This is a genomic window from Corynebacterium sp. LK31 (assembly GCF_014335015.1).
GTDB lineage: Bacteria > Actinomycetota > Actinomycetes > Mycobacteriales > Mycobacteriaceae > Corynebacterium > Corynebacterium jeikeium_D.
On the sequence record NZ_PDGW01000004.1, the window covers coordinates 1 to 57,671 of the forward strand.

General features: G+C 59.0%; 51 protein-coding genes and 5 tRNA genes (1 of these 56 running past the window's edge). 26 read left to right on the forward strand and 30 right to left on the reverse strand.

Features of this window, described 5'->3' with window-relative positions:
- Positions 1-58: 58 nt before the first annotated feature.
- The 4 genes from CRD18_RS00070 to CRD18_RS00085 all read right to left on the reverse strand — a co-directional run bounded on the left by CRD18_RS00070 (position 59) and on the right by CRD18_RS00085 (position 872).
- Positions 59-131, reverse strand: a tRNA-Phe gene (locus tag CRD18_RS00070).
- Between the two features lie 19 nt (positions 132-150).
- A tRNA-Asp gene (locus tag CRD18_RS00075) sits at positions 151-227 on the reverse strand.
- Between the two features lie 481 nt (positions 228-708).
- A tRNA-Asp gene (locus CRD18_RS00080) sits at positions 709-782 on the reverse strand.
- A gap of 14 nt (positions 783-796) precedes the next feature.
- A tRNA-Glu gene (locus CRD18_RS00085) sits at positions 797-872 on the reverse strand.
- A 200-nt stretch (positions 873-1,072) separates the two neighbouring features.
- On the opposite strand from CRD18_RS00085, the gene CRD18_RS00090 reads away from it, so the two are divergent.
- Positions 1,073-1,603, forward strand: a complete 531-nt coding sequence (locus CRD18_RS00090; RefSeq protein WP_016421372.1) for an NUDIX domain-containing protein — start codon at positions 1,073-1,075, stop codon at positions 1,601-1,603.
- A 75-nt stretch (positions 1,604-1,678) separates the two neighbouring features.
- Here the strand turns inward: CRD18_RS00090 and CRD18_RS00095 are convergent.
- Positions 1,679-1,751 (reverse strand) — tRNA-Lys (locus CRD18_RS00095).
- A 217-nt stretch (positions 1,752-1,968) separates the two neighbouring features.
- On the opposite strand from CRD18_RS00095, the gene CRD18_RS00100 reads away from it, so the two are divergent.
- From CRD18_RS00100 to phoU, 6 genes are all read left to right on the forward strand, one after another.
- The gene (locus CRD18_RS00100; RefSeq protein WP_070643088.1) at positions 1,969-3,558 is read left to right on the forward strand and encodes a cytochrome ubiquinol oxidase subunit I; all 1,590 of its coding nucleotides are present in this window, start codon (positions 1,969-1,971) and stop codon (positions 3,556-3,558) included.
- A gap of 19 nt (positions 3,559-3,577) precedes the next feature.
- Complete coding sequence (cydB, locus tag CRD18_RS00105) at positions 3,578-4,594, forward strand: cytochrome d ubiquinol oxidase subunit II (protein WP_016421374.1); 1,017 nt, start codon at positions 3,578-3,580, stop codon at positions 4,592-4,594.
- A gap of 29 nt (positions 4,595-4,623) precedes the next feature.
- Positions 4,624-6,174 (forward strand): ABC transporter ATP-binding protein/permease, encoded by a 1,551-nt coding sequence (locus tag CRD18_RS00110; RefSeq protein WP_080969598.1) that lies wholly within the window; start codon positions 4,624-4,626, stop codon positions 6,172-6,174.
- Positions 6,171-7,910 carry a thiol reductant ABC exporter subunit CydC gene (gene cydC, locus CRD18_RS00115; RefSeq protein ID WP_049190242.1) on the forward strand — a complete coding sequence of 580 codons (1,740 nt, stop codon included), beginning with the start codon at positions 6,171-6,173 and terminating at the stop codon, positions 7,908-7,910. Before CRD18_RS00110 ends, cydC begins: the two co-directional genes overlap by 4 nt.
- A gap of 132 nt (positions 7,911-8,042) precedes the next feature.
- The gene (gene dusB / locus CRD18_RS00120) at positions 8,043-9,200 is read left to right on the forward strand and encodes a tRNA dihydrouridine synthase DusB (RefSeq protein ID WP_049173080.1); all 1,158 of its coding nucleotides are present in this window, start codon (positions 8,043-8,045) and stop codon (positions 9,198-9,200) included.
- A gap of 90 nt (positions 9,201-9,290) precedes the next feature.
- Complete coding sequence (gene phoU / locus CRD18_RS00125) at positions 9,291-10,028, forward strand: phosphate signaling complex protein PhoU (RefSeq protein ID WP_080969597.1); 738 nt, start codon at positions 9,291-9,293, stop codon at positions 10,026-10,028.
- 347 nt (positions 10,029-10,375) lie between these two features.
- On the opposite strand, the gene CRD18_RS00130 is transcribed toward phoU, so the two are convergent.
- The 6 genes from CRD18_RS00130 to mshD all read right to left on the reverse strand — a co-directional run bounded on the left by CRD18_RS00130 (position 10,376) and on the right by mshD (position 16,895).
- Complete coding sequence (locus CRD18_RS00130) at positions 10,376-11,206, reverse strand: hypothetical protein (RefSeq protein ID WP_083310842.1); 831 nt, start codon at positions 11,204-11,206, stop codon at positions 10,376-10,378.
- A 264-nt stretch (positions 11,207-11,470) separates the two neighbouring features.
- Positions 11,471-12,247 (reverse strand): phosphate ABC transporter ATP-binding protein PstB, encoded by a 777-nt coding sequence (gene pstB, locus CRD18_RS00135; protein WP_016421380.1) that lies wholly within the window; start codon positions 12,245-12,247, stop codon positions 11,471-11,473.
- A 48-nt stretch (positions 12,248-12,295) separates the two neighbouring features.
- Positions 12,296-13,189 carry a phosphate ABC transporter permease PstA gene (gene pstA / locus CRD18_RS00140; protein WP_049173081.1) on the reverse strand — a complete coding sequence of 298 codons (894 nt, stop codon included), beginning with the start codon at positions 13,187-13,189 and terminating at the stop codon, positions 12,296-12,298.
- 77 nt (positions 13,190-13,266) lie between these two features.
- A complete protein-coding gene (gene pstC, locus CRD18_RS00145) occupies positions 13,267-14,310 on the reverse strand; it encodes a phosphate ABC transporter permease subunit PstC (protein WP_016421382.1) in 1,044 nt (347 codons plus the stop codon).
- 236 nt (positions 14,311-14,546) lie between these two features.
- Complete coding sequence (pstS, locus tag CRD18_RS00150; protein ID WP_070827661.1) at positions 14,547-15,644, reverse strand: phosphate ABC transporter substrate-binding protein PstS; 1,098 nt, start codon at positions 15,642-15,644, stop codon at positions 14,547-14,549.
- A gap of 342 nt (positions 15,645-15,986) precedes the next feature.
- Positions 15,987-16,895 carry a mycothiol synthase gene (gene mshD / locus CRD18_RS00155; protein WP_069359332.1) on the reverse strand — a complete coding sequence of 303 codons (909 nt, stop codon included), beginning with the start codon at positions 16,893-16,895 and terminating at the stop codon, positions 15,987-15,989.
- Positions 16,896-16,976: 81 nt separating this feature from the next.
- Between mshD and CRD18_RS00160 the strand changes: the two genes are divergently transcribed.
- On the forward strand, positions 16,977-17,834 hold the full coding sequence (locus tag CRD18_RS00160) for a DUF2993 domain-containing protein (RefSeq protein WP_187406417.1): 858 nt from the start codon (positions 16,977-16,979) through the stop codon (positions 17,832-17,834).
- Between the two features lie 101 nt (positions 17,835-17,935).
- Positions 17,936-18,616 carry an FABP family protein gene (locus CRD18_RS00165; protein ID WP_016421386.1) on the forward strand — a complete coding sequence of 227 codons (681 nt, stop codon included), beginning with the start codon at positions 17,936-17,938 and terminating at the stop codon, positions 18,614-18,616.
- A gap of 77 nt (positions 18,617-18,693) precedes the next feature.
- On the opposite strand, the gene CRD18_RS00170 is transcribed toward CRD18_RS00165, so the two are convergent.
- Positions 18,694-19,581 (reverse strand): aminodeoxychorismate lyase, encoded by an 888-nt coding sequence (locus CRD18_RS00170; RefSeq protein ID WP_070862594.1) that lies wholly within the window; start codon positions 19,579-19,581, stop codon positions 18,694-18,696.
- Positions 19,582-19,661: 80 nt separating this feature from the next.
- Between CRD18_RS00170 and CRD18_RS00175 the strand changes: the two genes are divergently transcribed.
- Together CRD18_RS00175 and CRD18_RS00180 are read left to right on the forward strand one after the other, a co-directional pair.
- The gene (locus CRD18_RS00175; protein ID WP_016421388.1) at positions 19,662-20,816 is read left to right on the forward strand and encodes a folate-binding protein YgfZ; all 1,155 of its coding nucleotides are present in this window, start codon (positions 19,662-19,664) and stop codon (positions 20,814-20,816) included.
- A 260-nt stretch (positions 20,817-21,076) separates the two neighbouring features.
- Positions 21,077-21,259: a DUF3073 domain-containing protein gene (locus CRD18_RS00180; RefSeq protein ID WP_005511943.1), complete on the forward strand. Its 183-nt coding sequence runs from the start codon at positions 21,077-21,079 to the stop codon at positions 21,257-21,259.
- A 309-nt stretch (positions 21,260-21,568) separates the two neighbouring features.
- On the opposite strand, the gene purM is transcribed toward CRD18_RS00180, so the two are convergent.
- From purM to CRD18_RS00195, 3 genes are all read right to left on the reverse strand, one after another.
- Positions 21,569-22,633, reverse strand: a complete 1,065-nt coding sequence (purM, locus tag CRD18_RS00185) for a phosphoribosylformylglycinamidine cyclo-ligase (protein ID WP_016421389.1) — start codon at positions 22,631-22,633, stop codon at positions 21,569-21,571.
- Positions 22,634-22,791: 158 nt separating this feature from the next.
- Entirely contained in the window at positions 22,792-24,360 is a 1,569-nt protein-coding gene (gene purF / locus CRD18_RS00190) for an amidophosphoribosyltransferase (RefSeq protein ID WP_370550854.1), read from the reverse strand.
- A gap of 50 nt (positions 24,361-24,410) precedes the next feature.
- Complete coding sequence (locus CRD18_RS00195) at positions 24,411-24,851, reverse strand: sterol carrier family protein (RefSeq protein ID WP_016421391.1); 441 nt, start codon at positions 24,849-24,851, stop codon at positions 24,411-24,413.
- Positions 24,852-24,880: 29 nt separating this feature from the next.
- Between CRD18_RS00195 and CRD18_RS00200 the strand changes: the two genes are divergently transcribed.
- The gene (locus CRD18_RS00200) at positions 24,881-25,888 is read left to right on the forward strand and encodes an acyl-CoA thioesterase (protein ID WP_038626488.1); all 1,008 of its coding nucleotides are present in this window, start codon (positions 24,881-24,883) and stop codon (positions 25,886-25,888) included.
- Here CRD18_RS00200 and CRD18_RS00205 read toward each other — a convergent pair.
- On the reverse strand, positions 25,885-26,592 hold the full coding sequence (locus CRD18_RS00205; protein WP_070546860.1) for a hypothetical protein: 708 nt from the start codon (positions 26,590-26,592) through the stop codon (positions 25,885-25,887). The two genes, CRD18_RS00200 and CRD18_RS00205, sit on opposite strands and share 4 nt — an antisense overlap.
- 119 nt (positions 26,593-26,711) lie before the next feature.
- Between CRD18_RS00205 and CRD18_RS00210 the strand changes: the two genes are divergently transcribed.
- Positions 26,712-27,650 carry a hypothetical protein gene (locus CRD18_RS00210; protein ID WP_224433711.1) on the forward strand — a complete coding sequence of 313 codons (939 nt, stop codon included), beginning with the start codon at positions 26,712-26,714 and terminating at the stop codon, positions 27,648-27,650.
- A gap of 6 nt (positions 27,651-27,656) precedes the next feature.
- On the opposite strand, the gene CRD18_RS00215 is transcribed toward CRD18_RS00210, so the two are convergent.
- The 5 genes from CRD18_RS00215 to CRD18_RS00235 form a co-directional block, all read right to left on the reverse strand.
- A complete protein-coding gene (locus tag CRD18_RS00215) occupies positions 27,657-28,148 on the reverse strand; it encodes a glutathione peroxidase (RefSeq protein WP_187406418.1) in 492 nt (163 codons plus the stop codon).
- A 46-nt stretch (positions 28,149-28,194) separates the two neighbouring features.
- A complete protein-coding gene (locus CRD18_RS00220; RefSeq protein ID WP_222865215.1) occupies positions 28,195-29,004 on the reverse strand; it encodes a polysaccharide deacetylase family protein in 810 nt (269 codons plus the stop codon).
- 133 nt (positions 29,005-29,137) lie between these two features.
- Positions 29,138-29,809, reverse strand: coding sequence for a 5,6-dimethylbenzimidazole synthase (gene bluB, locus CRD18_RS00225; RefSeq protein WP_048732096.1), 672 nt, complete (start codon positions 29,807-29,809; stop codon positions 29,138-29,140).
- A gap of 4 nt (positions 29,810-29,813) precedes the next feature.
- A complete protein-coding gene (locus CRD18_RS00230) occupies positions 29,814-32,045 on the reverse strand; it encodes a S9 family peptidase (RefSeq protein WP_370550859.1) in 2,232 nt (743 codons plus the stop codon).
- A gap of 5 nt (positions 32,046-32,050) precedes the next feature.
- Positions 32,051-32,944, reverse strand: a complete 894-nt coding sequence (locus CRD18_RS00235) for a phosphoribosylaminoimidazolesuccinocarboxamide synthase (protein WP_049173073.1) — start codon at positions 32,942-32,944, stop codon at positions 32,051-32,053.
- 296 nt (positions 32,945-33,240) lie between these two features.
- On the opposite strand from CRD18_RS00235, the gene CRD18_RS00240 reads away from it, so the two are divergent.
- From CRD18_RS00240 to CRD18_RS00270, 7 genes are all read left to right on the forward strand, one after another.
- Complete coding sequence (locus CRD18_RS00240) at positions 33,241-34,563, forward strand: acetyl-CoA C-acetyltransferase (RefSeq protein ID WP_016421400.1); 1,323 nt, start codon at positions 33,241-33,243, stop codon at positions 34,561-34,563.
- A 47-nt stretch (positions 34,564-34,610) separates the two neighbouring features.
- On the forward strand, positions 34,611-35,969 hold the full coding sequence (locus tag CRD18_RS00245) for a 3-oxoacyl-ACP reductase (protein ID WP_049173074.1): 1,359 nt from the start codon (positions 34,611-34,613) through the stop codon (positions 35,967-35,969).
- Positions 35,970-36,022: 53 nt separating this feature from the next.
- The gene (locus CRD18_RS00250; RefSeq protein ID WP_048732091.1) at positions 36,023-36,985 is read left to right on the forward strand and encodes a MaoC/PaaZ C-terminal domain-containing protein; all 963 of its coding nucleotides are present in this window, start codon (positions 36,023-36,025) and stop codon (positions 36,983-36,985) included.
- A 380-nt stretch (positions 36,986-37,365) separates the two neighbouring features.
- Positions 37,366-37,830: a class Ib ribonucleoside-diphosphate reductase assembly flavoprotein NrdI gene (gene nrdI, locus CRD18_RS00255; RefSeq protein WP_016421403.1), complete on the forward strand. Its 465-nt coding sequence runs from the start codon at positions 37,366-37,368 to the stop codon at positions 37,828-37,830.
- The gene (gene nrdF / locus CRD18_RS00260) at positions 37,827-38,831 is read left to right on the forward strand and encodes a class 1b ribonucleoside-diphosphate reductase subunit beta (RefSeq protein WP_076773175.1); all 1,005 of its coding nucleotides are present in this window, start codon (positions 37,827-37,829) and stop codon (positions 38,829-38,831) included. The genes nrdI and nrdF overlap by 4 nt, the downstream gene beginning before the upstream one ends.
- A 42-nt stretch (positions 38,832-38,873) precedes the next feature.
- Entirely contained in the window at positions 38,874-39,449 is a 576-nt protein-coding gene (locus CRD18_RS00265; protein ID WP_016421405.1) for an NADPH-dependent FMN reductase, read from the forward strand.
- A 120-nt stretch (positions 39,450-39,569) separates the two neighbouring features.
- A complete protein-coding gene (locus CRD18_RS00270; protein ID WP_049173075.1) occupies positions 39,570-40,265 on the forward strand; it encodes a VOC family protein in 696 nt (231 codons plus the stop codon).
- Positions 40,266-40,267: 2 nt separating this feature from the next.
- Here CRD18_RS00270 and CRD18_RS00275 read toward each other — a convergent pair whose 3' ends face one another.
- The 4 genes from CRD18_RS00275 to CRD18_RS00290 form a co-directional block, all read right to left on the reverse strand.
- On the reverse strand, positions 40,268-42,244 hold the full coding sequence (locus CRD18_RS00275) for a VWA domain-containing protein (protein WP_070827664.1): 1,977 nt from the start codon (positions 42,242-42,244) through the stop codon (positions 40,268-40,270).
- 336 nt (positions 42,245-42,580) lie between these two features.
- Positions 42,581-43,510 carry an alpha/beta fold hydrolase gene (locus CRD18_RS00280; protein ID WP_070827666.1) on the reverse strand — a complete coding sequence of 310 codons (930 nt, stop codon included), beginning with the start codon at positions 43,508-43,510 and terminating at the stop codon, positions 42,581-42,583.
- A gap of 185 nt (positions 43,511-43,695) precedes the next feature.
- A complete protein-coding gene (gene purB, locus CRD18_RS00285; protein WP_070827668.1) occupies positions 43,696-45,126 on the reverse strand; it encodes an adenylosuccinate lyase in 1,431 nt (476 codons plus the stop codon).
- 34 nt (positions 45,127-45,160) lie between these two features.
- A complete protein-coding gene (locus tag CRD18_RS00290; RefSeq protein WP_070827681.1) occupies positions 45,161-45,610 on the reverse strand; it encodes a MarR family winged helix-turn-helix transcriptional regulator in 450 nt (149 codons plus the stop codon).
- Between the two features lie 259 nt (positions 45,611-45,869).
- Between CRD18_RS00290 and CRD18_RS00295 the strand changes: the two genes are divergently transcribed.
- The 5 genes from CRD18_RS00295 to CRD18_RS00315 all read left to right on the forward strand — a co-directional run bounded on the left by CRD18_RS00295 (position 45,870) and on the right by CRD18_RS00315 (position 50,591).
- Entirely contained in the window at positions 45,870-47,141 is a 1,272-nt protein-coding gene (locus tag CRD18_RS00295) for an MFS transporter (protein WP_187406419.1), read from the forward strand.
- Between the two features lie 120 nt (positions 47,142-47,261).
- Positions 47,262-47,990, forward strand: a complete 729-nt coding sequence (locus tag CRD18_RS00300) for an amino acid ABC transporter ATP-binding protein (protein WP_069359127.1) — start codon at positions 47,262-47,264, stop codon at positions 47,988-47,990.
- Positions 47,991-48,005: 15 nt separating this feature from the next.
- Positions 48,006-48,947 carry a glutamate ABC transporter substrate-binding protein gene (locus tag CRD18_RS00305; RefSeq protein ID WP_070827669.1) on the forward strand — a complete coding sequence of 314 codons (942 nt, stop codon included), beginning with the start codon at positions 48,006-48,008 and terminating at the stop codon, positions 48,945-48,947.
- Between the two features lie 19 nt (positions 48,948-48,966).
- On the forward strand, positions 48,967-49,653 hold the full coding sequence (locus tag CRD18_RS00310; protein WP_048733083.1) for an amino acid ABC transporter permease: 687 nt from the start codon (positions 48,967-48,969) through the stop codon (positions 49,651-49,653).
- Entirely contained in the window at positions 49,653-50,591 is a 939-nt protein-coding gene (locus tag CRD18_RS00315) for an amino acid ABC transporter permease (protein ID WP_187406420.1), read from the forward strand. The genes CRD18_RS00310 and CRD18_RS00315 overlap by 1 nt, the downstream gene beginning before the upstream one ends.
- 216 nt (positions 50,592-50,807) lie before the next feature.
- On the opposite strand, the gene CRD18_RS00320 is transcribed toward CRD18_RS00315, so the two are convergent.
- Entirely contained in the window at positions 50,808-52,619 is a 1,812-nt protein-coding gene (locus CRD18_RS00320) for a BCCT family transporter (protein ID WP_070827673.1), read from the reverse strand.
- A gap of 209 nt (positions 52,620-52,828) precedes the next feature.
- Here CRD18_RS00320 and CRD18_RS00325 point away from each other — a divergent pair, with 209 nt between their 5' ends.
- On the forward strand, positions 52,829-54,415 hold the full coding sequence (locus tag CRD18_RS00325; RefSeq protein WP_070827675.1) for an alkaline phosphatase: 1,587 nt from the start codon (positions 52,829-52,831) through the stop codon (positions 54,413-54,415).
- Positions 54,416-54,451: 36 nt separating this feature from the next.
- Here CRD18_RS00325 and CRD18_RS00330 read toward each other — a convergent pair whose 3' ends face one another.
- The 4 genes in view from CRD18_RS00330 to thiO are tightly spaced (at most 29 nt apart) and all read right to left on the reverse strand, a layout consistent with a single transcriptional unit that may run on beyond the window.
- Entirely contained in the window at positions 54,452-55,651 is a 1,200-nt protein-coding gene (locus tag CRD18_RS00330; protein WP_187406421.1) for a ThiF family adenylyltransferase, read from the reverse strand.
- Entirely contained in the window at positions 55,651-56,496 is an 846-nt protein-coding gene (locus CRD18_RS00335; protein ID WP_187406427.1) for a thiazole synthase, read from the reverse strand. Before CRD18_RS00335 ends, CRD18_RS00330 begins: the two co-directional genes overlap by 1 nt.
- 29 nt (positions 56,497-56,525) lie before the next feature.
- On the reverse strand, positions 56,526-56,759 hold the full coding sequence (locus CRD18_RS00340; RefSeq protein ID WP_070601122.1) for a MoaD/ThiS family protein: 234 nt from the start codon (positions 56,757-56,759) through the stop codon (positions 56,526-56,528).
- 13 nt (positions 56,760-56,772) lie between these two features.
- Positions 56,773-57,671, reverse strand: the 3' portion of a protein-coding gene (gene thiO, locus CRD18_RS00345) for a glycine oxidase ThiO (protein WP_242458647.1). 277 nt of this gene lie beyond the right edge of the window; the window shows 899 of its 1,176 coding nt (coding positions 278-1,176); its start codon lies off the right edge, out of view — the gene reads right to left on this strand; its stop codon occupies positions 56,773-56,775.

Sequence of the window (57,671 nt, forward strand, 5' to 3'; positions counted from 1 at the left end):
GACAAACATCTGGTAAAACAAAGAATCCCCAGCCCGTTTCCAGGCTGGGGATTAATTGTGGCCAGAAGCGGGATCGAACCGCTGACCTTCCACTTTTCAGGCGGACGCTCTACCGACTGAGCTATCTGGCCAGACTTGAAATTAATCAAGTGGCGACCCTGACGGGACTTGAACCCGCGACCTCCGCCGTGACAGGGCGGCGCGCTAACCAACTGCGCCACAGGGCCTTAAATGCTGTGCTCATCTTTCTGGATTACCAGCGCTGTGCACGAGTTGTTACTCTACAGAACAGCGTTGAACATAAGCAAATCGCCAGTTCATGGCGGATATTTTAAGTTGAAAACTGACATCCAGCCCCGGGTCTCGGGACAACCTAGACTGTGGCAAAAGCTCTCCCCACCAAACCCGGGTAAAGCCCCCCTCTCCCCCAGTGACACCGATGCGAGTTACTGACTACGTTTATGGCTGGCGGCGTTGGGGCGATGCAAGTTACTGACTACGTTTATGACAAAAATAGCCCGAAAAATGGCCTGAAAGTGTCATAAACTCATACAGTTTCACGTTTGCAGCCCGTAGTTTTTGGCTTCTCACCAGTCACCATCTTGAGAATCAGACACACTTTTTGTCCATTACCCACGCCGACGCCCAGCGCACCACTAACCAAAAGCAAAAAACGCCAGCTCCAACCGGAACTGGCGTTTAGAATTGCGACCCTGACGGGACTTGAACCCGCGACCTCCGCCGTGACAGGGCGGCGCGCTAACCAACTGCGCCACAGGGCCATCATGATTTTTAGTGGTACTCCCAACGGGATTCGAACCCGTGTTGCCGCCGTGAAAGGGCGGAGTCCTAGGCCTCTAGACGATGGGAGCCCGACTTAACGCTGCAAAGAGTTGGCCACTCAATGGCATATTCCGCGTACATCTGCAGTGTATGAACATTGCAATTGCGCGCGCTCTTAGCAACGTAAAGAACTATAGAGGATAAGTACCCTTTTCCCAAAATCTACGGTTGAACTGGAGTTTCTTACTATTTCCGCGGACGCTACTAGTACTCAGATAAACTCGCAACTATGGCAATTCCGGATTTCATTGTTCAGCTCCGCGAAAAAGTGGGCCACGCTCCGCTCTGGCTCCCCGGTGTCACGGCTATCGTCATTCGCGATGTTCCGCCGAATGCACCGATGTACGCCTTGCCCGAGGTCTTGCTGGTTCGTCGCTCCGATAATGGTGAATGGACCCCAGTCACCGGAATTATCGACCCGGACGAGCAGCCTCACGACGCCGCCGTGCGAGAGGTAAAGGAAGAAACGGGACTCGATGTCACAGTTGAGGCCCTGCTTGGCACTGGCGCCGTTGGCCCTATCGAACACCTCAACGGCGATGTTGCCTCATATCTGGATATCTCCATGCGCTGCAGTGTTGTTGGCGACGACGTCCCCTATGTCGCTGATGATGAATCCACTGATGTCGGATGGTTCCAGATCTCACAGATGCCACCGATGAAGCCACGCTTCCGCTTGATAGTCGCCGATGCAGTGGCGCAGCTCAAGCACCCGGCGGGCTTCAAGCCACGGATGGGCTACCACAAGCGGGAAAAATAGGTACCGCGGAGAGCAAATGCAGGCAAGATACGACAAAACCCCAGGCCGTTAATAACCTGGGGTTTTGCGTGCTTGTGGGCCCTGCGGGGCTCGAACCCGCGACCTGCGGATTAAAAGTCCGTAGCTCTACCAGCTGAGCTAAAGGCCCGCGCAACAAAATAGCCTAGCAATTACGCGCTTGTTTTTAATAATTGCCCTCCGCGAGTTTTGCCCTGCCCGCGTCGATAAGTTCACACCCCGGAACTTTTTACCCCTCCTGTCCGACTGAATTAATAAGCAGGAATACTGCGGGCACTTGATGCAGGCTTCGACAAATCCGACGAAGTACACGCATCGTTTATGTCTACTTTTTCAGTCGAGGAAACATGGATGTCGTCGATATATCTCGTTGGCAATTTGGCATAACCACCGTCTACCACTTCATTTTTGTCCCACTGACAATTGGTCTAGCTCCGCTCGTCGCGCTCATGCAGACACTGTGGGCCACGACGAAAAATGACCTTTGGTACCGAGCGACGCGGCTTTTCGGCACCATCTTCATTATTAACTTCGCCATGGGCGTAGCCACGGGTATCGTCCAGGAATTCCAGTTCGGTATGAACTGGTCGGAGTACTCCCGCATGATCGGTGATGTCTTCGGCGGCCCGCTGGCTCTTGAAGGCCTCATCGCATTCTTCCTGGAATCCACTTTCCTGGGACTGTGGATTTTCGGCTGGGGGCGTATTCCCACCTGGATGCACACGCTCTCGATTTGGATTGTCGCTATTGCGGTGAATATCTCGGCGTATTTCATCATCGTCGCCAATTCGTTCATGCAGCATCCTGTAGGCGCGGTCTACAACCCGGAAACCGGCCGCGCAGAGCTTACAGACTTTGGCGCACTGTTGACCAACTCCACTGCCTTGGCAGCTTTCCCGCATGCCGTGGCCAGCTCTTTCCTTACCGCCGGCACGCTCGTTGTCGGCGTCAGTGGCTGGTGGCTGGTTCAGAGCCGCCGCGGTGGCCAGAGCAATACTGTTCACGAACGGACGTTTCACAAGTCCATGAAGGTCGGGCTCTGGACAACTGTGCTCAGCTCGCTGGCGGTGTTTATCACCGGCGATATCCAGGCCAAGCTTATGTTCGAGCAGCAGCCGATGAAGATGGCATCGGCCGAGTCCCTGTGCCACACGCAGACAGATCCAATGTTCTCGATTCTGACCGTCGGTACGCACAACAATTGCGACTCGGTGCTGCATCTCATCGAGGTGCCATGGGTGCTGCCCTTCCTGGCCGAGGGCAAGTTCAGTGGCGTCACGCTCCAGGGCGTGCAGGACCTGCAAGAAAAAGCTGAGGCGGTCTTCGGCCCAGGCAATTACTCTCCGAATCTGTTCGTCACATACTGGTCTTTCCGCGCCATGATTGGGCTCATGGTCGGTTCTCTGGCTATCGCGTTTTTCGCTTGGCTATTTACTCGCAAGGGGCGCGTGCCGACGGGCAAGCGAGCCCGCATTTTCGCCGCTTGCAGTATCCTCGCGATTCCGTTCCCGTTCTTGGCCAGCAGCGCTGGCTGGATCTTTACGGAGATGGGCCGTCAGCCCTGGATTGTGCACCCGAACCCGGATCACGCGGGCGACCCGCGCACCGAGCTGATTCGCATGACCGTCGATATGGGTGTGTCCGACCACGCACCGGCCACGGTGATTATCACCCTGGTGGGCTTTACCCTGCTCTACCTGATTTTGGCAGTGGTGTGGTTCTGGTTGATTCGCCGCGCAGTTATTGCCGGACCTCCGACCGAATCCGCTGAGGCTATCAACGCCATCGGCAATGACCCCGAGCACGCTGGCCCGTCGTCACCAATCGCTACCAATCTGGGCGCGATCATCTCGTCTCCGGTTCGATTCAACAAGGTCCATGCCCAGTCCGCTGCCAGCCCCGACTCCGAAGTCTCCGCGACTGAGGACACAAAGTAGATAAGGATGTATCTCTGACATGTTCGGATTAGATCTTCCCGTTTTGTGGTTTGTCCTGATCGCGTTCCTGTTCGCCGGCTACTTCCTTCTCGAGGGCTTTGACTTCGGCGTCGGAATGCTGCTGCCGTTCGTTGGCCGCGATGAACCGCGTCGTAAAGCGATGCTCGGAACTATCGGGCCGGTATGGGACGGCAACGAAGTGTGGCTAATTACCGCTGGCGGCGCGCTCTTCGCGGCGTTTCCGGAATGGTATGCGTCTATGTTTTCCGGCTTCTACCTGCCGCTCTTCCTGATTCTGGTGGCGTTGATTGTCCGTATCGTCGGGCTGGAATGGCGCTTCAAAGTCAACGATGAGCACTGGCGCGCCTGGTGCGACCGCGCGATTATCTTCGGCTCCTGGCTGCCTCCAATTCTGTGGGGCGTAGCGGTCGCGAACCTGGTGCGCGGTGTCCCGCTGAATGCCGACAAGAACTTGGACTCCGGCTTTAGTACCCTGCTCGGGTTGCTGAACCCGTACGCTCTGGTCGGCGGGATTGCGTTTGCGGCTGTGTTCGCTCTTCACGCAGTTACGTTCCTGCGGCTGAAGACCGCCGGCAAGCTACGCGACGAGGTCGGCAACGCCGCTCGAATTCCAGCACTGTCGGCGCTGATTTTTGGCGGCGTGTTCCTCATCTGGACACAGTTGGGATACGGAAAGACCTGGCTGTGGGCTGTTGTCGTTATCGCCGTCGCGGGGCTGGTCATTGCCATCTCCGCAACCGTAGGCAACCGCGACGGCATCGCTTTTTCCGCAACCGCCGTCACCGTGACTGCCGTCACCACCGTTGTCTTCGGCGCCATGTACCCGTACCTGATGCCGACGACGCTTGCCGACGGCGTCTCCCTCGATATCTGGAATTCCGCCTCTAACCCTTACACGCTGAAAATCATGACCTGGACCGCGCTGGTGATTACCCCACTGGTGATTGCCTACCAGGCGTGGACATACTGGGTATTCCGCAAGCGGTTGATGGCTGAACGTAAGGTCTCGCAGTAGACCGTCCGTTGGAGGTTAGTTTCTAAAAAGTGGCACCTGTCGATCCGAAACTATTCAAGCTGTCGGCCCCAGCCTGGCGTTGGGTCATTTTCGCGGGCGCACTGACCGCCGCGAGCACAGGTGCCACAATCGCGTTGGGGCTGGCAATCGGCACTATTACGGCGCAGGTTCTGGGTGAGGCAACTCCTAATTGGACATTATTCGCGCTGATAGCCACGGCCGCTGTACTCGTTCGGGTGGCCTGCTCCTACGCGCTCGTGCGTTTCGGCCAATCTGCGGGTGCACGCGTGGCCACAGACCTGCGCAGCCGGGCACTGCGAGCCCTGGCTCTGCGCGATCCTCGCACTGTCGACACCGCGCACTGGCGCGCATTGCTTTCGGTCGGGCTCGATGGTGTGGCCGTCTACGTGGCGGAATTCCTCCCCGCACTGGTGGCCGCAGCGCTGGCTACCCCGATGGCACTGGTCGCAGTCGCATGGTTGGACCTCCCATCGGTTGCCATCGCGGTTGTCACGCTGCCACTCATTCCACTGTTCATGTGGCTGGTAGGTCGCCTCACTGAGGGCCGCACAGAACGCCGTCTGGCCGACATCGGCACGGTGCGTGGTCAGATTCTCGACCTGGTCATCGGCCTGCCAACGCTCAAAGCGCACAACATGGCCGACACCCCCAGCGAGGAAATCAAGCGCCTGTCGACCCGCCACCGGAAATCCACCATGGAGGTCCTGCGCATCGCTTTCCTATCCGCGTCGGTCCTGGAATTCCTCACCACCCTGTCAATCGCCCTCATCGCCGTCGGCATCGGTTTCCGACTTCTGGGAGGCCACATGACGCTGGCAACCGGCCTGGCAGTGCTCATCATCGCCCCAGAAATCTATGGCCCGGTGCGCCAGGTTGGCCAGAAATTCCACGCCGCCCAGGACGGTGTGGTCGCTGCCACCGAAGTCACGGAACTGTTAGACAAGGACGCTGGCCAGACTCCAAACTCCACAGACACCACCTCTGAAACTGTGGAAGAGGTGGCCGAAGGAACGTCGTCAAGCAGTGTCCACAGCGCCCCCACGGTCGTGTTCGAACGCCTTTCCGCGCCGGGGCGAGACGGCGTGCGGCCAAGTGAATTAAGCGCCATCGCGCAGCCAGGCACAGTGACGGTGCTGGCGGGGCCGAACGGCGTGGGCAAGACGACAGCGCTGCTTGCGGTCGCCGGCATCGTGCACGAGGGGTTGGAAGGCTCCGTAACTATTCGCGACGGCCAGCGCATTCTCCGTGACCAGGATCTGCTGCGGCGCATCGCGTGGCTGCCCCAGCGCCCAGTGTTGGACGCAGCGACGGTGGGAGACAATTCGCGGCGCTCGCTCGGGCAACGTCAGCGGGAGGCGCTTCGGCGCGAGCTTGCCGACGACACCCGCGACCTCGTCCTCCTCGATGAACCGACAGCTCACCTGGATACCGACAGTGCGCAGTCCGTGATTAGGCTCCTGCACGCACGTGCCCGGCGCGGAGCCACAGTGATTGCCACCAGCCATGATCCGCTGTTGATTGCGGCCGCCGACGGCGTGGTGGAGGTGCAGTCGCGATGACTACTCTGCAAGCGCTTCGTCGCCTGGTGAAACCCCGCGACCTGGTTTGGCCGGTGTTGGCGGGCACCATCACGCTGCTGTCCGCGCTGAGTCTGACCGTGGTGTCGGCGTGGCTGATTACGCGTTCTTGGCAGATGCCACCGCTGATGGACATCACCTTGGCGGTGACGTCTGTGCGCGCGCTGGGTATTTCGCGAGCTGCGTTTCGATACCTCGACCGGTTGGTCTCCCACGATGTGGCGTTGCGCACCGCCGAGCGCTCGCGCGTGAAGCTATGGGAGCATTTCGTGGCCGACCGTACGCTGGCGCTGCGTGAGCGTTCCGATATTGTCACAGCGCTTGGGGCGAATATTGACGCACTTGCCGATGCCGTCGTGCGATCAATAGTGCCCGCATTGGTGGCGCTGATGACCTCTCTCATCGCCGTCATTTTTGTGGCTCTACTCTCGCCTGCCGCTACGGTTCTCCTGGCGGTGGGACTGCTTCTGGCCGGCGGTGTTGCTCCTTACCTGACGTATCGCACCACTGCGCGCTCAAGTCAGCGTCGCGCGGCCGCGCTTCAGTCGCATGCCGCTGCCGTCGAAGCGCTGCTTTCCGACGCCGCCGGCCTGCGTATCCACGGCCAGTTGGATGAGGCAGTCTCTGCCGCGTCATCCTCCAGCAAAACGGTTGCGGCCATCGATGACGCCGCAGGTCGAGCAAATGCCCGCGCCTCCGCACTGAGCACCGCGGCTAGCGTGTTGACCGCTGTCCTGACCGTGGTCGTAGCGTCGTGGTTAGTGACGGATTCGGCCGGGGGCGCTGGAGGCGGTTTACTGCACTCCCCCGAGTGGCTGACAGTTCTGGTTCTGGTGCCGCTAGCTGCTTTTGAAGCGGTTGGTCCGCTGCCAGCTGCTGCGCAAACACTGGCGCAATCGAGGGAAGCCTTGCTGACGCTTGCGTCGAATGCGGGCGAATCAGAGGAAGCGGATGTCATGCGCTCGTCCCCAGCCCCCACAGCGCCAATTCACACGTCCACGCTCCCTCAGAACCACCTGGCAGTTCGGCCAACTCTGCAGGTTCAAGACTTGATCGTGGGCTACCCCGACGACAACAGCTCGAATACTGCGGAAGAGCCCGCTGCCCAGCCAGCTCAACTGCCGATGCAAAACTTCGAGGTCACCTTTGGCGACTACCGGGAAATCACGGCGCCGTCGGGAAGCGGAAAGACCACGCTGCTGAAAACAATCGCCGGACTAATCCCGCCGGTTGCGGGCACGGTGACCATCGCTGACGGAGACGGACGCGAGCTGTGGCGCAGTGCGGCAAGTGCCGGAGAACCCCACGAAAACACGGAGCAGTGCGACCTGGTGCGCTTCGTCGCCGAGGATGAGCACATCTTCGCCACGACGGTGCGGGACAACATCTCTATTGGTAACCCGCAGGTCAGCGACGATGACATTTACTCCGTGCTGGACGCCGTGGGCCTGCGCGATTGGGTCGATGCCGCACCCGACGGCCTGGACACGATTCTGGACAGCGGCGCGGACAGTCTCTCGGGTGGTCAGCGGCGCAGGCTCATTCTCACCCGTGCGCTTGTCAGCACAGCGCCAATCCTGCTTCTCGACGAACCCACCGAACACCTCGACGAAGAGTCGAACCACATCCTGGAAATTCTCCGCAATACCACCGACCTGCCCGGTGGGAGGGGTCGCCGAACGGTGATCGTCGTCAGGCATCCGCGGACGCAGCGCTAACCGGGGCGATCCGATCCGCCAGATAAAACAGATTCGAAAACGGCAGTTCAGCGTGACACAATACTGTACGTGTTAGATACCTCCTCGAGTCCGCTCAGCGCCGCCAAGCCCGCCGATGCCACGTCCGCGCACATGCACATCGGCCCCTTTGAGCTCGCTTCCCCCGTGGTACTCGCTCCGATGGCCGGTGTCACCAACGTGGCATTCCGCACGCTGTGCCGCGAGCAGGAGCTGCAGCGTACAGGCACGGTCTCGGGCCTCTATGTCTGCGAGATGGTCACCGCCCGCGCATTGGTCGAACGCAATGAAAAGACCATGCACATGACCACCTTCGCGCCCGACGAGAACCCCCGCAGCCTGCAGCTCTACACCACTGACCCGAAGTGGACCTACGAGGCCGCGAAGATGATCGTCGACGAAAACCTCGCCGACCACATCGACATGAACTTCGGTTGCCCGGTACCAAAGGTCACCCGCAAGGGCGGCGGCTCGGCGCTGCCATATAAGCGTCGCCTCTTCGGCAACATCGTCGCCGCAGCGGTCAAGGCCACGGAGGGCACGGACATCCCGGTGACCGTGAAGTTCCGCGTCGGCATCGATGACGAGCACCACACGCACCTCGACGCCGGCCGCATCGCCGCCGAGATGGGCGCCCAGGCTGTGGCTCTGCACGCCCGCACTGCAGCGCAGCGCTACTCCGGCCACGCTGACTGGTCACAGATCGCGCGGCTGAAGGAGCACATGGTCGACTCCGGCTTCAGCGATATCCCAGTGCTTGGCAACGGCGATATCTTCGCCTCCACCGATGCCCGCAAAATGCTCGACGAGACCGGCTGCGACGGTGTCGTCGTCGGTCGCGGCTGCCTTGGCCGCCCGTGGCTGTTCGCGCAGTTGTCCGCCGAGCTGCGTGGCGAAGAAGTGCCGCCGGCACCAACATTTGGTGAGGTCGCGGGGATTATCCGTCGTCACGCGGAACTGCTCGTGGAGCACGAGGGCGAGCGTAAGGGCTGCCGCGACCTGCGCAAGCACATTGCCTGGTACCTGCGGGGATACCCTGCCGGCAGTGAGGTGCGGAAGTCTCTTGCGCGCGTCGATTCGCTGGCAACGCTCGACGAGATTCTCGCACCGCTTTACGACGGCCCCAGCGCCCACGCCCGCCCGGAGGACGCCGACGGCGCCCGCGGCCGACAGGGGTCCCCTGCAAAGGTGGTCTTGCCGGAGGGCTGGCTGGACGACCCGGAGGACGACACCGTGCCCGAGGGCGCGGAGATTATGCACTCCGGTGGCTAAGCTTCGGTTCTGAGCGAGTGTTTACATAACTTTACGAGGGGTAATTGGGGGCTCCCCACTAACGCGCGACGTTGTTGAGGATTGCCTACTATGGAACGCATGCGCACTGTCTACCGAGAACAAATGGACAACTTGGCTCACAGCCTGATTGTGATGTGTGACCGAGTTGGCTCCATGCACAAGCTTGCGAACAAGGCCCTCTTCGAGGCTGATTTGGTCTCGGCTGAAACAGTTCTTTCCCAAATTGATTCTCTCGAGGACCTGCGCCAGGATGCGGAGCAGCGAGCCTTCGAGCTGTTGGCCCGCGAAGCTCCTGTGGCTGGTGATCTCCGACAGATTGTCAGTGGCCTCTACATTGTCGAGGACATCTCCCGCATGGGCGCGTTGAGTGTGCATATTGCCAACGTTGCCCGGCGTCGCCACCCGAACAAGGCACTGCCGGAGCCCGTGGAGGGGTTCTTCCGCGAGATGGCCTCTGTATCTGAGCAGATGACGCATGAAACCCGTCAGGTGCTCATCGACTACGACGTTGACCAGGCATTGGCCTTGGATAAGACCGATGACAGCATCGATGACATTCACCAGCACCTGTTTACGCTGACCAACGACGATAATTGGCCTCACTCCCCTGCGCAGACAGTGGATGTCACTCTGCTGAGCCGCTTCTACGAGCGTTACGCGGATCACGCTGTCGAGGTTGCCGCCCGGATTATTTACCTGGCCACCGGTTACAAGCGCGATGTCTACCTGGACAAGCTTGAGGACGAACGCGATCAGCGCAGCTTTAACCAACGCCTGCAGGCCTTGGAGCGTCACCTGCGGATGTAGGTCCGTGAAGCTGCAGGCTGTTGGGGGGCTGGGCGGGGCTGGGTGTTGGGCTGAGCTGTAGAGATGTTGGGGGCTGTTGAGCTGCGTCGATGGGCCAACTGGCACGGGGTTTTAAACCGAAGTGGAGCTGTTTTTAAGCCACACCAGGCTAAACACTGCCCCAGCCACAACACCGCCTCAAACCGAGAAACTGACTAGGTTTATGACACTTTACCGCCTGTAAACGCTATTCACCTGTCATAAACCTAGTCAGTAACTGTTTGTGCGATTACTTTTCGCGTTAGATGTCTGGAGAATGCCGATTCCTATATCGTGTCCATCCCCGCGGCCCAAGAGACAGCCGCTACTCAAGAGACAGCAACAAAAGACTTCTTTGACATTAAATCTGGGGTGACTGCCAGAACTCCCTGATCTGCCCCATCAATGGGCACAACGATTACCACGTTACCTGCGATTTCGCCGTTCTCATACACCGTCTCGAGGGTGTCAAACTCGTCAGGCACCACCGCCCAAAGCTCCGTTTCGTCCGTGGTTTGGCCACCTGCAGTTACATAATTAATACCAAGCCAGGAACTCTGCCCCTGAGGGTCATTCCCCTTGTACTTTGCAGTAACATGCACAAGTCCGTATACAAACCCCTCTGGAGCAGGGTCATTGAACTGATTTTCCGCCAGAACCTCATCGTTAGCGTTTAGATTTACGCTATCGATAGTAATGGCCCACTGCTCACTTTCGATGGTCGTTCCAATCGGCAACGGATTCTCCCGACTACTGCCCGCAGCACCAGAATCGGAAGAATCAGATTTGCTTCCATCCGGGCTAGAGGCAGTCGTATCCCGATTGAACGCATCATCCACGGCATTGCCTACCGAAGAAACAAATACAATTGGCGCAATGAGCAATCCCAACACAGAAAGAATCAGAGCGATAAGAGCTGGTTTTTTGGTAGTTGCGCGCTGAAACAGTCCGACGACCGATAAAATAAATGCAACCGGTAGCGCCACCCAACCAATAATCAAAGCCCCCGGGATACAACCGAGTAAACCAATAATCGCAACTACAAGTGCAATGTAACCGACAATTGGCTTCGGCGCTTTCTCTTCGGCGATTACTGGCCAAGATTGCTCACCCACAGGGGAAAACTGAGGATTGAACTGCGCGTTTTGCTGGTTATCCATAATTGAATAACTCCTATGTAAATATATTTACCCAGATCCCTCTACAGTTTTCCGGGGGACGCTCGATTGCGTCTTCGGAAGATTACCCCGCCCGATAACAAACAGACAATTCCGCCCCAAAACAAACATTATTTTCACCCCCGGCCCCACACCGAAACAAACAGCAATCTCATAAACTGCAACAACAATAAGAACCCCGTACCTCGCGTGAACACGCGTGAAGTACGGGGCTCTTATTGGCTTATTACGGCATACGCAAAGCGTTTAGCCGAAGCGACCGGAGATGTAGTCCTCGGTTTCCTTCTTGTCTGGATTCTCGAAGATCTTCTTGGTCGGGCCAACCTCAACCAGGCGACCCGGCTTACCGGTTGCCTCGAGGGAGAAGAATGCGGTCTGATCGGACACACGAGCTGCCTGCTGCATGTTGTGGGTCACGATGACGATGGTGAATTCTTCCTTCAGCTCATGAATCAGGTCCTCGATTGCCAGGGTGGAAATCGGGTCCAGTGCGGAACACGGCTCATCCATCAGCAGAACTTCCGGCTCAACTGCAATTGCACGTGCGATGCATAGACGCTGCTGCTGACCACCGGAGAGGCCGCCACCCGGCTTGTCCAGGCGGTCCTTGACCTCATCCCAGAGGTTGGCGCCGCGCAGGGACTTCTCGGCAACCTCCTGGAGATGAGCCTTGTTTTTAACACCGGCCAACTTCAGGCCAGCCACGACGTTGTCCTCGATGGACATGGTCGGGAACGGGTTCGGACGCTGGAACACCATACCGATGGTGTTACGAACGGAGACCGGATCGATCTTCGGGCCATAGATGTTTTCGCCGTCGAGAAGCACCTCGCCAGTGACGTAGGCACCCGGGATGACCTCGTGCATACGGTTCAGCGAACGGAGCACGGTGGACTTACCACAGCCGGACGGGCCAATGAATGCGGTAACGGAACGCGGCGGGACGTGCAGGTCGACGTTCTGCACAGCGTGGAAATCGCCGTAGTAGATGTTGACATCGTTAAGGTCTAGGCGCTTAGCCATGGTCTTTCAAAAACCTTCCTTGAAATAGCGGACGTTAGGCGCCCAGCATTAACTGCTCTTGACGGAGAACTTGGCGGATACGAAGCGCGCCAGGATATTGATGAGGGCAATGATGAGAACCAGCGTGAGCGCTGCGCCCCACATCTTGTCGAATGCCGCACCGGTATTACCGGCCTTGTACATGTCCAGCATGAACAGCGGCAGCGAGGACTGCGACTGGCCGAACGGGTTATAGGTGATGATTCGCGAGGTTGCAACCAGGATCAGCATCGGTGCGGACTCACCCATGACGCGGGCGACGGCCAGCATGACGCCGGTGACGATGCCCGACAGTGCGGTCGGGAGCACAATCTTCAAAATGGTCTTCCACTTCGGAACACCCAGAGCGTAAGAGGCTTCACGCAACTCGTGCGGAACGATGCGCAGCATTTCCTCGGTGTTGCGCACAACGATCGGCAGCATCAGCAGAACCAGCGCCAGCGAGACAGCGAAACCGGAACGGCTCATGCCGAACATGACCACCCACATCGAGTAGATGAACAGCGACGCGACGATCGACGGCACACCGGAGAGGATGTCGACCATGAAGGTGGTGACCTTGCCCAGACGGGAGTTACCTGCATACTCGACCAAGTAGATGGCGACGAAGATACCGAACGGCACGGTCATGAGAGTCGTGACCAGAGCCTGAACCAAGGTACCGACGATTGCGTGAGCAACACCACCGGCAGACGCACCAACAGTGACACCACGCTGGGAAGCAGTCCACCACTCACCACTCAGCAGTGACGGGGTGCCTCGGACGACAAGCTCGAAGAGAACCCACACCAGCGGGATCAGGGCAAGAGCCATGCAGCAGTAAATGAGGACCGTGGAGACGTTGTCTGCCACCTTGCGGGAACCCTTAATTTGGGTGAAAGCCGACTCCGTGGTGGGGACCATGTCTGCAGGGCCGTGAGGCGAAGAATCAGTAGTTGAACTAGCCATTGTTACTTCTCGTTTCTTTTCCTACGACCTTGCTACTTCTTCGCAATCATTCGGGCTGCGGAGTTGACCACGAAGGTCAGCAAGAACAGCACCAAACCTGCGGACATGTATGCGCCGGCCTTGAGGTTGTCATTGAACTCTGGTGCCGCATTAGCAATTGCGGTTGCGAAGGTGGTACCACCATCGAAAAGCGAGCCACGGAATGCCGAGGACGGGGAGATCACGAGGTAGAGAGCCATCGTCTCACCGAGAGCACGTCCCAGACCCAGCATCGAGCCGGAGATAAAGCCAGAACGACCGAATGGCAGAATAGCCAGCTTGACCATCTCCCAACGGGTCGCACCGAGAGCCAGCGATGCCTCAATGTGACCACGCGGGGTCTGAACAAAGACCTCACGGGTGGTAGCCGCGATAACCGGCAGAATCATAATTGCCAGCACAATGCCACCGGTGAAGAGGTTTCGACCGGTCTCGAATGCCGGCGAGTTTGGGTACAGGGCAAACATCGGGATAAAGCCCAGTGTCTTAGCCAACCACCCGTACAGACCAGCCAAGGCCGGACCGAGAGCCATAAAGCCCCACAGACCGTAAACAATCGACGGCACTGCGGCCAGCAAATCCACGAGGTAACCCAGCGGCTTGACCATCTTCTTTGGAGCATAGGCAGTCAGGAAGATAGCAATACCCAGCGCAACCGGCATAGCCAGAATCAGCGCCAGGATGGAAACCGCGACGGTCACCAGAAACATGTTCGGAATACCGAAGTACATGGCGGAGGTATCCGCCAGGTTCCATCGTTCGGTGTAGGTGAAGAAGTTCGCTTCGTTACGGGACATTGCCGGAACTGCGCGCAGGAGCAGGAACACTGCAATTGCGATGATGGCAGCAGTCACCAATGCGGAAGATCCTACCGCCAGAATCTTGAAGATTCGGTCACCAGGACGAACAACGCCGGACTGAATGGCTTGCTCTTCCGAGCTCTCGTCGCCGGAGGAATCCACCTGCGGTGCTGAGGACTGCAACAGACTGCTGTCTACAGCCTCCTGCTTCCCTTCAATGGGAGTCGAGGAACTCATGATCTCATTTCCTAAGTAGAAGTGATTTGTGCTTCAACGCACATGAAGACCGATTGGCCTCAGTACCCCTCTACGAGCGGTACCCAATCAACTGAGGTGTCGATATATAAAGCCAACCGGTCTACGTCAGGTTTTCGGCCTACAGCTCAGATCTGCGTGGCCGGCTGAAGTGATCCTCGCGCCAACCGGGTAACGACAGAGCCAACTCTGCTTTCACCCGCGTTGCGCGCAAAGAATTACTTGATAGCGTCAACCGCTGCGGACAGCTTGTCCTTGAACTCACCCTGAACCGGGATGTAACCCAGCTCTTCGAGCTCTGGGCCCTGGCCCTCTTCCAGAACAACCTTCAGGAAGTTCTTAACCAGGTCACGAGTCTGCTCGTCGTAACCAGCGGAGCAGACGATTTCGTAAGTGGTCAGAACCAGCGGGTAAGCGCCTTCCTCATCCATTGCGAACAGAGCGTCGGTGTCAACAACCATGTTGTGACCCTCAGTCTTGAACGTGACGGAATCCAGAGCCTTACCGACGGTGTCGTTGTTCAGCTCAACCGGGCCATGACCGAAGTCCATCTTGGCGATGCCCAGGTCCTTGTCCTCAGCGAAGCCAGCCTCGACGTAGGTGATAGCACCGTCGATGTTGGCGACCTCATTGACAACACCAGCCGAACCGTTAGCGCCCTGGCCAGTAGCAGTCGGGAAGGACTTGGAAGCCTCGTGCTTCCACTGCTCCGGAGCAGCTGCGCTCAGGAACTTCATGAAGTTATCAGTAGTACCGGACTCCTCAGAGCGGTAGACAACCTTGATGTCCTTCTCCGGAAGATCAACACCTTCGTTGACCTCAGCGATCTTCGGGTCGTTCCACTTGGTGATCTTGCCGTCGAAGATTTCAGCAACCAGAGCCGGGGTCAGAGCGACGTCAACACCCTCAAGGTTGTAGGCAACGGCAACCGGACCGATGACCATCGGCAGGTGCCATGCTTCGTTACCGTCGCAGCGCTTCTTAGCCTCTGCGACCTGGTCCTTGCCGTCCTTCTCCTTCAGCGGGGAGTCGGAGCCAGCGAAAGCAACGGTGCCGGCAATGAACTGAGTCTGACCGGAACCAGAGCCAGATGCGTTGTACGACAGGGTCGAGCCGGTCTCTTCAAACTTGGTGGCAAACAGATCCATGGCGCGCTGCTGCGAGGTAGCGCCCTCGCCCTGCAGCTCACCGGTGACGTCAGCCAGACCCTCAACGTTAGAAGCGCCTTCGCCGCCCTCTTCAGAGCAAGCAGCCAGGGTAAGGCTTGCAACAGCGGCCAGACCAATGACAGATGCCGCACGGTTCTTCTTCAGCACAGTAAATCCTCCGGGGTTTTACACAATGAGTGAAACAGTTCACGTGGAACCGCCACACTCCGGTCCACTGCGCTGAATCTATCTACCGATAGTAACCGGAACCTGTTCAGAACATTAACAATTGGTGAACGGCGCAAGTAATTCTTTATTTATCCTCATTTTCCCTGTAAGAGGCCCTAAAATGCGCCCCTGAAACACTGAGGATTGGGCAGCATCTACCCAAAATCACAAGGATAATTGCCCCTGCACCAGAGGAAAACCACCTAAAACTGAGATAAAGCTAAGCTCGCCCCCCCCCTAGCTCGCCTTCAATAACTCCCCCAATAAACCGAACCGTCGCATCTACGCGCCGTACATCACATCACGGCGGGCCACCTCAAAACCGACCGCACGGTACGTGCGCACTGCCGGCGCATTGTCGCCTTCGACATAGAGAATTACCTTTTCCGCTCCCCGGTTTCGGAGATAGGAAAGCCCAACGTTGGTCAGCCATCGTCCGAGACCACGTCCGCGTGCCTTCGAGCTCAGCCCAATCACATACACCTCACCAGTTGGCACAGACTCCTCAGCGTGCCACTTCGTCCAGTGGAAACCGCAGATCTCCTCCGCACTGTCGCGCGCCCCGGCCACATCCGCAGCAAAGAACACGCCCTCCGGGTCGAACCACTGCACGTTCCGAGCGCGATCGAGTTGTGGCTGCGACCAACCGCCCTGCTCCGGATGCCAGTCAAACGCCTCGTTATTCACAGCCAACCACGCCCGATCCACGGCCGCCTCACCCCACTTCGCGCGTGCCGCAGTCAGGGTTAGCGCTTCAACATCATCGCGCTTATCGACGGCCCCCGCAGCCTTCTCCAACGCTGAGCTCGAAATGGACATCTGCAACAGCTCGCGGATGACCTTGCGTCCCGTCAACTCTGCCAAACGACTGGCACCGGCGACATCACCGTGAGCCCAGACAGGCAGGCGCTCGCCGACCTCAGCATCGATGTGCGCAAGCAGCTTCGCCCCCACTCCTTGCTTACGAAACTCCGGGTCAACAACCATCTCCACAGCATCCGGCGCAACGGCGGCCAGGCCCAAGTAACGGTCGTTCTCAATAATCGCAAAGTGTCGATGCCCGAAAGATTCGTCGTCAAGCCCTCGGACGAAAGCCTCGCCGAACGCCTCCACGCCGTCGGCGGAGTGGGCGTGCTGCAGTAGCGTATCGGCGGCGGTGGTGTCTACGTCAAGCAGTTCGGTTACGTTCATACGCCCCACCCTATACACAGCAGCGAATTCAACACTTCCCCGATGTCGTCTGAGCCAAAAGCGATGGGGTACTAATAGAGTGTGTCCATTTCCCGACGACAGAAGAAGATCGGTGGCTCTATCCTCGCCGTTGCCGCGCTGGTGATTGCCACCGACATGGGCTTCGCCAGCCATGCGGAGTACAAGCTCTCCGAGCATATTCAGGAGACTGCTCAGCTGGAGATGACCCCATACGTCGCCATTGGTGGCAAGGCCTACTTGTCTTCCTTTGTTACGGGTAAGTGGAGCTCCGTAACCTCGCGTATCCGCGATGTCGAGGTGCCCGACTTCGGCTTGGTATCTCTGGAGTACGGAGCTTCCAACGTTAAGATCCCGGCATCGGCAGTGCTCAGCGGTAATTTCCCAGAATCGCCGACGAAGCAGTACTTCACTAAGCTCTCGCTCGACGGTGTCTCTCTGGGAAACAAGCTGGGACTGACCGATTTGAGCATCCAGAGCCTGAAGGACTCCTCCCCCACCGGCGGCTGGGAGACCGAGGCTATCTTCGAGGCCGCACCAGCCGGATGGCAGGGAAAAACTCAGGTCACGGCAAAGTTGCGCATTGTCAGCCGCGACGTGGTCATTACGCCGATGGAGATTATTTCTGCGCCCTCGTCCCCAACGGATTCTAAAAGCCACATCAAACCTGAGCTGTCTGAGGCTGATACGCAGCACATCATGGACACCTTCGCTCTGACGCTGCGGGATTCAGAGATACCGATGGGCATGCCGGCGACTCGCGTGTACGTGTCGGGCGGTTCTATCACCATCGAAGGCGAACAGATTCTGTGCACCGTGTCGCCAACAAACTTCATGCCGCCGACATCCCAGCAGGATGCCGAGGCGTCAGCTCAATCCACGGAGAAGCTGCCGGAGAAGAACTGTCGGGTGCGTCGCTAAGGCCGTCGTCAAGCATCGCCGTTAAGCGTCGGTGCAGCGTTAGCACCATGCGACAACAGCCCATACATGGCCACAAGAGCTTCAGCGGTAGAGTGTGAAGCATGACCGAGAAGAATGGCAGCAACCAGACAGACGCCGCTGCACAGGAGCCTGCAGCTGCGGAAGCCCCTCGCCTCGACGGCAACGAGGCCATCAACCGCGCGGCCGAACAGGCCAAGAGCACCGCTACGCGCAACATCACTGAGCTTGAGGGGCTCCCGATCCCCGACGAGACCGCTAACCTGCGCTTCGGCCCGAATATTCACGACGGCCTGCTGGCACTACTGCCGCTGGTCGGCGTGTGGCGCGGTGAGGGGCAGGCGAACACTGTCGTCGACGGCGAGTACAACTTCGGCCAGCAGCTCATCTTCAGCCACGATGGCGAGAACTACCTGAAGTATGAGTCGCGCATCTGGAAGCTGGACGAAGAAGGCAAGCCGACCGGCCCTGACCAGCGCGAAACAGGATTTTGGCGCATTAACAACGAGGACGAGATTGAGTTCATCTGCGTCCACTCCACCGGCGTCACTGAGATCTACTACGGCAAGCCGGTTTCCGAGCGTGCATGGGAACTGCAGGCAGCCTCCACAATGGTCACTGCTACCGGTCCTGCATCCCTTGGCCCGGGCAAGCGCCTCTACGGTCTGATGCCGAACAACGATCTCGGGTGGGTAGACGAGCGCCTGCGGGATGAGGAATTCGCTCCCCGCATGTCCGCGCAGCTCAAGCGCTACGCGGGCTAGGTTCTCCCCGCTTTACGACGGACGTTGTGTGGCCTTACTGCGGGGCTCTACTGCGTCAAGCCCCACCGTTTGGCGCCCTACTGCGTCGCCAGCGCCTCGTCACACAGGTCGCGGAATTCCTTTTCCGCGATTGCATCCGGCTGCCGGATGGGCTCACCATCGATGGACTTAACCACGACCGCGATACGCACCGAAGACACCAGCCATACCGCATCGGCGGTGAATAGGTCCCCGGGCACCAGGACCGTCGGGGTGACTTTCCAGCCGCAGTTGGCGGCTGTTTCAAACAGCGCTGCCTGAGTTGTGCCCGGCAGCACTCCTTCACCGGGGTTGGGAGTCAGCAGTTCATTGCCGCGCTGAACGATGATGGTCGATGTTGGGCCTTCCAAGAGCTTGCCCTCTGCGGACGTGAAGATGACATCGTCAAAACCCTTGGACTTGGCATAGCGCAAAGCGGCCACATTAGCTGCGTATGACAACGTTTTCGCGCCGATGAGCGCCCACGGTGCACGGGAGCCAAGGTCGAGCGAGAAACCGCGCTCTGCAAGCATGACCGATACCGGCTTCAGACGGTTTTCCGCCACCCTTTCCGCAGAGCTAGCCAAAACGTAGCCAGTCGGCTTTCCAGTGGACTCGCGACCACGCGAGTAAACCCACCGCAACGTCGCATCCCCCTCAATTGACCTATCGCGCAACTCCTGTAGTGCGACCTCGGTAGCCGCCCGCCACTGCTGCAGATCTGGGGCTGGCAAATCCAGCATTAGTGCTGACGATGCGAATCGCTTCTCATGCCGGTCGGTATTACAGGTATGACCACCCCTGACCAGGAGTGTTTCAAAAACTCCGTCGCCGCGAATAGCTCCGAGATCATCCGCGTAGAGGAATGGCTGTCCTGCCTCGACAGCAATCGGGCCGCCGTCTGCAAAGACGTCGATAAGCACTAGAGAAGAAAGCGAATCCGTCATACACACAAGCTTAATCCATGCTTAATTTGAGGATTTCTGGTTAACATGAGGGAGTGAGTGTTGAGTATGTAAGTCCTTTGATGTCTCACGTGGCTGGCGCCGCTGCCCTCGAACTGGGCGGACAGATGGAAGGTTTGGAGAAGGCCTCAGAGAACGCCCCAGACGGAAACTCAGCGAAAAACGTTGAGCAAACCGCAGGGCAAGCTAGCGTGGCATGGCACTACGGCCGTCCGCTGGTAGAGCAACGTCACCTGCAGGAGGACTGCGGAGTAGTAGATCGCTCGTACTACCGCGTTATTGAGGTCACTGGCGAGGATCGCCTGACTTACCTCAACACACTTTTTTCGCAGAAGGTCGACGAAGCCGCTCCTGGCACTGTCACTGAAGCACTGAACCTGGATGCAAACGGTCACGTTCTCCATCACATGACGTTGACTGTTTTGGACGATTCCGTGCTTATCGACGTGCCCCCTGCCGGCTTCGACTCCCTGTTGAAGTACCTGAACATGATGGTGTTCTGGTCCAAGGTGGAAATTGCTGAGGTAGAAAGGGCGATTATTTCCGTCATGGGGCCGAATGCCCCTGAGGTCCTGGTAGCCGCTGGTCTCGCATTCCCGCAGGTGGGTAAAGCTACGACTGTGGGACATTCCTACGTCCGGCACCTGCCGTGGCCACGCGGCGGGCGTGTGGATGTGCTCGTACGCCGACAGGATTTAGTCGGTGCTTGGGACGCGCTGGTGGCCGCTGGCGCCTCCCCAGTCGGCCTGATGGGCTGGGAGGCCGAACGCGTAGTCTCCTTGCGGCCAGAGCTGGGAATCGACGTAGACGAGAAGATGATTCCGCATGAGGCTCCGCGCTGGATCGCCTCTGAATTCGACACGGCTGCCGTGCACTTGGACAAGGGCTGCTATCGCGGCCAAGAGACGGTATCACGTGTCCACAATGTTGGTCGCTCCCCACGAGTTTTGGTGATGCTGCAGCTCGACGGCTCGGCCACCCTGCCGGAAACCGGCGATCCAGTGATGATGGGCAAGCGCGCCGTGGGCCGCGTGGGCACCGTCGTGCAACATGCCGATTACGGCCCGATTGCTTTGGCTCTGCTTAAACGCTCAGCTCAGGAGCGCGAGGGCCTTGTGGTGGGTGACTGCGCCGTGGCCGTCGACCCTTCCTCCATCGACCGCGTTGAGCAGCTGCCACCGGGTCGTGTGGCCATCAACCGCCTGCGTGGGAAATAAGTAACGGGAAATAGGTAAAGCCACCAGACAGAGTGGTGAAAAAATAACTTTTTCCATTCTTTTTCAGAAAGGTTATTCCCCCAGGTCACAGTACATATTGAGTTGCCTGAGCGCGAGGACACAACCCACTATGGGCCTCCCCGCGTAACCCCTTCGTCTAAAAATCGGCTATGGTGTCTTACAGGAATTAACGCAATAAGACATAAGTGGGTCGGCCGTATCCCCGTGCCGTCCCACGGATTACACAAGGGGGTCAGGCCATGGGTCGCGGCCGTGCGAAAGCAAAGCAGGCGAAGGTTGCCCGTCAGCTCAAGTACGATTCACCAGAAATGGACTTGGAGCGTCTGCAGCGGGAACTCGTCGGCAAGTCGAACGAGTCCGATCGAGACGACTATTACTCTGACTGGGAGGAATGGGCCTCAGGCGCTGGTCGCGACAGCTAGCGCAAGCTAACCGCTGTCGTATTTTCCGCAAAGCGTTTCTATTTCAATAAAACAAGCACCCGCCAACGATTCCGTTGGTGGGTGCTTGTTTTTGCTTAGTGACTGCGTTTATGTTCGGCCGATCATGCTCGGCCACGGCGGATCAATCCGAGTTACTGACTGCGTTTATGACAAAAACAGCCCGAAAAACGGCTCGGAAGTGTCATAAACTCATACAGTTTCACATTTGCAGCCCGTGGTTTTCTGGGATCTCCGTTGTGCAACCCGCATCCCGGCCGCCCGTCGCAGTAAACCGACGGCCGGCCGAACCTAGAAGCGCGGGTGGCTGCCGCGCAAAACAGCCCCGTCCTCGCCCGCCTCGCTCTTGCGGACAGTACCCAGCTCCCAAGCGTTGATGTGGCGGGCAGTCAACAGAGCCAGGGCACGATCGCGGTCCTCTGCGGAAACAATCGCAACCATGCCGACACCCATGTTGAAGGTCTTCTCCATCTCCTCGCGGGAGACGTTGCCGAGCTCAGCAATGGTCTTGAAAATCGGACCCGGGGTCCAAGTTGCGCGGCTCATGTCGGCGGTCAGGCCTTCCGGCATGATGCGAACCATGTTGCCAGCCAATCCACCACCGGTGACGTGGCAGAAAGTGCGGACCTCGGCCTCGTTCATGAGAGCCAGGCAGTCCTTCGCATAAATCTTGGTTGGCTCCAGCAGCTCCTCACCGAGGGTGCGCCCGAAGTCCTCGACATAACCGTCGAGCTCCAGACCGGCCTTCTCCAGGAGAACGTAGCGAGCCAGCGAGTAGCCATTGGAGTGAAGTCCAGAGGACTCCATGGCGATAATGACATCGCCCTCACGCACGCGGTCCGGGCCGAGAAGCTTGTCCTCTTCCACGACACCGACGCCGGTAGCTGAGACATCGTACTCACCCGGTTCCATCACACCCGGGTGCTCTGCAGTCTCGCCACCCAGGAGCGCGCAACCCGCCTGGACACAACCCTCGGCGATGCCGGAAACGATCTCGGCGACGTGCTCCGGCACGACCTTGCCAATTGCAATGTAGTCCTGCAGGAACAGCGGCTCGGCACCGCACACGACCAGATCATCGACGACCATGGCGACCAGGTCCAGGCCAATGGTGTCGTGCTTGCCGACGGCCTGCGCCACGGCCAACTTGGTCCCCACACCATCGGAGGATGCGGCCAGCAGCGGCTTTTCGTAGTTGCCCAGTGCAAACAGGCCGGCAAAACCACCGAGCCCGCCACGGACCTCTGGGCGAGTGGCCTTCTTGGCAATCGGGGCGAATAGTTCAACAGCGCGGTCGCCGGCTTCGATGTCGACACCGGCTGCAGCGTAGGAAGCACCAGAAACGTTCTCGGTCATTAGAGGCTCTCGCTTTAAACTTTCTCCCCCGGGCGGCGTTACTGCCGTATCCGGGAGTATTGGCGGACCAGGAACAAAGCAACGGCTGCACTCCACGGCACCGCTTGCGCTTCGTTCTCGGTTCAGTTCTCGTAGTTCATTCTAAGGAGGTTTCGAGGCTAATTGCTCGTTGCGGCTTTGGCAGCCTGGGCTGCCTGCATCCTCTCAACCGCTGCCGCATTCGGATTGCCCTCCGGCAGCCCCAGTGGGTATTTGCCATCGAAGCAGGCACAGCACACTTCGCTCTTTGCCTGTTCGGAAGCGGCGACCATGCCATCGATGGAGACAAATCCCAGGCTGTCGGCGCCAATCGCGGTTGCGATACCGGCGACGATGTCATTCTCATCTACGCCGTTGGCCAACAGCTCGCCCGGAGAGGCGAAGTCAATGCCGTAGAAGCACGGCCATTTCACCGGCGGCGCGGCGATGCGCACGTGCACTTCCTTTGCACCGGCCTCACGCAGCATGCGAATCAGGGCACGCTGAGTGTTGCCGCGGACGATGGAGTCATCGACCACGACCAAGCGCTTACCGGCGATAACTTCCTTCAGTGGGTTCAGCTTCAGTCGGATGCCCAGCTGACGAATCGTCTGCGAAGGCTGAATGAAGGTACGCCCCACGTAACCGTTTTTGGTCAGCCCCTGTCCAAACGGGATGCCCGATTCCTGGGCGTATCCAACAGCGGCCGGGGTACCGGATTCCGGCACCGACATCACCAGGTCACCGTCAGCCGGGAACTCACGTGCCAACTGGCGGCCCAGCTCAAGACGCACCGCGTTGACGGAGCGACCACGGATGTTGGAGTCCGGGCGCGCCAGGTAGACGTACTCAAAAATGCATCCAGCGTGGGTGGTCTCGGCAAAACGCTGCGAACGCACACCGGAAGCATCAATGGTCACCATCTCGCCTGGCTCGATCTCGCGGACGAACGATGCACCGACGATATCCAGCGCGCAAGTCTCGGATGCGACTACCCAACCACCGGACAGGCGCCCCAGGCACAGCGGGCGCACACCGTATGGGTCACGCGCGGCGTACAGCGTCTCGCCATCGGTGAAAGTAAGACAGAAAGCACCCTTCAAACGCGGCAGCAGTGCCATCGCGGCCGCTTCTACATTGGTGCTGCAGCCGTAATCTTCGGGGTGGTCAATCTTGCCGGTTTCGTCGGCAAGCAAAGTGGTCATGATTGCGGAGTCACTGGGCAGCTCGCCCTCTTCACGCAGCAGGCCCTTGTCGACCGCCTCATGGAACAGCGTGAGGTGGTTGGTCAGGTTGCCGTTGTGCCCCAGCGCGATGTCCGTGCCGTCGGAGGCCATCTGGAACATCGGCTGTGCATTCTCCCACGCAGGAGCACCAGCGGTGGTGTAGCGCGTGTGCCCCACCGCTACGTGCCCCTTCAGAGCGTCGAGCGTCTGCTCATCAAAAACCTGGGAAACAAGGCCCAGGTCCTTGAATACGAGAATTTGGTCGCCGTCGCCGACTGCGATACCGGCGGCTTCCTGGCCGCGATGCTGCAGGGCAAACAGGCCATAGTAGGTGAGTTTGGACACGTCTTCGCCAGGTGCCCAAACGCCAAAAACGCCACATTCTTCGCGCGGGGATGTCTCCCCCAAATCGTCGTATGGCGAAATTGGCAAAAGTTTGGTCTTTGGTGCACCTGAAATGTTGGTATCGGCCACGACATTCACACTAATAGCCCCACCCGCCTGGGCACCAATTCAGCATCCCCCCACGGGCTTTAAGAAATGCGCGCCACCGGCAGATGATTCCCAATTTCCGCCGCGCGCGTTCCCGACATATCGATGTGCGCCTGCACCTGCTCTAACGTGATCATTCCGCACGCGAGTCCCAGCCAAATCTCCGGCGACATCTCCACGACATTGGGCGGCGTACCGCGCGTGTGCCTGGGGCCCTCAATGCACTGGACCGCGACGAAGGGCGGCACGCGCACCTCGACGCTATGCCCCGGAGCCTCTTGGGCGAGCATCCGCACGGACAGACGTACCGCTTTGGCAAGGCTCGCACGGCTTAACGACGACCCCTGCGCCCCATCCGGCCCGATGAAGGAGGCAGCCTCTTGGTCAGATAGCAATTCGCGGCCGAGAAGCCGTTGCGCCGCCCAGGGTGCGGCGGTGGAAAGAGCGCTGCGAACGTCGAAAGGCGAGATTTTGGATACCATAACCTCATCCTAGAGTTATGCTTTCATATATGGATACGCAGTCAACTGAAAAAGCTGAACAGGTGCATGCTCCAGCGTCACCATCTCTTGTACTCCGTTTTATGGCATCGCCGACCGATGTCATTATGGCCGGAACCAATTCTGTCCACGGCGGCCGTGTGTTGCAGTGGATTGACAAGGCCGCTTACGCCTGCGCGACCGGCTGGTCGGGACGCTACTGCGTGACTGCGTACTTCGGTCACATTCACTTCACTCGCCCGATTCCCAGCGGCCACATTGTCGAGGTGCGCTCCAAGATTGCGCATACCGGTCGCAGTTCCATGCACATCGTCAACGAAGTGCTCTCAGCTGATCCGCGCGAGGGCAAGTTCACCCGCGCAGCTGACTGCCTGGTGATCTTCGTGGCCATGGATGAAAATGGTAAGTCGACACCGGTTCCGAAGTGGGTGCCGCAAACGGAGGAAGAAGAGCGTGTTGAAAAGGCCGCTCTTTCCCGTTTTGAGCTCCGCCGCGACATCGAGGCCAGCATGCGCGCGCAGACCTATTCCGCGGACTCTTCCGCACCCGAGCTGACCACACGTTTCCTGGCAAAGCCAACCGATGTTAACTGGGGCGGAAACGTCCACGGCGGTACCGCCATGGAGTGGATTGATGAGGCTGCGACGGCAGTTACCACCAACTGGGCAGGGCGCCAGACCATTTCTGTCTACGCAGGTGGTATTCGCTTCTACAACCCAATCCACATTGGCGACCTGGTTGAGGTGCGCGCACGCATCCTGCGCACCGGCACGACCTCGATGCACCTGTCGGTGCAGGTCTACTGCTGTGAGCCCCGCAAGGGTGTCGGTGGACTGCGCAAGGCACTGCACTCGACCATGACGTATGTCGCCATTGATGACGATTTCAACCCGCAGCCCGTACCGCACTTCCAGCCGACGACGGATGAGGACAAGCGCCTGCACGCTCACGATCTGTCACTGAAGGCGTTGCGTGACAAGTACAGCCCACTGCCGCTGATTGAGCGCGAACAGGACTAAGCCGCCTGGCTACCCGGCTTCCTGTTTTTCCACCAGATGGATAGGAACATCCAGCCAATCAGCGCGAAGGTGATGTAGGTGACGTACCGGTCAATCGTCTGCAGGGAGCCCTGGATGCTTGGGCCAAACTTCAGGCCCAAGTACAGGTAGAAGCACTTGAGCATCGCGGCACAGAGGAAGAGGTACACGCCTACTACCCAGCCGCGCACCTTCGCAATACCACCGATGGCCACGACAATCGTGGCCGGAATCGGCGAGAATGGCACAAACGATGCCAGCACACTCAGCCCGATGCGTTCATAGATGAAGTTCTCCATCTTCTTAAACCATCGCGGTGGGTGTCCGCCGAAACTCATCGTGATGAATTCCGTGCCCCACTTCTTGCCCATCCAGTAGAAGAACGGCATGAACTTGATTGTCGAAAGCGCCGCAATCACTACAACAGCGAAGAGGAGGAGCGGCCGGTCCTCGTTTTCCGACGCGAGAATCAGCACCGACAGATTCGATCCTGTCAGCCATGTGTGCAAGAACGTGTACTTGAGCAGCAAGACCGCACGGAACGGGATGATTGCAAAGCCGTACACGGCAACCAGCATCAGCGATGCATAGAGAAGCTTGTCTATTTTGTCCGGCTCACGCAGGAAGCTCGGCAGATCCTCACGAGGGTCGTGCTCGGCCTCGTTACGCATGTCGGGTGAAGTCATGAACCACAGTTTAACTGCACGCCCTCTTCCGCAGCAGGAGCCGCAGACTAGGCCATTACGTACGGCTCAGACGCACTCGCCAAGGACGACCGCAGCGCCGCCTACTATCCTGGGAAGATATGACCACCGATTCACCCGCGCCTGTACCCGCACAGCAGCCTCACGCAGCACGGTCTGAGTCTTCCTCACCATCGCTTGACGACGGCCAGGAGAACGCATCCTCACCGAGCATGCTGCAACGTGTTCGCGCCGCTATCCCGCCTGTGTCCATCCTGGTACTGACGGCGGTATTCCTCTTCGCCGGGTGGTTCACGCTCTTCGGTCCTATCAATGTTCTAGCGTGGCGTGGTGGCACGTTCCCCCGCACCGAGGCAGACCGCCCTTACTATCAGCAGGCTCTGAAGGATGTTGCGCGCTATCAGTACGAGGAGCAGCCCTCCCCTGAGGTTTACTTCGGCCTGGCGTGTGGCGCTACTGATGACGACATCCGCAGCGTTATCCCCAAGGTCGGCGAGCACCCGAATTCAGACGCAGACCCAACTGCTGATGCAGATGCCGTCGCCGCCGCTGCTGCCACCAGGCCGGGTTCTGCACCTGCGGCTGCGAACGAGACTTCGAAACTGAATCCAAACCTTGACGCATTCGGCAACACGGTCGACTGCTCCGGTTCCTGGACTGCGCCATTCTTGTCATTGCTGCTCGCGTCCGCGGGTGTTCCGGTCTTTGATACGCCCGAGGATTCGGCTGCCGCAACCGAGAACCCATGGCTGGTTACGGATGTCGAACAGCTCATGGATGCCTACAAGACACATGATGCTTTCGTCACCGACAAGGACTTCTCTCCTCAGGTGGGTGACATCATTTTCTACCGCTACCCCGCAGGCATTGGGGTGCACGCCAACATGGTTGTCGCGGTTCAGGGTGACTGGGTCACCATCGGTGGCGATGAGCTTGGCAAGGTCGGTCTAGCTAGCATGACCCTGCGCAACCGAGGTGGCATCGTGGGCTACGGTGCCACGGGCTACTTCGAGCGGGCACCGCTGGACGCCACCAAATAGCCAAGTTTAAATAGGCAAGTTTTCCTCGATGAGGTCGCGCAGAGCGTCGTCGTCAGGCGAGACCTTGGAGCGGAAACGGCCGATGACCTCACCCTCGGGCGAGACAACGAACTTTTCGAAGTTCCACTTCACATCCCCAGCCTCGCCGTCGGCGTCCGGGGTTTCCTTCAACAGCTTGTACAGTGGGTGCGCGCCATCGCCGTTGACCTTCGTCTTTTGGAAGAGCGGGAAGGTAACGCCGAATTCGCGCTGGCAGAACTGCTTGATTTCCTCGGCGTTGCCGGGCTCTTGCCCACCGAACTGATTGCAGGGGAAGCCGAGAACGAAGAAGCCACGGGGTGCGAATTCGTCGAAAAGTCCTTGCAGATCGTCGTACTGATCCGTGAAACCGCACTCCGAGGCGGTGTTGACGATAAGCAGAACGTGGCCTGCCCAGTCATTCATCGTTGCTTCGTTGCCGTCGATGGTGGTCACTGGGATGTCGAAGAGATTGCTCATAAACCCCACACTAGGGCAGTCCCCCGATAGCCGTCAGAGGTAGCGACTAGCCGACCTGCTCCATACCTTCAAAGAGCTCGCGGCCCAGCGGCACCGAAGAGTGGTTGACCGGCTGCGCACCCCCATCGACCGCCTGGTCAATGATGCCGACAACATCCTGGCGCAGCTTGTGCTCCCGCAGTTTCGAAGCGTTGACGGAGATGCGCACCGCGCGGCCCTTCTCCAGCGAGCGCTGCACCGAGGAGCGCACCGCACGGCGCCACCAACCGGCGCCGCCAAAGCCCTCGCCGATAGCCAGCACGCGAGTCGGATCAACAGCACCAGTGGTCAGGTCGCGGACACCATTTCGGTCCGCTGCCACACGGAAGCCCAGCTCCGGCAGCACGTTCATGGTCTCTGGCGACATGGTCCACTTCGGCGGTGCAAAGACGTCCGTCTCAAAACCCATCGCACGCATCTGGCGCGTTGCGGCAGTCAGGCGCAAACGCGCTTCATGTTCGCTTAACGACGCAAATTCCGCGCCCCGGCCTCGAACTGACTGATCGAACCCCGCGAGAATAATCTCGATGCCGTCATCACTACGACGGCGGAGCCAATCCAGCACCGCCGGAGCTTCCCGCAACGACCAGTTTTTACCCGCATGCGGCGCTACCAGCAGAGACGGTGTAATACCACGCTGTTCCATCGCTGCCACGAAACGAGCGACGTCGAGCAACGTGCCATCGCGCAAACCCGACACCGACACCAAAAGCGGCGAACCGAACTCACCACCGTCAACAGTTACGAGCTCTTTGCCCGCTGGACGAATGACCTGGTCGGTCGTCCGAATCTGTTCTTGCACCCCACTGCCTGCCATGGATTCAACAAAAACAGGCGTATGTAAATTTTTGGTAACGGAGAGGACAAGGCTTGGAGAATACTCAGAGGCCTTTCAAATAAGAGTTCAGATAAGCGCCATGCAGGGCATCAATGTGCGTCTGCAGCGCGGATTATCCCCAATGCACGACCTCATCGAGCGCCAGTCCCTTGCGCCAACCGAACTTCTCCAAGTCACGCTCCTCGGCCAGGTGCGTTACTGGACCAATGCACAGCCAGGCCACCGGGCGCACGGGTGCCTCGACACCGACAAAGTCAGCCAGGAAATCCTCATGGTAGAAACTGACCCAGCCGACGCCGAGCCCCTCTGCCGTAGCAGCCAGCCACAGATTCTGAATAGCCAGCGCGACTGACATGAGGCCGGTGTCATCGACGGTGTCGCGGCCGAGAATGTTCTTGCCGCCACGGGTCGGGTCATAGGTGACGACGATGCCCGTTCCCGAGTCCACAATTCCTTCAATCTGAATCGGATTGAAGGTCTCACGCCGCTCGCCTTCGAGCTTGGCCGCGAATTCAGCGCGGCGTCCGGCTACGTGGTCGGCAAACTGCCGCAGGCGGTCCGGGCTCTGAATGATATGAAAGTCCCATGGTTGGGACAGCCCCACCGATGGGGCGGCGTGGGCCGCTGCCAACACGCGCATCAATCGCTCCCTGTCCACCACTTCTCCGGCGAATTCGCGGCGCACATCCCGCCGCCGAAAAAGGGTGTGGTAGACGGCCAACTGATCGTCGGAAAGCGAATCGGTGTCAAAACCCTGCGCTGCCAGCAGCGTGCGCATATCCATGCCGTTACTCCACCGCACCAGCAGTGTGGACAATCCAGGCGTACTCGAAGGCAGTCTGACGCCAACGTTCGTAACGACCGGAAACACCACCATGACCAGCGGACATCTCGGTCTTGAGCAGGAACTGCCCCGGCTGACCTCCGACAACCTCGCGCAGCTTGGCAATCCACTTTGCCGGCTCCACATAGAGCACGCGAGTGTCGTTCAAACTAGTAATCGCGAGAATCTTCGGGTACTTCGCATCGGCCGAGATGTTCTCGTACGGCGCGTAGGAGGCCATGTAGTCGTAGACCTCCGGGTCGTGGTAGGGATCGCCCCACTCATCCCACTCCACCACGGTCAGCGGCAGCTCTGGCATCAGCATGGATGTCAGGCAGTCGACAAACGGGACCACGGCCTGAATGCCCGCGAACCTATCGCCAGCAATGTTCGCGACCACGCCCATCAGCATGCCGCCCGCCGAACCGCCGAGTGCTACCAGCTGCTCGCGTGTGGTCCACCCAGAATCCAGCAGGTAGTCAGCGACGGCGACGAAGTCAGTGAATGTGTTCTTCTTCGTGGTTGCGCGACCGTTCTCCCACCAGCCACGGCCCATCTCGCCACCACCGCGGACGTGTGCAATGACAAAGATCATCCCACGATCCAGCAGCGACAGTCGCGCGATGGAAAAGCCCGGATCCATCGAGGCTTCATAGGAACCGTAGCCGTAGAGCAGCGTCGGATTCGGCTTGCTCAGGTCCAGGTCCGCGCGGTGGATAATCGATACCGGAATCTGGGCGCCATCGCTTGCAGTCACCCATTCACGCTTGGCGACGTAATCACCGCGATTAAACTCCCCGCGAATCTTCTGCTCCTTGAGCAGCACCCGCTTGCCCGAGGCAATATCAATCTGCCAAAGCTGCGACGGCGTGGTGAAGGAGCCGTAAGCGTAGCGCAACACCGGGGTGTCCCATTCAGCATTGCCGGTAGTGCCTGCAGAGTAGAGCTCTTCGTCGAAGTCGAGCTCGACGAAGTTCACAGCGGACGCTGGCACTGGAGCAGCAGCATGGCTTGTATCAGAGGCATCACCAGCGGAGCCAGCACCATCCTCATCCTGACCCAATACCGCCAGCGCCACACGGCCAATACCGCCACGACGGTAACCAAACGCGATGTGCCCAGCGAAGCAGTCGACGCCCTCAACGCGGACGTCATCGCGGTGCGGAACCAGCTCAGTGAGATCCGAAATGCTGTCGAAAGACCCCGCCGGCACCATGGCCAGTGCGAAGTTCGAACCAGTCATATTGTGTGTAATCAGCCACATATCCCGGCCGCTAATGACGGCGTGATCGATGTCGTATTCAACACCGGCCTCACGCGGGCGCACGCAGGTGAACTCACCGGTCGGGTCACTGGCGTCCAGGTACCAAACCTCGGAAGTAATCTTCGAGGAGCTCTCAATAATCAGGTACTTTTCGCTGCGTACCGTGCCGACTCCAACCCAGTAGGCCTCATCGGGCTCATGGAAGACACAGACATCATCCTCGGTGGAGGTGCCCACGCGGTGACGCCACACGGAATCCGGCCGCCAGGCTTCGTCGACCTTCTGGTAGAAGATCCACTCGGAGCCGACCCAGGTAGCACCTGCGGCGATGCCCGCAATTTCGTCATCAAGCAGTTCACCCGTGCGCAGATCCTTTACGCGCAGCGTGTAGCGTTCGTCGCCTGTGACGTCGGTGGAATAGGCCAGCAGATTGCCGTCCGCGGAGACGCTCGCTGCGCCGAGGGCGAAGAAATCATGGCCTTCGGCCAGCTCGTTGGCATCCAGGATGACCTGTTCTCCTGGTGCTGGGGCATCGTCGGCGATGGTCGGCGGCGTCCACGCGGCAAGACCGTCACCGGCCTCCGCACGCACGCGACAGCTCATCCCGTAGGACTTGCCCTCCTGCGTGCGCGAGTAGTACCACCAGCCGTTAAGGCGAGTTGGGACCGACATGTCGGTCTCCTGCACGCGCGACTTGATCTCCTTAAAAATCGCGTCCGCGGTGCCGTCAAGATCGGAGGTAAAAGCCTCCGTATAGGCATTTTCAGCCTCTAGGTAGTCGATAACCTCGGAGTTTTCCTTATCGCGGAGCCACTCGAAGTTATCGGTGAAGTCCCTTCCGTGGAAGGACCGAGTCACCGGCTTCCGTTGTGCACGGGGTGCGGGCAAATCCTTTTTTGCAGGCTTGCCGACGGATGCCGAGTCCAAGGTCACTTCGCTCACGCAGGTTCTCCAATCCAGTCCGAGAAGCGGCGGCCCGACAGTCGTTCGTAGGCCTCGACGTACCGCTCGCGAGTTGCTTCCACAACACTACCCGGCAGCGCCGGCGGCGGAGTGCCCTCGTCCTTCTTCCAGCCGGACTTGGAGCAGGTCAGCCAGTTTCGGACGTACTGCTTGTCGAAGCTCGGGTTAACCGAACCCTCCTGGTAGGAGTCGGCTGGCCAGTAGCGGGAGGAGTCCGGGGTGAGAACCTCGTCGGCCAGCACCAGGTTGCCGTCGGAGTCGAGGCCGAACTCAAACTTGGTGTCGGCCAGGATGATGCCGCGCTTAGCAGCCAGTTCAGCAGCCTGGGAGTAGATGCGCAGGGTGGCATCGCGAAGCTCTTCGGCGCGCTTCTGCCCCAGGGACTCCACAACGGCGTCGAAGGAGACATTCTCGTCGTGCTCGCCCAGCTCAGCCTTGGTGGCCGGGGTAAAAATCGGTTCTGGCAACTTGGAGCCCTCGACGAGGCCCTCTGGCAGCTCAATGCCACAGACAGTGCCGTTTTCCTTGTACTCGACCAGGCCAGAGCCTGTCAGGTAGCCACGTGCGACGCACTCGAATGGCAGCATGTCCAGCTTCTTGCACACCAGCGCACGACCTAGGCACTCCTCCGGAATGCGCTCATCGTCAGCCGGGCCAGCCATGTGGTTCGGGAAGTCAATCTCATCGAAGAAGAACACGCTCATCGCGGTGAGCACTCGACCCTTGTCAGGAATCGGGGTCTCCAGAATGTGGTCGAAGGCAGAAATACGGTCACTGACCACAAGCAGCAGAGTCTCAGGGTCAATCTCGTAGATTTCCCGGACCTTGCCCGCGGAAAGATGGTTATACGAGGAAAGTTCAGGTCGCATGGCGATAAAGTCTAAACCCCTATACGCCTTTGCACTCTATTGATACCTCCGGCCGCCACCCCAACTAGTGGGGATTGACGCAATTACCGTCGTCAAGCGGGAAAACTTTTGAGATTCCGGAGTGCTGCCCATCGAATTTTTCACAGGTGGACGACGGTGTTTGCCCCTCACCTCCCCCGCTCGGTAGATGACTGGACAAAAATATTTCTAAAAACGTGACAGAAAACACCGATACCAGTATTGTCTAAATTTAGTAATTCACGTCACACTTCAAGGATTTTGAAGGGAACAATCACATGGCAGCTCAGGCCAACAATAACTCTCTGCGCCGCGCAGTCGTCGTCGGTGGTAACCGCATTCCGTTCGCTCGTTCTAACAAGGAATACGCTAACGAGTCGAACCAGGACATGCTGACCGCCGCAATCGACGGTCTCGTCGCTCGCTTCGGTATCGGCGGCGAGCGCCTCGGCGCAGTCTCCGCCGGCGCTGTACTGAAGCACTCCCGTGACTTTAACCTCACCCGTGAGTGTGTCCTCGGCTCCGCACTGGCGCCGGACACCCCGGCTTTCGACATTCAGATGGCATGTGCCACCGGCATGGAAGCCCTCAACTCTGTCTCCAACATGATCAAGCTGGGCCAGATTGACTCCGCCATCGCCGGCGGCGTGGACACCACCTCCGACGCTCCGATTGCTGTCAACGACCGTCTGCGCAAGATCCTGCTGGAGGCCAGCCGCCAGAAGTCCACTCTGGACATGGCAAAGGTCTTCCTGAAGGCTCGTCCGTCCGACCTGGCTCCAGACACTCCGTCGACCGGCGAGCCACGCACTGGCCTGTCCATGGGTGAGCACCAGGCAATCACCACCGCCAAGTGGGGCGTTACCCGCGCCGAGCAGGACGAGCTCGCCGCCGCTTCCCACCAGAACATGGCAAACGCTTACGACGAGGGCTTCTTCACTGACCTCGTCACCCCGTACAAGGGCGTTTCCCGCGACACCAACATGCGCCCGGACTCCACCCCGGAGAAGCTGGCCAAGCTCAAGCCAGTCTTCGGCCGCGGTCTGGAAGCAGAGCCGACCATGACCGCCGGTAACTCCACTCCGCTTACCGACGGCGCCTCCGCCGTCCTCGTCTCCACCCCGGAGTGGGCCGCTGAGCGCGGTCTGCCGGTGCTTGCCGACGTCGTCGATTCCGAGGCAGCCGCAGTCGACTTCGTCCACGGCGACGAGGGCCTGCTGATGGCTCCGGCTTACGCCACCCCGCGCCTGCTGGCCCGCAACGGCTGGACCTTCGACGACTTCGATTTCTTCGAGATCCACGAGGCCTTCGCCGGCACTGTCCTGTCCACCATGAAGGCATGGGAGGACGAGGAGTTCTGCCGCACCAAGCTTGGACTGGAAGGCCCGCTGGGCTCCATCCCGCGCGAGAAGCTCAACGTCAAGGGCTCTTCCCTGGCAGCCGGCCACCCATTCGCCGCTACCGGCGGCCGCATTGTGGCAGCCCTCGCCAAGATGCTGCGTCAGAAGGCAGACGAGACCGGCAAGACCACTCGCGGCCTGATCTCCGTTTGTGCTGCGGGCGGCCAGGGTGTTGTCGCAGTTCTCGAGGCTCGCGTCTAAAAGCGCACCACCGATAAAGACACTTTTACTTTCAAGGAGAATTTTCCATGACCGATAAGTACCAGGAACTCGTCAACGGTGGTCCGCTCACTGGACTGGCTAAGGCCGCTGGCCTGCCGCAGCCACCGTTCCTGCGCCGCCACAAGCCGGGCGGTCCGCTGCTGAACAACGACAAGGTGCTCGTCACCGGCGAGGGTGCAGATGCAGACGCAGTTGCAGCTCAGCTGGCTGAGTGGGGTCTGCAGGTCCGTCGTGGCAACGCCGCTGACGACAAGATTGGTGCCATTGTCCTCGTCGCCACTGAGGCCAAGCGTCCGGCAGAGCTGCAGGGCCCAGTGCTCGCTGCTGCAAAGCACATGCGCAAGCTGGACAAGGGTGGTCGCATCGTCACCGTCTCCCGCGCCAAGGATGCTCACCACAACGCAACCCCGGCCGAGATCGCTGAGAACGCTGTCGCCGGTGGTATCGAGGGCCTGATTCGCTCCCTCGGCCACGAGGTTCGTGGCGGCTCCACCGCCAACGGCATCCTCGTTGCTCCGGGGGTCTCGGTCACCGCGCCATCCGTGATTTCCTCCCTGCACTTCTTCCTCTCCGGCCGCTCGGCCTTCATCGACGGCCAGTTCCTCCGCGTCACCTCCGACGCGGGCGAGATCCCGTCCGACTGGGATAAGCCGCTGGCTGGCAAGGTTGCCGCTGTCACCGGTTCCGCCCGTGGTATCGGTGCCGCTATCGCTCGCCAGCTCAAGGCTGACGGCGCAGAGGTCATCGTCATCGACGTTCCACAGGCGGGCGAGGCTCTGTCCAAGGTTGCCAACGAGCTCGGTGGCCTGGCTCTGCAGCAGGACATCACTGCCGACGACGCCGGCAACGCCATTGCCGATGCCGCTGTGGCCCGCTACGGTCGCCTGGACATCGTCATCCACAACGCAGGCATCACCCGCGACAAGATGTTCGCCAACATGGACGACGCCAAGTGGGGCTCGGTCATCGCCGTCAACATCGAGTCTCAGCTGAAGATGAACGAGCAGCTGCTGAACCACAAGGCCTTCGAGAAGGCTCCGCGTATTGCCACCATGGCTTCCACCTCCGGTATCGCAGGTAACCGCGGCCAGACCAACTACGCCACCTCCAAGGCCGGCGTTATCGCAATGGTCGAGGCTTACGCTGAGGAGTTTGCTAAGCGCGGCGGCAACATCAACGCTGTTGCTCCGGGCTTCATCGAGACCGACATGACCGCTGCTATTCCGTTCGTCAACCGCCAGGTTGCTCGACGCGTGAACTCGCTGCAGCAGGGTGGCCAGCCGGGCGATGTCGCCCAGGCAATCGCCTTCCTGGTCTCCGACCGCGCTCTCGGCGTCAATGGTCACGTCCTGCGCGTCTGCGGTCAGAACATCGTCGGCGCCTAAGCGAAGTCGCGGCTTCCGCATAGGCTCCCGATAAGGAGGAAAGAGGAAAACTTATGGCTAAGACCCTGGATGCCATTCCCAATCTGGTTCCGCTCTACGCCAAGGCAGCTGCTGGTTCGGCGAAGAAACGCCCGAACTCCACCGAAATCAAGGTCGATGAACTAGTGGTCAAGGGCGTCACTGTCGATGCCGACCGTGACCAGGACTTCCGCGACGTCGTTGGCGCCCCGAAGTCTGAACAGGCTTTCTTCGGCCACATCCACGCCCTAATCATGCCCATCCAGATGGAGCTAATGGCTGCGGATGATTTCCCGCTGCCGATGATGGGCCTGGTCCACACCGAGAACACCTACCGCGAAATCTCGCCTGTCACACTCGGTGGCAAAGTTGATATCGCGGTGAAGGTTGCCGCATTCCGCGCTCACCGCTCGGGCACTGAGGTTGTTCTGGAGTCAACTGTTACATCGTCCACATCCGGCGCCACCTTGGTCGAGGAGCAGTCGGTGTATCTGGCCAAGGGCGTTCGCCTGAAGGATGCCGAGGGCTTCGAAGAGGTCCAGGCACAGCGTGAGGCCATCAAGTCCGGCGCCGAGACCATCAAACGCGAGCAGTTCAAGGTTCCCTTCCCCACCGCTCAGTGGAAGCTAGCTGGCAACACTGGCCGCCAGTGGGCCAAGGTTTCCGGTGACTGGAACCCGATTCACATCACCTCTGTCTCCGCCAAGGCCCTGGGTATGCCGGCAGCAATTGCACACGGCATGTACACCGCCTCCCGCGCGCTGGCTGAGGCGCAGGTTCTGCCGGGTCAGCCATACGAGTTCCAGATTTCCTTCGGGGCACCAGTCGTTCTGCCGACCACGATCAATGTCGCCCTCACCCACACCGGTGACGGCGCGGGTGCCGCACACGATCTGACTGATGGCAGCTCCAACATTGGCCGCGCAGTCAAAATCGTCGCATGGGACCGCAAGAAGAAGCGTCCGCACTTCACCGGAAGTGTTCGCCCACTGAAGTAGTGGATTTCGCTATGCATCTGTAGTTATTCCATAACGCATTGATGCTAAGCGCTGTAGAAAAGGCCGCACTTTGGAAACCCAGTCATCTCGTTGACTGGTTCATTCCAAAGCGCGGCCTTTTTGTTTGCCCTGTTTGGCTCCGCTGAGAGGCCTCTGGAATCTACCTCCCCTCGTTGGGGAGACACCCCCGCTGCCAGCCCCGCTATCTTTCTCGCCTTGAAAATCAACTGCTGGATTTTTCTGCCGTTAATACAGAGCCGCGGCTTTACTTCTCAATTGCATTACTAAGCACGTTCAGTCTTACGTAAGCAGCACCTTGTTGACACCACGTTCACTCCTGTACGTTATTGTTCAACCCATTGAACATAGGAGGTAATCGAGTGTCTTCATCATCGAAGACGCCGCTGACTTTCACGGAACTCCCACCGGAGGAGTCACCCCGAATCGTGTACTTCTCCAGTGCTTCTGAAAACACTCACCGGTTCGTCCAAAAGCTGGCTCAACCAGCAGCACGCATCCCGTTACATCCGCGAAAAGACGGAATGATTCGCGTTCGCAGCCCATTTGTCCTGATCACACCGACTTATGGCGGCGGATGTCGGCGCCGCGCGGTGCCTAAGCAGGTCATCGCTTTTCTCAACGACGAAACCAACAGGAGTTTCATCCGCGGTGTCATCACCTCGGGCAACACAAATTTCGGCACCGACTTTTGCATAGCCGGAGCCATCATTTCTGCAAAATGCCAGGTCCCGGAGCTATACCACTACGAGTTACTGGGGACAGACCACGATGTGGAAAACGTCAAAGAGGGCCTGGAAAAATTCTGGAGGAGCGCTACTTCTTGAACATCTACAGCTATTCAACTACGCCACCGTCTTTTCGCAAGGACCCAGCTGCCCGCCTTCGGCCAATCAACTGGAACCGAGTGCACGATGACAAAGATCTCGAAGTGTGGAATCGCCTAACAGCAAATTTTTGGCTGCCCGAAAAAGTCCCACTGTCCAATGACCTTGCAGACTGGCGACGCCTCACCGATCTAGAACGCGAGCTGACCATGAAGGTCTTCACCGGACTGACCATGCTCGACACAGTCCAGGCGTCTGTCGGAGAGATTTCCCAAATTCAAGATGCCCGCACAGAACATGAAGAGGCCGTCTACACGAATATCGCTTTCATGCAAGCAGTGCATGCAAAGTCCTATTCTTCAGTATTTTCCACGCTGTCCAATACCCCTGACATCGACGCTGCCTACCAATGGGCAGTCGCCAATGACATCCTGCAGGCTCGGTCAAAAGCTGTGCTCAAACACTATTATGGCGACGTTCCGCTCAAGCGAAAGGCGGCAGCAACGCTTCTTTCGTCCTTCTCGCTCTACGCCGGCTTCTACCTCCCGCTGCACTTCGCATCACGAGGCATCCTGACCAACACCGCCGACATGGTGCGCCTGATTCTGCGCGACAAAGCTGTTCACGGCTATTACTCCGGCTACAAGTTCCAGCGAGGCGTAGAAACCTACGACAGCGCCACGCAAGCGCAGATGAAGGCTTTCGTCTTCGAGCTTCTCGACGAGCTATACCAGCTCGAACTAAGGTACTCCGAAGCCCTATACCAACCACTCGGGCTTTACGACGACGTTGCCAACTTCATTCGATACAACGCCAACAAAGCGCTCATGAACTTGGGTTACCCGCAGCGGTTTAACCATGATGAGACCGCATTCAAGCCCGAGATTCTCGCCGCCCTCACCCCGGGGTCAGATGAAAACCACGACTTTTTCTCCGGTTCTGGCTCCGCATATGTCATCGGAAAAGCCGAAGACACCGCAGATGAAGACTGGGATTTCTAAATCCACGTCTTTCCCCATACATCCTAAGAAAGGAACATTCGCATGACTGCACAGATTTCTATCCTGGTAGGAAGCTTGCGTCGAGCCTCCTATGCACGAAAGATTGCACTCAAGGCAGCCACGTACTTCCCCGATGACTTCAAAGTCGACATCGTCGAGATTCGTGACCTCCCTCTCTACAACTTCGACTACGACGACCCCGCAGTGTCCGATATTGCGACTCCCGCGGAATACACCAGTTTCCGGGAAACCATTAAAGCCAGCGATGGCATCCTATTTGTCACCCCAGAAAACAACCGCACAATTCCTGCAGCTCTGAAGAATGCCGTTGACATCGGATCTAAGCCCAACGGTGATGTGGCATGGAAGAACCTGCCCGCGGGAATTATCAGCCACTCCGTCGGCCGTATGGGCGGTTATAGCTCTCAGAAGAACTTGCGACTCGCGCTGTCGTACTTCGACATGCCGATGCTCGGTCAGCCAGAGGTCTTCCTGGGACAATCGCCAACACTCATTGACGAACAAGGAGAATTCACGTCGTCAAGCACTGAGGACTTTGTTCGCGACTACATCAACAGATTTGCAGACCTAGTTCGCGAGCAGAGCCCACGCCACTAACTGAAATCCCCTAATCAGCGCAGCGTTACTGGGGATATCGCCGTATGAAGATTCTTCACTGACTAGGATCAAACGCTGCGTTCTCTGCGCGGTTAGGCGCTCGTCGTTAGGCTCATTTTCATGACTGTTTCTATCTCGGCCGTGATCGCGCTTAACGACGACCCCCGCGCCGCTGCGCGGTTTTACGCCGAAGGTTTTCACTCCAACATCAAGCCCAACTCCACCACGCTCACCATCGGCGGGATGGACTTTGAACTCATTGAGAACGGGAACCGCCGATTAACCCCCGCTGTGTCTTTTATGGTGCGATTTGCCCCTGGTCAGGAAAACCAGCTGCGCAGACTGTGGGAGCATCTGATGGCGGGTGATGAAACCATCAGCGGTGGTGCTACGCTCATGCCCCTGACCAGCTACGATTTCTCGCCGCTCTTTGGCTGGTTGGTCGACGGCAATGGGGTCAACTGGCAACTGATGATTGATTCCTTAACCAGCGGGGCTGCAAGCACGGACGCTGCCGCAAAGACAGCGAATCCCGCCGTTATTCCCTACTTCATGTGGACAGGCGACGAACCACAGGCTGCCGCCGCCACCGAGGTATACAACCGGCTTTTCGGGTCAGGGAATTTCATGACGCTCGACTCGCCGGGCATGCACAATTTCACCTTCGGCGACGGTGTGGCGATGCGCCTCTCCAGCGATTCGGCCGAAGAGGTCGAAAGCGCCTGCCAAGCGCTTGGCCTAACAGGCGCTGAGGTTGCCGAGGGCACGGAAGCCGTCGTCAAGCCTGACCGATTCGGCGTGTACTGGACGCTCTAGCGTTACTTACGGGTCAACGCGATTGCCGCGCCGACGACGGCTAACAGAACTGCACCAATAGAGAACCACATCATGTTGGAAGAGCCGTCATCCTCGTTTTCTTCGGTGCCCTTCGGATTCTGCTGGCTACTAGTCGGGGCCTCGCTACTTGGCGACTTGTGCGCGACCTGTTCAAAAGCTGGGCCCGGAATCTTCTCGCCGACCAACTCCGTGGTCAGCTGGTAAGTCACCGGGACGTTTTGAACACCCGCGACATCGTGGGATTGACCGGCACCCCAGCTGTTGTTGAAGAAGACAACGATGTACTGGTCGCCATCCAACCAGGCTCTTTCAGCCTCGTAATCGCCCGACTTTTCACTATCTTCGCCGATCCGATTGCGATAGTTAATCCGGGCCGAGTTACCAAATGTAGTCTCTTCACCGATCTGGTGTTCATTGGCCGGACGGTTTTCCTCGCTGCCGGCGAGCTGGCGTGCCGAGTTCAGCGTCTTGATATCCAGGCCGGAGATCTGTGCAAGCTTGTCCGCTTCTGGGGCGTCAATGAGTTTGACGGCGCCGCGGAGCTGCTGCCCATACTCGGACTTGATCTTGTACACGTGTGTCTCACCAGGAACGATGTCGGCCGTGACGCTGCTGATGCTGTCGGCAGTAAGTTCCGTGGCGTCATCGAACCACGAACCTGGGGTGACTTTCTTAGCCTGATCTACCTCTGGTGTCGCGGGTGGAGGGTTCAAGCTCTCCTTGTCGGACGGGAAGGCCTCCGGCACATCGGTCAGGTTTTCGTTGGCGAAGCGCTTGATAGTCACCTCTGCAGGAATGTCCTGGCCTTCAAACGGGCCGCCTTTCCGAGCCACGGAGAACACCATATTGCCCGGCTTACAGTCCCCCTCAGCGCCCCCGGACTGCTTGGTTGTTATCGATGCGAAAAAGGGGCCATTGGAGTCGATGATGCCATTGCCGAAATCATTGGCAAGGAAGCAACTGCTGTCATCCAAATGCATAGTGAGCGCGAAGTTGCGAACATCTAGGTCCATCAACGTCGCGCCTGACGACGCTCCCGGCACGGTAGCCGCACTAATTGCAAGCCGCTCTCCCTCAGCAACCGGGACGGAGAAGTACTCAGCACCGTCGCCTTCCTGATTACCGATGCTGCGCTCGGACTCAGGATTCTTTTCCCGCAGCTTGGTCGAGAACGTTTCCACGTCGGCAGGCACCTGGGTAGCGCTCGTAGGAGCGTCGCCACCCTGTATCTCTTGCGCGCTGGACTGCGCGGTGCGTGCGGTGCGGGTCGCCAGCGTCTTCATGGACTCAGCCAGCGAATCGGAGTCCTGGGCGTCCAGGTACTCACCGCCAGTGGCCTCAGCAATGCACTCCAGTTCAGCACGTGCACCTGCATCAACAAGGAAACCAACTGTGTTGATGACCAGGTCAATGCCCTGCTGCTTGAGTTCCTTGGCTACCTCGCACACCGGTGGCGGAGCACAGGTGTCCTCACCATCGGAGACCAACACAATCGAACGTTGCCCTTCTTTCGGCAACTCATCGGCAGCCTGACGCAGCGCAGGCCCCATCGGGGTGTGGCCGGAGGCTTGGACCTTTCCTACTTCAGCAGGAATCTTCGCCGAGTTACCCGCCTGCACGGGCAGCAGCGTGGTGATGTCCTGACAGCCAGCTTCCCGCTCCTCCGGCGAATTGCCAACTTCCGTGCCGTAGACCATGAACCCAATTTCGGAGTCCTCTGACACCGATCCCGCGAACTTACTCGTGGCAGTCTTCGCTGCCTCCATTCGGGTCTGGCCGCCCGCGTCGTCGGCAAGCATTGACCCTGAAGCATCCAGGATCACCATGGTTGGCGAGATAGTACTCGCGGCCTCTTGCGCCTGTGCACGCCCTGTTGTGATTCCCGCAAAAGAGCCTACGAGCACCAGCAACACGGAGATGGAGAGCACGACCGCCGAGAGTTGTCTTCTTCTGATCATGTGGCCGGTTCCTTTTCTTCAAGCGTAAATCTGAAAGCGTAAAAAGAACGTTACATGACAAAAGTATGTCTGATTCTCAAGATAATGACTGGGCAGACCCAAATATTACGGGTGCCAAATATGATTACGGGCTGCAAATGTGAAACTGTATGAGTTTATGACACTTTCAGGCGGTAGGTTCAGGCCATTTTTGCCATAAACGCAGTCAGTAACTTGCATTGGCCCGCCGCCGCTGACATAAACGCAGTCAGTAACTCGCATTGGGATAAGTAGCAAAAGATGCCCACCGGTCGACCCCACCGAACGGGCATACTTTTTGTCTATTAACCAGCTCCCCTAGCGGGACTCCAACCACGCCACAATGTCAGAGTAGACCTCTTCCTTATTCAACTCGTTGAGAATCTCATGGCGACCATCCGGATAGACCTTAAAGCGCACGTCCTTCTTGCCCGCGTTCAGGTATTTGCCCACGACCTCAGTCACACAGGCAGCGCCACCCGCCGGATCAACGGCACCGGAAACCACGAAAAGCGGCAGCTCATCAGGCGCTTTCTCATAGGCTTCAGGCGAGTTCGCGTAGTGCGTGCCGACGAGAAGGTCGCGGAAAAAGGCATTGGTGGGAACGAAACCACACTTGTCGTCCGCAATATAAGCATCGACAATCTTGTGGTCGCGGGTGAGCCAATCAAACTTAGTGCGGCGCTCAAAGTCCTTGTTGTAATCAGCAAAGGTGAGAGTGTTGAGCAGCTTGCCCGGCGCGGTAGGACGAATCTTAGCCAGCAGGTTTGCCACCTTCATTCCCGCGTCGCCCTTAGCCCCTGGCCACGACACAGTGCCCATGATAATGACACCGGTGAGCCCCTCGCCGTACTTGGCGATGTAGTTACGAGTCAGAAGCGACCCCATGGAGTGGCCGAGAATATAGTGCTTGCTACCTGGGAATTCTACATCAACGTACTGGCGCACCGCGTGGAGGTCTTCGAGAATCAAGTTCCAGCCACCGTAGTCAGCGAAGTAGCCCGGGATGCCAGCATCCGTCTTAGTCATACCGTGGCCGCGATGGTCGTGCGCGACGACGGCATAGCCCTGGGATACGAGGTACTCGGCGAACTTGGCGTAGCGGTTGGCGTACTCGACCATGCCGTGGACAATCTGCACCACTCCCTTAGGAGTAATGGGCGCGCCCTTGTCATTTTCTGGAACCCAGCGCAGCACATTCAATGTGGCACCTGGGCGAGAAAGCGAAGTCCTAACAGCCGATGTCACGTCGGGCACCTTTCGAGTAGAGGTTTCGATACTTATCGCTCATCGTACCGAGGAACTTGGCTGCTCACTGGTGCTTTCGCCAACAAACAAAGAAAAACTCTGCCACCAACGTGACAGAGTTTTTCAAGGGACCTTACGTCTTTACGTTTTTGCGTTTACGCGTTTCGCGCGTGACGCTCGCGAAGCTACAGAATCTCGCCCGGCTTGTAGGCCGCGGCCTCTGGGTACTTGTCCACGACAGCCTGCACACGTGCAACTACGCGGTCAACCTGGGATTCCGCGGCACCGATGAACGCATGGCGGTTCGCCAGAGCGTCGGCAAGCCCTGCGGCATCCAGCGGGAAACGCTCATCTGCAGCGAGACGTTCAGTGAGATTCTGCTCAGCACCCTTTTCGCGCATATCCAGTGCGGTGGCGACGGCGTGCTCCTTGATGATCTCGTGGGCTTCCTCGCGGCCCATACCAGCGCGAACGGCTGCCATGAGGATCTTGGTGGAAGCCAGGAACGGCAGGTAGCGCTCCAGCTCACGGTCGATCATGGCCGGGAATGCACCGAACTCGGACAGGACGGTGAGGAAGGTTTCGAACATGCCGTCCATGGCGAAGAAAGCATCCGGCAGTGCAACGCGGCGAACCACGGAGCAGGAAACGTCGCCTTCGTTCCACTGAGTACCGGCGTATTCGGAGAGCATGGTCATGTAGCCGCGCAGAATGACCTGGAAACCGTGGACGCGCTCACAGGAGCGGGCGTTCATCTTGTGCGGCATGGCGGATGAGCCGACCTGGCCTTCCTTGAAGCCCTCGGTGACGGTCTCATTACCGGCCATCAGGCGGATGGTGGTGGCCAGCGATGCCGGACCTGCACCGAGCTCGACCAGCGCGGACAGAGCGTCGAAGTCGAGGGTGCGCGGGTAAACCTGACCGACGGAGTCAAAGACGCGGTCGAAGCCGAGGCCTTCAGCGATTTCGTTTTCCAGGGAGGCCAGTGCGGACTCGTCACCGTCAAGCAGATCCAGCATGTCCTGGGCGGTGCCCATCGGGCCCTTGATGCCGCGCAGCGGGTAGCGGGAGATCAGGTCTTCTACGCGCTCGACCCCCAGCAGCATCTCGTCCGCAGCGGAGGCGAAGCGCTTGCCCAGAGTCGTTGCCTGCGCGGCGACGTTGTGGGAACGACCCGCCATGACCAGCGACTGGTACTCGGAGGCCTTCTCGGCGGTGCGAGCAGCAACAGCGACAGCCTTGTCACGCACAACCTTCAACGACTCCAGTACCTGCAGCTGCTCGACGTTTTCAGTCAGGTCTCGTGAGGTCATTCCCTTGTGAATGTGCTCGGTGCCAGCCAGTTCACAGAACTCTTCAATGCGGGCCTTCACATCGTGGCGAGTAATACGCTCACGGGCGGCAATGGAATCGAGGTCAACCTGGTCGATGACCTTCTCATACGCCTCGATAGTGCCCTCCGGAACCTCAATTCCGCGGGCGACCTGGGCCTTCAAAACTGCAATCCAGAGCTTGCGCTCGAGGATGATCTTGTACTCAGGGCTCCACAACTCCGCCAGAGTCGCAGAAGCGTATCGGTTAGCAAGGACGTTTGCAATCTTCTTTTTCTCAGCCACGCCCTCAAGTATTCCATGACCCCGGCATCCGCGGTTATCTAGGCCATGGATGACCACGCATTTCTTCCACGCCTTCGTTGAATTTGCGCATCAATCGCACGAACTCCGCGAGCTCCGAGTCCTCCCAGCCATGCGTAATGTCATCGACGGTTTTCTTACGCGCCTCGATTTCCCGGTGCAGCAGCTCTAGCCCCTTGTCGGTCGCGCTATGCACCTTCGCGCTTGACGACGGCGCGGGTCTCTTCGCGATATACCCCTGCCGCATGGCGGCGGCCAGCTGGCGGTGCACCGTAGAAATGTCCAGCCCCAGCGCATCGGAAAGCTCGGCGACTGTCATATCCGGCTGCGCTTCCAGTCGTGCCAGTAGTGCTGCGGCGGAGCGATCCAACAGGATGTCCTTGCGATGTGGTCGGTAGCCGCTGGAGCTCACCCGGGATAGCAGCATGTTCTCGTAAACGAGCGCGGCTAGGTCGTCGTTTCGCACGATGGCAGTCAATCCTCTTGTCGCCTATTTGTCGGCCCTTTAATGGGCCTGCGAGATGTATCTGTTTGTTGAACAGCTCCTATTCTAGCGTGCCGCGGATGGGGTTAAGACCAAAAAAGCGCGTTTGCATCATACAAACCGATTGTTATAATTCGAGCCCTAACTGCATTTTTGCACGATACAAATACCGGAAAACAGTTTTGCCAAAGCACTAATTCCACGATCGTTTTCAAACGAGAAAAGAGACCGTATCTTCAGCATGACAACGCATACGACCACACAGAACAGGCACAAACAGGACGAGCAGCACGGGCAGGACAAGCTCTTCTCCCCCGCGTTCATCATCAGCTGGCTGATTAACTTCAGCATGTACCTGGTGTTCTACCTTTCAATCACAGTCATGGCGCTCTACGCCGTCCAGCGCTTCTCCGCCTCCGATGCCGCCGGTGGCTTCGCCGCCAGTTCTTTCGTGGTCGGTGCCACCATCGCTCGCCTCTTTTCCGGCTACTTGGTGGACACCTTCGGTGGTCGCAGAATCATGCTTGGCTCGCTCGCTGTCATCGTGGCGGCCTGCGCCGCCTACATGTGGGCCGCATCCCTGCCGGTCTTGATTGCAATCCGCATCATCCACGGCCTGACCTACGCATTCGCCTCCACCGCCGTGATGGCCGCCGCCCAGACCGCTATTCCGGCTTCGCGCCGCGCAGAGGGTACTGGCTATATCTCGCTCGGCACCACCCTGGCCACAGCGATTGGCCCAGCTCTCGGCCTGGCCCTTATTGGCTCAGTCGGCTACAGCGTCCTCTTTGCCACAGCCCTCGACCTGTCCATTGTCGGACTGGTGCTGGCACTCTTTCTGCCACAACACAACGAGCCCACCACTGCGGCAACCAAAGACGAGGCCACCGAGGATTCGTCGGCAAGCGAGACGAAGCGCACGTTTTCCTTCGATGACATCATGACGCCGAGAGTGGTGCCAATCGGCCTGTTCATGCTGCTCATCGGCCTGGCGTATGCGGGCGTGATTACATTTCTGAACCGATACTCGCAGCTGAGCGGCCTGACTAGAGGCGCCAGCTTCTTCTTCATCGCCTATGCGGTGGCGATGATGGCGGCGCGTTTCTCACTGGGACGCCTACAAGATCGCCGCGGCGACAACCCCGTCATCGCCATCGGCCTGGTGTGCTTCACCATCTCACTGCTTGTTCTGGCTTTCGCTAGCGCTGACTGGCACGTTATCGCCGCCGGTGCGCTCTGCGGCCTGGGCTACGGCACGCTGATGCCGGCCTGCCAGACCATCTCTGTGCACCTGGCGCCGGCGCACAAGTTGGGCACGGGCATCTCGACGCTGCTCTTGCTTGTCGACGCGGGCATCGGCCTCGGCCCAATCGTGCTTGGTTCGGTAGCCGCCACTATGGGCTTCGACAAGATGTACGCAGGCCTGGCGGTTGTCGTGGTTCTCGCGGCCGTTTTCTACTGGTTCGTGCATGGCCGCAAGCCTGTTGCGAGGCGCCATCGCGTGGATCTTTAGAACTAATTGGTGTGCAGTCACTTTTCACAAGTGAATATCGCACAAGGAACACCGATAGCAGTGATGTGTCGTGAGTCACCTATACTTTTTCACATGACTGAATCATCCACACCACAGAGCATGATTTCGATTGCCGGGGTGAATAAGCACTACGGCGATTACCACGCTTTGCGCGACATCAATCTGGAAATCCCAGCTGGTCAGGTCGTAGTTGTCCTCGGCCCCTCCGGCTCTGGTAAGTCCACACTGTGCCGAACCATCAACCGCCTCGAGACCATCGACAGCGGCGAGATCCGCATCAACGGCAAACTTCTCCCAGAAGAGGGTAAGGAACTCACCCGTCTGCGTGCTGAGGTCGGCATGGTCTTCCAGCAGTTCAACCTCTTCAGCCACATGACCATTCGCGACAATGTCACGTTGGCCCCACTGAAGGTCCGCAAGATCTCAAAAGCCGAGGCCCGCGAGCGTGCGGACAAGCTGCTCGCCCGTGTCGGCATTGCGGAACAGGCTGACAAGTACCCGGCACAGCTCTCCGGCGGTCAGCAGCAGCGCGTCGCCATCGCACGCGCCCTGGCCATGGACCCGAAGGTCATGCTTTTCGACGAGCCCACCTCCGCGCTCGACCCGGAAATGATTAACGAGGTCCTCGATGTCATGACCGACCTGGCCAAGGGCGGCATGACCATGGTCTGTGTCACCCACGAGATGAGCTTCGCCCGCCGCGTGGCCGACCGCATCCTGTTCATGGCCGACGGTGCGATTGTCGAAGACACCGACCCGGAGACCTTCTTCACCAACCCGCAGAGCGATCGTGCCAAGGACTTCTTGGCCAAAATCGTCGGACACTAGGCGGGGCTGGTCACCATGAAGCTTTCACTATTACGAGGAGGCCATGGTCGCAGTCGCAACCAGGGCCGCCGAGGTGTCGTCGGCAAGCGAGTTGCGGCGGCTGTCGTAGCAGTTGCCACGACAATGAGCCTCGCGGCCTGCGGTAGCGGCGGACCCCGAAACCTGCTGGCCGATATCGAAGCCGGGCACGTGACGCTGGGTACGAAGTTTGACCAGCCGGGTCTCGGCGAGCGCACCCCGGACCGTGAGTTCGCGGGCGTCGACAACGATGTTTCCCGCTACGTCATTGAGTACATCGCCAACAAGAACGGTTGGGATGTGCCCGAGATGGAGTGGCGCGAGACCCCGTCCGCTCAGCGCGAGACGCTGATTAACAACGGCGAGGTCAACATGATCGCCGCCACCTACTCCATCAACGCTGGCCGCCTGGCTGCGGTCGACTTCGCCGGCCCGTACCTGGTCACGCACCAGGCACTGTTGGTGCGCGGTTCCGAGGGCATTCAGGGGCTTGACGACGTCGCCCCGGGCACTCGCCTGTGTTCTGTATCCGGCTCCACCCCAGCGCAGAAAGTCAAGGACGCTCTACCGGAGGTGCAGCTGCAGGAGTTCGATACCTACGCCGCATGCGCGGAGGGTGTGAAGCAGGGTGTCGTCGATGCCCTGACCACAGATGCGACTATTCTCGCGGGCTTCGCCCAGCGCTACAAGGAACGCTTCGGCGACGACTTCCGCGTGGTCGAGCTGCGCAACCCCGATGGTTCCTACTGGACCAATGAGTACTACGGCATCGGCCTGCCCAAGGGTGATGATGCCAGCCGTGAGGCCATCAATGAGGCGCTGGAGTCGCTGTACGACACCGGTGAGCTTCAGAAGATCCTGAAGAAGCATTTGGGCGACAAGTTCGAGCTCGACGACAAGCCGGCAATCGGCGATCTGTCGTTCGTAGAGAAGAAGTAGGAAGGGGTGCGAGCAAACAATGAATCCAGAACTATGGAGTGAAATGGGGCCGGAACTGCTTCCGGCTTTCTGGGTAACCATCAAACTGACGATTGCTTCGGCAATTGGTTCCCTGATTTTTGGCACGCTTCTCACCGCTATGCGCGTGAGCCCCGTGGGAATCCTGCGTACCCTGTCGACCTGGTACATCAACATTGTCCGCAATACCCCGCTGACGTTGATTGTGCTGCTGGCCTCGATGGGTCTCTACTACAACTTGGGGCTGCTGCTGGCTGCGGAGAATGACTCCTTCATTGTCAAGCAGAACTTCCGTCTCGCGGTGTTGGCGTTTGTTGCCTACACCTCGTGCTTCGTTGCGGAGTCCCTGCGCGCCGGTATTAATACTGTGCCGTTCGGGCAGGCCGAAGCCGCCCGCTCCCTGGGGCTTAGCTTCGGCCAGAGCTTCCGCTACATCATCTTCCCGCAGGCGTTCCGTGGCGCTATCGTGCCGCTCGGCAACACCCTGATCGCGCTGACCAAGAACACCACGATTGCCTCGGTAATCGGTGTGGCTGAAGCGTCGCTGCTGATGAAGACCATGACCGAAAACTACGCCAGCGATATCCTGATTATCTTCGGCATCATCGCTGTCGGCTTTATTATTCTGACTCTGCCGACCGGCCTGTTCTTCGGCTGGGCTGGCAAGCGATGGGCGGTGAAGCGCTAATGGCTACTCGCGCAACAGTTCTTTACGACGCGCCGGGCCCCAAGGCTCAGCGCTTCAACCGAATTCTCACCTGGATCGTGGCCGCCATCGCGGTTGCGCTCCTGGCGTGGATGGGAATAACCCTGGCCAACAAGGGCCAGTTCGAGGCCAATAAGTGGTCGTTCTTCCTCGAATCCACAACCTGGACCACATACATTCTGCCCGGTCTGGTCAGCACCATTATCGCGGCTGTCGTCTCTATTGTGTTGGCACTGGTTGTTGGCGCTCTCCTGGGCGTCGGCAGGCTGAGCCCGGTCGCGCCGGTGCGCTGGCTGTGCTCGGTGATTGTCGAGTTCTTCCGCGCCATCCCGGTGCTGGTGCTCATGCTGTTCGCCTACTCGGTGTTCGCCATCTGGCAGCTGTTCCCGTCAAGCTACCTCGGCTTTGCGGCTGTTGTGTTCGGTTTGACCATGTACAACGGATCTGTGATTGGCGAGACACTGCGCTCCGGCATCGAGTCGCTGCCGAAGGGCCAGCGAGAAGCCGCGATTGCGCTGGGTCTTTCCCACCGCCAGACGATGGTCACCATTTTGCTGCCGCAGGCCGTCGCCGCCATGTTGCCGGCGATTATCTCGCAGATGGTCATTGCGCTGAAGGACTCCGCACTGGGCTACATGATTGGCTACGTCGAGGTTGTCCGCTCCGGCCGCCAGCTTGGCGAGTACTACGGCGCCATGATTCCATCGCTGGTCGTCGTGGCAATCATTCTCATTGCCATCAACTTCGGCCTGGCCAACCTTGCCGAGCGCATCGAAAGCCAGCTCCGCGCCGGCCGCGCCCGCCGCAACATCATTGCGAAGGTCCCGCATCAGCCTGATGTCGGTGTCACCACCAAGGACCAGGCCAACGTGGATTGGCACGATGAGGACTACAAGGACCTCCGAGGCACCTACGAGTAAAGCTAATCACGGCTTAACGCCACACTTGCTTTACGACGAACACAGCGACGCCGCCCATGGAAACTACTTTTGGTTTCCGCTGGGCGGCGTTTTTGTTTGGCTACGGCCTCTGCCTTCGCTCTTATCGATGCACTACTCACTGATGGCCACGCTACAGCGCAACGATAGGTGAATAGCGTGGCCACAAGTGCCGGGCACTACTGCGACCGTGCTCTACTACGACTCAGACTTGGTCTCCGATTCCTCTGGGCTCTCTGATTCCGACTTCTCGCCAGACTCAAACTCACCTTCAACGACCACATCGGACTGAATAACCAGACGTCCCTCTTCATCGTGGGTGTACTCAAAGCGCGGCAGCTCATTGCCCTCTTCGTCGTAGCCCGGCGCGGGTGCGGCTTCGTGCTTCTCCAACTTCTCTGGAGTATCGGTCTTCTCCCACTGGCGGGTAACCGGCTTGCGCACTGCCATGTGGTCATCACTCATGCCTTTGACCAAGGAGTACATCATCACAAAGTGGAGGAAGAAGAACGGTACACCGATAACAATCACGGCAGACTGCAGCGCTTCCAGTGCGGTTTCACCAGAAATCAGCAGCAGAGAAGCTGCCACAGCACCAATCATGACGCCCCACAGCACGCGGTAGAAGGTCGGAGCCTTGTTTTCCTCACCGGTAGACATCATGTCCATCACCATCGAAGCGGAGTCAATGGAGGTGACGAAGAAGATCATAATCACAAAGAGCGCAAACACACTGACAAGGGTTGCCAGTGGGTACTGCTCCAGCAGGATAAATAGAGCCGGCGAGGGATCCCCTCCTTCGACGACTGGTTCCGTCAGAATGCCCGGCTGCTCATTTTCCAGTTCGAAGCCAGCGCGGCCGAAGATAGAGAACCACATGATTGACACGATTGTCGGCAGTGCAATCACACCGGCAATGAACTGACGGACTGTACGGCCGCGGGAAATACGGGCGACGAACATGCCCACAAATGGCGACCAGCAGATTGTCCAGGCCCAGTAGAAGACCGTCCAGGCGCCCTGTTTCCAATTCGGGTTGACGTCGTAGGAGTCAGTCCAGAACATGATGCGAGGCAGCGCATCCAAGTAGACACCTGTCGTATCGACGGTCTGGCGCAGCAGCGTCAATGTCGGGCCCATGAGCAGCACGAAGACCATCAATGCCATGGCGGCCCAAATGTTCGCATTGGACAACACCTTAATACCTTTGTCCAGACCGCGGGCCACGGAAATCGAGGCAATCACAATAATGATGGCAATCAGAATGAGCTGCACCATCGAGCTTTCCGGGGTACCGATTACACGTGCAGCACCGGAGTTAATCTGCAGCGCACCCATGCCCACCGATACCGCGATACCGACGACGGTACCGATGATGGCGACGGCGTCGATAAGCTTGCCCGGCCATGAGTAGATGCGGGTACCGAGCAGCGGCGCGAAGATGGAGGAGACGCGCGGCGGCAGGTGACGCTTGTAAATGAAGTACCCCAGCGCGAGCCCCGGCAGCGCCATGATGACCCACATGTGAATACCCAGGTGGTAGATGGTAAATGCCATCGCAGTGTTCTGAGCTTCGCGGCTCATCGGCTCTTGACCGAACGGCGGGTTGTAAGCGTGGTTGAGTGGTTCAGCCACGCCCCAGAACATCAGCATGGAGCCAGTACCACCGGCGAAGAGCATGCCGAACCACTCGGCGATGGTGTATTCGGGCTCTTCGTCATCATCGCCAAGCTGGATGCGTCCGTAGCGGGACACAAACAAGCCGATGAGGAAGATAAAGCTTGCCGAGACACCACCGATGAACAGCCAGCCCATGTTAGACGTAACCCAATCGGAAGCGGCCGAGTAGGCATCCCGAGCGGTATCCCCCAGCGCTATGGTCACTGCCACAAAGAGGACAATGAAACCCATCGCTGTCGTGAAGATCAACGGGTCGGTCGGCAGGTTCTTAAGAAAACCGCCCGACTTCTTTTCTTGCGTTTTTACTTGTGGCGTTTGTGTAGATCCCATTATCGGGGTCAGCGCCTTTCACTTCTAGATTGTCTGTCTCAGAAAAGACAGCTCGGAAGACACATTCCTCCCAAGTCGGTTATCTACGTTACAAAAGGAAGCCCAGTCATTCTCAATAACTAAGCCTTTGTGCTGTAATTGCGACTTTTTCCTTCGAGTTCACGCTGGTTTAACTGAACGTCAAAGTGGAAAACCTATCGTTCGACTCCATGCAGCTTTCCCGTCGCAGCGCTCTACGTTTAGGCGCATCCACCGCACTTGCCACTTCAGTCACGCTCGCTCATGCCTCTAGAGCTGCGGCTTCAGCTACACCGGGTTCGCCGTCACTGGCCTCCCCAGGGTTACTGCGTTCTCGGCCACAGCTCACCCACGGCGTTGCAAGTGGCGATATCCGCGGCGACGGCGCATTGATTTGGGCTCGCTCAGACCGCCCCGCCCATATGGTGGTTGAAACTGCTGCAACTGAGAGCTTCCAGAATGCCAAGGTATTCCGCAGTAACTCTCTGTTAACTCCAGACACTGACGGCACCGGACGTCTACGTGTCGTCGGTCTCGAACCGGGGCAGGAAATCTTCTATCGTGTCACGCTCGAAGAGGCAGATACTGGAATCTGCTCTGATCCCGTTATCGGCACCTTCCGTACTGCCCCAAACCGCGCATCCAACATCCGCCTGCACTGGTCCGGCGATGTCGCAGGTCAGGGTTGGGGAATTAACGACGAAATCGGTGGATACACCGGCTTTTCCACCATGATGGAGCGCAATCCAGACCTATTCATTCACTCAGGCGACACCTGCTATGCCGACGGTCCGCTGGATGAATCCGTCACGCTTTCCGACGGCACTGTGTGGCGCAACCATGTCACGACAGCCAAATCCAAAGTTGCTGAAACCCTCGAGGATTATCGCGGCCAGTACTCCTACAACCTCATGGACAAGAACTACTTGGCCTTCAATGCGCAGGTTCCGCAGCTAGTCCAGTGGGATGACCACGAAACAGTCAACAACTGGTACCCCAACGAAGTCCTAGACGATGATCGCTATACCGAGCGCGATGTCAACACCCTGGCCAAGCGTGCCTACCAGGCCTTCCATGAGTGGCAGCCAATTGATCAACAAATGGCTGTAGATGGGCGCGTCTACCGCAAGGTTTCCTACGGCCCGTTGCTAGACATATTCATTCTGGATATGCGCAGTTACAAGGGAGAAAACACTTCCAATAATCCGCGCTCGACAACCGAAGAACCAATCCTTGGCGAAAAGCAGACCAACTGGTTAATCGACTCCCTCAAGGACTCCCGCGCGACGTGGAAGATTGTTGCTAATGACCTACCGCTTGGAATCATCGTCCCCGACGGCGACGATGGTGACCAAGAAAGCGTATCCAATGGTGCCGCCGGTGCACCTGCAGGACGTGAACGTGAAATCGCCCGCCTGCTCAGCGCCATTAAAGATGTTTCAAATGTCGTCTGGCTCACCGCCGATGTGCACTACACCGCGGCTCACCACTACAGCCCAGAGCGCGCACAGTTCACCGACTTCGCACCCTTCTGGGAATTCGTCTCCGGTCCTCTCCACGCGGGCGCATTCGGCCCCAACGAAATGGATTCGACCTTCGGGCCGAAGGTGGAGTACGTCCACGCACCGGGTAAAGACAATGCCAACGCCGACCCCACACAGGATTTCCAGCACTTCGGCGAAGTCGATATCGACGGCGACTCACGCGAGATGACCGTCCGTCTGCTCACCACTCGTGGCACCGAGTTGTGGTCGACAACGCTGAAGCCGCAGGCGTAGGCACACTGTTCAACAGCGCGTGGCGGTAGCCACTAATTAGTGCGTTCCGCCACGCTTTACGACGGTCTCCTGCCCCGCAGCCTGCCAGGCCACAATGCCCCCGTCCAGATTGATGAGCTCCGGTATGGCGCCATCAGCCTCGATCTCGCTGGCCAACAGCTCAATTGCCTGTTGCGAGCGGGCACCCGAGTGGCAGTGAATCAGAACTCGTGGGTAGTTCGACTGGAGGTTCCGCTCAGCCCACGCTTCGCGAATCGCAGCCCACCCGCGGCTGCGAATGTCGCCGAGTGGCACAAGCACAGATTCGGCAATGGCAGCCTCCGCGTGCTCCTCAGGTTCGCGTACATCGATCAGAGGCACCCCCTCGGCAAGAAGCTTGTGCGCCATGTTGGGGCCAATGCTGCGCACGCTCTGCGCCGGGGCCTCCTCATCCTCGGACCATGAAGCTGCGCACACCTGCGCAATTTCGGTCAAGTCGGAAACGGGTTCGCGCTCCGGGTCGGCCGCAAAGGACAGTGTGCGGGTGGTTGCCTCCAGGGCGTCGATAAGCACGAGCTTGCCCACGGCGACCTTGCCGACACCAGTGAGCACCTTGATAGCTTCGACGACCATCATGGAGCCGATTTGTCCGACCATTGCGCCGAGGACACCGCCTGCGGCGCACGACGGCACGGAGCCGGGGTCGGGGATGTCGGGGTAGAGATCGCGAAGCATGGGGCCGTGGCCAGGCCAGAAGACGGACAGTTGTCCTGCGAACTGCAGGATTGTGGCCCAGACCAGCGGCGTTCCGGTCAGCTCCGCGGCATCGGAGGACAGGTAGCGCGTGGCGAAGTTGTCCGCGCCGTCGAGCACTACATCGTGAGTGGCGAAGAGCTCCTCAGCATTGTCGACGCTTAACCTGCCGACGATTGCGGTCACCGACGCCTCGGAGTCAAGGCGCCGCACGGCATCCGCGGCGGATTCGGCCTTCGGGCGACCAATGTCGGACTCACGGTGAATGACCTGGCGCTGAAGATTGGACTCGTCGACCACGTCATCGTCAATGATGGTGATGTGCCCGACCCCTGCCCCAGCCAGGTACAACAGCGCAGGCGATCCCAAGCCACCAGCTCCGATAACGAGGACGCGGGAGGATCGCAAAGTTCGCTGCCCCTCGGCACCAAAGCCCGGCAGTGTTAGGTGCCGCGCGTACCGGCGCAGGTCGCGATCCGAGAGATTGACACCCTGCTCCGCCATTACAGAGAATCCCGCTCGCGTGCGCCGCTGACGCGCTCAGTGATGATTCCCTCAAACGACGAGCTCGCCTGGGCCAGTCGACGCCGTGGAATGCGGCCGGACTCGCGAGCAGTCAGTCCTGCCTCAACGCCGAAGCGCATCGCCGTGGCCATGCCCACCGGATCATGTGCACGGGTCACTGCGGATGCCAACAGCACTGCATCGCAGCCAAGCTCCATCGCCTGCGCTGCCTCAGACGCGGTACCGATGCCCGCATCCAGGATGATGGGCACATTCGCGCGGTCCACAATCAGCTCGATGTTGTGTGGGTTAAGAATGCCCAGGCCAGTACCAATCGGCGAGCCCGCCGGCATGACAGCTGCACAGCCCAGATCCTCCAGCCGCTTGGCCAGCGCCGGATCGTCGTTGGTGTAGGCGAAAACGACGAAGTCGTCAGCTACCAACTGCTCCGCTGCCGCAACCAGCTCGACCGGGTCCGGCAGCAGCGTGTCCTCGTCGGCGATGACCTCGAGCTTTAGCAGATTGGTCTCCAGCGCCTCGCGGGCCAACTGCGCAGTCAGCACCGCGTCACGAGCGGTATAGCACCCCGCAGTATTCGGCAGCGCCGCAATATTGTTGCGCTGCAGAATCTCAAAAACGTTCTGCTTCGTGCCGGGCGTAAAGCGGCGCATCGCCACCGTAGTCAGCTCGGTGCCCGAAGCCACCAGCGCGCGCTCCAGCGTATCCATGCTGGTCGCACCGCCAGTTCCCATAATCAGACGGGAGTTCAACTCCAGTCCGCCAATGCGCAGCGGTTCGCGTGTAAGTCCGCTCGCCGTCCCGGTTTCATTTTCCTGCGCGGACATATTTGCTTGTGCGGAATTCTCGGTCATCTCTAGCCTCCCTGAACTGCTGTCACGATGTCGATTGCACCTGCCACGGGCGTGCTCGCCCACTTGGCTCGCGGGATTACCGCACCATCCACGGCTACCGCGATTCCCAGGCGGGTGCCGTCCGCGGCAGTGCCGTCGTCGTTAAGCGCGTGCCCCGTGTGCTTTGCGACGAGATCTGCGACCATCTCCCCCGCAGCCGGTGTGTAGCCTTCGCCATTGAGTGTTGTGGTGGACATAAGCGAGCCTCCTCTAATCGCTGAAGCGGAATGGATTGACGGCGGAAAGAAGCACCGGGTCGTTGTCAGTTTCCCGACCTGCGACGACATCGGCCGTGAGCTTGGAACCGATGGCCGTAAGCAGAATGCCGTGACGGAAGTAGCCGGTGGACACGGTCAGTCCTGGAGCCACGCGGCCAATCATGGGGACATCGTCCGGGGAACCCGGCCGGGCGCGGGCGGTCATCTCGTAGATTTCGCAGTCGAGAATGCCGGGCACCAGGCGGTATGCGTCGCGGAGTAGCTGGTGGACTCCTTCGGCGGAGACACCGGTCAGGTCATCTTCACGCGAGGTTGCGCCGAGCACGACGGTGCCGTCGGCACGCGGGACGATATAAACCGGACGCCCCTGAACCACACCGCGAATAGTGCGGGTGACCAGCGGCTGCAAGCGCTCCGGCACCCGCAGACGCAGCACATCCCCATAGACCGGGCGCAGCGGCAGATTCAGATTCTCCGGCAGACCGGCCATATCGGCGGTGTTCAGCCCCGCAGCCAAAACGACCTCATCGGCGAGGTAGTCATTTCCGTCCGTACCGCGCAGCCCAATGGCTTGGCGGGGGTCGGCATCGGAAGCGTAAATAACCTCTTCCGCGCGAGTGCGGATGACGCGGTCTCCCAGAATGGTCAGCAACGCCTCGGCGAGCAGACGCGGATTGACCTGGTGATCTCCCGGAATATCCACCGCACCAACACAGCCCGGCCCCAGTGACGGTTCTGCCCGGCGCGCCTCGGTGGCGGTGATGCGGTTGATCTCCATGCCCATGTCATGCTGCAGCTCAACGAGCTCGCTGAGTGTCTGCCGGTCGGCGGCATCACCCGCACAAACAAACGTGGAATTCTCGATATAGCCAACATCGTGGCCCGATTCCT

Coding starts and splice junctions, on each gene's coding strand:
- CRD18_RS00090 (WP_016421372.1), top strand. CDS start 1,073: ATGGCAATTCCGGATTTCATTGTTCAGCTCCGCGAAAAAGTGGGCCAC.
- CRD18_RS00210 (WP_224433711.1), top strand. CDS start 26,712: ATGACCACCGATTCACCCGCGCCTGTACCCGCACAGCAGCCTCACGCA.
- pstC (WP_016421382.1), bottom strand. CDS start 14,310: ATGAGTTCCTCGACTCCCATTGAAGGGAAGCAGGAGGCTGTAGACAGC.
- CRD18_RS00295 (WP_187406419.1), top strand. CDS start 45,870: ATGACAACGCATACGACCACACAGAACAGGCACAAACAGGACGAGCAG.
- CRD18_RS00330 (WP_187406421.1), bottom strand. CDS start 55,651: ATGGCGGAGCAGGGTGTCAATCTCTCGGATCGCGACCTGCGCCGGTAC.
- cydB (WP_016421374.1), top strand. CDS start 3,578: ATGTTCGGATTAGATCTTCCCGTTTTGTGGTTTGTCCTGATCGCGTTC.
- CRD18_RS00205 (WP_070546860.1), bottom strand. CDS start 26,592: ATGACTTCACCCGACATGCGTAACGAGGCCGAGCACGACCCTCGTGAG.
- cydC (WP_049190242.1), top strand. CDS start 6,171: ATGACTACTCTGCAAGCGCTTCGTCGCCTGGTGAAACCCCGCGACCTG.
- CRD18_RS00320 (WP_070827673.1), bottom strand. CDS start 52,619: ATGGGATCTACACAAACGCCACAAGTAAAAACGCAAGAAAAGAAGTCG.
- CRD18_RS00235 (WP_049173073.1), bottom strand. CDS start 32,944: ATGCGACCTGAACTTTCCTCGTATAACCATCTTTCCGCGGGCAAGGTC.
- CRD18_RS00245 (WP_049173074.1), top strand. CDS start 34,611: ATGACCGATAAGTACCAGGAACTCGTCAACGGTGGTCCGCTCACTGGA.
- CRD18_RS00100 (WP_070643088.1), top strand. CDS start 1,969: ATGGATGTCGTCGATATATCTCGTTGGCAATTTGGCATAACCACCGTC.
- CRD18_RS00265 (WP_016421405.1), top strand. CDS start 38,874: ATGACTGCACAGATTTCTATCCTGGTAGGAAGCTTGCGTCGAGCCTCC.
- phoU (WP_080969597.1), top strand. CDS start 9,291: ATGGAACGCATGCGCACTGTCTACCGAGAACAAATGGACAACTTGGCT.
- pstB (WP_016421380.1), bottom strand. CDS start 12,247: ATGGCTAAGCGCCTAGACCTTAACGATGTCAACATCTACTACGGCGAT.
- CRD18_RS00275 (WP_070827664.1), bottom strand. CDS start 42,244: ATGATCAGAAGAAGACAACTCTCGGCGGTCGTGCTCTCCATCTCCGTG.
- CRD18_RS00325 (WP_070827675.1), top strand. CDS start 52,829: ATGCAGCTTTCCCGTCGCAGCGCTCTACGTTTAGGCGCATCCACCGCA.
- bluB (WP_048732096.1), bottom strand. CDS start 29,809: ATGGATATGCGCACGCTGCTGGCAGCGCAGGGTTTTGACACCGATTCG.
- CRD18_RS00240 (WP_016421400.1), top strand. CDS start 33,241: ATGGCAGCTCAGGCCAACAATAACTCTCTGCGCCGCGCAGTCGTCGTC.
- CRD18_RS00195 (WP_016421391.1), bottom strand. CDS start 24,851: ATGGTATCCAAAATCTCGCCTTTCGACGTTCGCAGCGCTCTTTCCACC.
- dusB (WP_049173080.1), top strand. CDS start 8,043: ATGCACATCGGCCCCTTTGAGCTCGCTTCCCCCGTGGTACTCGCTCCG.
- purM (WP_016421389.1), bottom strand. CDS start 22,633: ATGACCGAGAACGTTTCTGGTGCTTCCTACGCTGCAGCCGGTGTCGAC.
- CRD18_RS00200 (WP_038626488.1), top strand. CDS start 24,881: ATGGATACGCAGTCAACTGAAAAAGCTGAACAGGTGCATGCTCCAGCG.
- CRD18_RS00130 (WP_083310842.1), bottom strand. CDS start 11,206: ATGGATAACCAGCAAAACGCGCAGTTCAATCCTCAGTTTTCCCCTGTG.
- CRD18_RS00310 (WP_048733083.1), top strand. CDS start 48,967: ATGAATCCAGAACTATGGAGTGAAATGGGGCCGGAACTGCTTCCGGCT.
- CRD18_RS00340 (WP_070601122.1), bottom strand. CDS start 56,759: ATGTCCACCACAACACTCAATGGCGAAGGCTACACACCGGCTGCGGGG.
- CRD18_RS00250 (WP_048732091.1), top strand. CDS start 36,023: ATGGCTAAGACCCTGGATGCCATTCCCAATCTGGTTCCGCTCTACGCC.
- CRD18_RS00300 (WP_069359127.1), top strand. CDS start 47,262: ATGATTTCGATTGCCGGGGTGAATAAGCACTACGGCGATTACCACGCT.
- CRD18_RS00175 (WP_016421388.1), top strand. CDS start 19,662: ATGTCTCACGTGGCTGGCGCCGCTGCCCTCGAACTGGGCGGACAGATG.
- CRD18_RS00170 (WP_070862594.1), bottom strand. CDS start 19,581: ATGACGGATTCGCTTTCTTCTCTAGTGCTTATCGACGTCTTTGCAGAC.
- CRD18_RS00305 (WP_070827669.1), top strand. CDS start 48,006: ATGAAGCTTTCACTATTACGAGGAGGCCATGGTCGCAGTCGCAACCAG.
- mshD (WP_069359332.1), bottom strand. CDS start 16,895: ATGAACGTAACCGAACTGCTTGACGTAGACACCACCGCCGCCGATACG.
- CRD18_RS00220 (WP_222865215.1), bottom strand. CDS start 29,004: ATGGCAGGCAGTGGGGTGCAAGAACAGATTCGGACGACCGACCAGGTC.
- CRD18_RS00315 (WP_187406420.1), top strand. CDS start 49,653: ATGGCTACTCGCGCAACAGTTCTTTACGACGCGCCGGGCCCCAAGGCT.
- CRD18_RS00165 (WP_016421386.1), top strand. CDS start 17,936: ATGACCGAGAAGAATGGCAGCAACCAGACAGACGCCGCTGCACAGGAG.
- CRD18_RS00215 (WP_187406418.1), bottom strand. CDS start 28,148: ATGAGCAATCTCTTCGACATCCCAGTGACCACCATCGACGGCAACGAA.
- CRD18_RS00270 (WP_049173075.1), top strand. CDS start 39,570: ATGACTGTTTCTATCTCGGCCGTGATCGCGCTTAACGACGACCCCCGC.
- CRD18_RS00180 (WP_005511943.1), top strand. CDS start 21,077: ATGGGTCGCGGCCGTGCGAAAGCAAAGCAGGCGAAGGTTGCCCGTCAG.
- CRD18_RS00335 (WP_187406427.1), bottom strand. CDS start 56,496: ATGTCCGCGCAGGAAAATGAAACCGGGACGGCGAGCGGACTTACACGC.
- pstA (WP_049173081.1), bottom strand. CDS start 13,189: ATGGTCCCCACCACGGAGTCGGCTTTCACCCAAATTAAGGGTTCCCGC.